General features: G+C 72.0%; 36 protein-coding genes and 1 riboswitch. Of the genes, 14 read left to right on the top strand and 22 right to left on the bottom strand.

Going from position 1 to position 45,874, the window contains the following annotated elements; all coding sequences use genetic code 11:
• The first annotated feature begins 465 nt into the window (after positions 1–465).
• Positions 466–1,686, top strand: a complete 1,221-nt coding sequence (locus ACFVYA_RS32730) for an SGNH/GDSL hydrolase family protein (protein ID WP_387050524.1) — start codon at positions 466–468, stop codon at positions 1,684–1,686.
• On the opposite strand, the gene ACFVYA_RS32735 is transcribed toward ACFVYA_RS32730, so the two are convergent.
• The 15 genes from ACFVYA_RS32735 to ACFVYA_RS32805 form a co-directional block, all read right to left on the bottom strand.
• A complete protein-coding gene (locus ACFVYA_RS32735) occupies positions 1,644–2,951 on the bottom strand; it encodes an MFS transporter (RefSeq protein ID WP_285992388.1) in 1,308 nt (435 codons plus the stop codon). The two genes, ACFVYA_RS32730 and ACFVYA_RS32735, sit on opposite strands and share 43 nt — an antisense overlap.
• Positions 2,948–3,505 (bottom strand): GNAT family N-acetyltransferase, encoded by a 558-nt coding sequence (locus tag ACFVYA_RS32740; protein ID WP_285992389.1) that lies wholly within the window; start codon positions 3,503–3,505, stop codon positions 2,948–2,950. Before ACFVYA_RS32740 ends, ACFVYA_RS32735 begins: the two co-directional genes overlap by 4 nt.
• Positions 3,506–3,548: 43 nt before the next feature.
• Positions 3,549–8,474, bottom strand: coding sequence for a DUF6531 domain-containing protein (locus ACFVYA_RS32745; RefSeq protein WP_387050527.1), 4,926 nt, complete (start codon positions 8,472–8,474; stop codon positions 3,549–3,551).
• Complete coding sequence (locus ACFVYA_RS32750) at positions 8,468–9,013, bottom strand: YbaB/EbfC family nucleoid-associated protein (protein ID WP_387050528.1); 546 nt, start codon at positions 9,011–9,013, stop codon at positions 8,468–8,470. Before ACFVYA_RS32750 ends, ACFVYA_RS32745 begins: the two co-directional genes overlap by 7 nt.
• Positions 9,010–9,351, bottom strand: a complete 342-nt coding sequence (locus ACFVYA_RS32755; RefSeq protein WP_387050530.1) for a type VII secretion target — start codon at positions 9,349–9,351, stop codon at positions 9,010–9,012. Before ACFVYA_RS32755 ends, ACFVYA_RS32750 begins: the two co-directional genes overlap by 4 nt.
• Positions 9,352–9,355: 4 nt before the next feature.
• The gene (locus tag ACFVYA_RS32760; RefSeq protein WP_387050532.1) at positions 9,356–11,416 is read right to left on the bottom strand and encodes a hypothetical protein; all 2,061 of its coding nucleotides are present in this window, start codon (positions 11,414–11,416) and stop codon (positions 9,356–9,358) included.
• A gap of 8 nt (positions 11,417–11,424) precedes the next feature.
• Positions 11,425–11,892, bottom strand: a complete 468-nt coding sequence (locus ACFVYA_RS32765) for a hypothetical protein (protein WP_285992394.1) — start codon at positions 11,890–11,892, stop codon at positions 11,425–11,427.
• 19 nt (positions 11,893–11,911) lie between these two features.
• A complete protein-coding gene (locus ACFVYA_RS32770; RefSeq protein ID WP_387050534.1) occupies positions 11,912–12,754 on the bottom strand; it encodes an ESX secretion-associated protein EspG in 843 nt (280 codons plus the stop codon).
• A 1,011-nt stretch (positions 12,755–13,765) separates the two neighbouring features.
• Positions 13,766–14,998, bottom strand: coding sequence for a DUF222 domain-containing protein (locus tag ACFVYA_RS32775; protein WP_387050536.1), 1,233 nt, complete (start codon positions 14,996–14,998; stop codon positions 13,766–13,768).
• Positions 14,999–15,151: 153 nt separating this feature from the next.
• Entirely contained in the window at positions 15,152–16,483 is a 1,332-nt protein-coding gene (gene tnpC, locus ACFVYA_RS32780) for an IS66 family transposase (RefSeq protein ID WP_387050537.1), read from the bottom strand.
• Positions 16,484–16,563: 80 nt separating this feature from the next.
• On the bottom strand, positions 16,564–17,235 hold the full coding sequence (locus ACFVYA_RS32785; RefSeq protein ID WP_387050538.1) for a flavin reductase family protein: 672 nt from the start codon (positions 17,233–17,235) through the stop codon (positions 16,564–16,566).
• Between the two features lie 96 nt (positions 17,236–17,331).
• Entirely contained in the window at positions 17,332–18,144 is an 813-nt protein-coding gene (locus ACFVYA_RS32790) for an FAD binding domain-containing protein (RefSeq protein WP_387050540.1), read from the bottom strand.
• Positions 18,141–18,611, bottom strand: a complete 471-nt coding sequence (locus ACFVYA_RS32795) for a (2Fe-2S)-binding protein (protein WP_285992400.1) — start codon at positions 18,609–18,611, stop codon at positions 18,141–18,143. Before ACFVYA_RS32795 ends, ACFVYA_RS32790 begins: the two co-directional genes overlap by 4 nt.
• On the bottom strand, positions 18,608–20,872 hold the full coding sequence (locus ACFVYA_RS32800; protein ID WP_387050542.1) for a xanthine dehydrogenase family protein molybdopterin-binding subunit: 2,265 nt from the start codon (positions 20,870–20,872) through the stop codon (positions 18,608–18,610). Before ACFVYA_RS32800 ends, ACFVYA_RS32795 begins: the two co-directional genes overlap by 4 nt.
• A gap of 29 nt (positions 20,873–20,901) precedes the next feature.
• Positions 20,902–21,657, bottom strand: coding sequence for a sulfite exporter TauE/SafE family protein (locus ACFVYA_RS32805; protein WP_387050544.1), 756 nt, complete (start codon positions 21,655–21,657; stop codon positions 20,902–20,904).
• A 95-nt stretch (positions 21,658–21,752) separates the two neighbouring features.
• On the opposite strand from ACFVYA_RS32805, the gene ACFVYA_RS32810 reads away from it, so the two are divergent.
• The 3 genes from ACFVYA_RS32810 (at position 21,753) to ACFVYA_RS32820 (ending at position 26,610) form a co-directional block, all read left to right on the top strand.
• The gene (locus tag ACFVYA_RS32810; protein WP_387050546.1) at positions 21,753–22,337 is read left to right on the top strand and encodes a dihydrofolate reductase family protein; all 585 of its coding nucleotides are present in this window, start codon (positions 21,753–21,755) and stop codon (positions 22,335–22,337) included.
• Positions 22,338–22,462: 125 nt separating this feature from the next.
• Complete coding sequence (locus ACFVYA_RS32815; RefSeq protein ID WP_387050548.1) at positions 22,463–25,480, top strand: discoidin domain-containing protein; 3,018 nt, start codon at positions 22,463–22,465, stop codon at positions 25,478–25,480.
• Positions 25,481–25,563: 83 nt separating this feature from the next.
• A complete protein-coding gene (locus ACFVYA_RS32820) occupies positions 25,564–26,610 on the top strand; it encodes a LacI family DNA-binding transcriptional regulator (protein ID WP_387050549.1) in 1,047 nt (348 codons plus the stop codon).
• Here the strand turns inward: ACFVYA_RS32820 and ACFVYA_RS32825 are convergent.
• Both ACFVYA_RS32825 and ACFVYA_RS32830 read right to left on the bottom strand, forming a co-directional pair.
• Positions 26,553–29,459 carry a glycoside hydrolase family 3 C-terminal domain-containing protein gene (locus ACFVYA_RS32825; RefSeq protein ID WP_387050550.1) on the bottom strand — a complete coding sequence of 969 codons (2,907 nt, stop codon included), beginning with the start codon at positions 29,457–29,459 and terminating at the stop codon, positions 26,553–26,555. The two genes, ACFVYA_RS32820 and ACFVYA_RS32825, sit on opposite strands and share 58 nt — an antisense overlap.
• The gene (locus tag ACFVYA_RS32830; RefSeq protein WP_387050552.1) at positions 29,456–31,159 is read right to left on the bottom strand and encodes a discoidin domain-containing protein; all 1,704 of its coding nucleotides are present in this window, start codon (positions 31,157–31,159) and stop codon (positions 29,456–29,458) included. The genes ACFVYA_RS32825 and ACFVYA_RS32830 overlap by 4 nt, the downstream gene beginning before the upstream one ends.
• A 477-nt stretch (positions 31,160–31,636) precedes the next feature.
• Between ACFVYA_RS32830 and ACFVYA_RS32835 the strand changes: the two genes are divergently transcribed.
• A complete protein-coding gene (locus tag ACFVYA_RS32835) occupies positions 31,637–33,850 on the top strand; it encodes a discoidin domain-containing protein (protein ID WP_387050554.1) in 2,214 nt (737 codons plus the stop codon).
• On the opposite strand, the gene ACFVYA_RS32840 is transcribed toward ACFVYA_RS32835, so the two are convergent.
• A complete protein-coding gene (locus ACFVYA_RS32840; RefSeq protein ID WP_387050555.1) occupies positions 33,752–35,287 on the bottom strand; it encodes an FAD-dependent monooxygenase in 1,536 nt (511 codons plus the stop codon). The two genes, ACFVYA_RS32835 and ACFVYA_RS32840, sit on opposite strands and share 99 nt — an antisense overlap.
• The gene (locus tag ACFVYA_RS32845; protein ID WP_387050557.1) at positions 35,284–36,246 is read right to left on the bottom strand and encodes an MBL fold metallo-hydrolase; all 963 of its coding nucleotides are present in this window, start codon (positions 36,244–36,246) and stop codon (positions 35,284–35,286) included. Before ACFVYA_RS32845 ends, ACFVYA_RS32840 begins: the two co-directional genes overlap by 4 nt.
• Positions 36,247–36,339: 93 nt before the next feature.
• Here ACFVYA_RS32845 and ACFVYA_RS32850 point away from each other — a divergent pair, with 93 nt between their 5' ends.
• Positions 36,340–36,870 (top strand): MarR family winged helix-turn-helix transcriptional regulator, encoded by a 531-nt coding sequence (locus ACFVYA_RS32850; protein ID WP_387050558.1) that lies wholly within the window; start codon positions 36,340–36,342, stop codon positions 36,868–36,870.
• Between the two features lie 20 nt (positions 36,871–36,890).
• On the opposite strand, the gene ribA is transcribed toward ACFVYA_RS32850, so the two are convergent.
• Positions 36,891–37,502, bottom strand: a complete 612-nt coding sequence (gene ribA, locus ACFVYA_RS32855) for a GTP cyclohydrolase II (RefSeq protein WP_285992412.1) — start codon at positions 37,500–37,502, stop codon at positions 36,891–36,893.
• Positions 37,503–37,600: 98 nt separating this feature from the next.
• Between ribA and ACFVYA_RS32860 the strand changes: the two genes are divergently transcribed.
• Positions 37,601–38,233, top strand: coding sequence for a LysE family translocator (locus ACFVYA_RS32860; RefSeq protein WP_387050560.1), 633 nt, complete (start codon positions 37,601–37,603; stop codon positions 38,231–38,233).
• Positions 38,234–38,260: 27 nt separating this feature from the next.
• On the opposite strand, the gene ACFVYA_RS32865 is transcribed toward ACFVYA_RS32860, so the two are convergent.
• Positions 38,261–39,322, bottom strand: coding sequence for a cobalamin-independent methionine synthase II family protein (locus tag ACFVYA_RS32865; RefSeq protein WP_387050561.1), 1,062 nt, complete (start codon positions 39,320–39,322; stop codon positions 38,261–38,263).
• 264 nt (positions 39,323–39,586) lie between these two features.
• Between ACFVYA_RS32865 and ACFVYA_RS32870 the strand changes: the two genes are divergently transcribed.
• Positions 39,587–39,850 (top strand): DUF3040 domain-containing protein, encoded by a 264-nt coding sequence (locus tag ACFVYA_RS32870; RefSeq protein ID WP_285992415.1) that lies wholly within the window; start codon positions 39,587–39,589, stop codon positions 39,848–39,850.
• Between the two features lie 15 nt (positions 39,851–39,865).
• A complete protein-coding gene (locus ACFVYA_RS32875) occupies positions 39,866–40,906 on the top strand; it encodes a DNA polymerase IV (protein WP_387050563.1) in 1,041 nt (346 codons plus the stop codon).
• Here the strand turns inward: ACFVYA_RS32875 and ACFVYA_RS32880 are convergent.
• The gene (locus ACFVYA_RS32880) at positions 40,903–41,589 is read right to left on the bottom strand and encodes a TetR/AcrR family transcriptional regulator (protein ID WP_387050565.1); all 687 of its coding nucleotides are present in this window, start codon (positions 41,587–41,589) and stop codon (positions 40,903–40,905) included. The two genes, ACFVYA_RS32875 and ACFVYA_RS32880, sit on opposite strands and share 4 nt — an antisense overlap.
• Positions 41,590–41,676: 87 nt before the next feature.
• Here ACFVYA_RS32880 and ACFVYA_RS32885 point away from each other — a divergent pair, with 87 nt between their 5' ends.
• The 5 genes from ACFVYA_RS32885 (at position 41,677) to ACFVYA_RS32905 (ending at position 45,706) form a co-directional block, all read left to right on the top strand.
• The gene (locus tag ACFVYA_RS32885) at positions 41,677–42,567 is read left to right on the top strand and encodes a diiron oxygenase (RefSeq protein ID WP_387050567.1); all 891 of its coding nucleotides are present in this window, start codon (positions 41,677–41,679) and stop codon (positions 42,565–42,567) included.
• Positions 42,568–42,622: 55 nt separating this feature from the next.
• Entirely contained in the window at positions 42,623–43,294 is a 672-nt protein-coding gene (locus tag ACFVYA_RS32890) for a hypothetical protein (RefSeq protein WP_387050569.1), read from the top strand.
• Complete coding sequence (locus ACFVYA_RS32895; RefSeq protein ID WP_387050571.1) at positions 43,291–43,776, top strand: GNAT family N-acetyltransferase; 486 nt, start codon at positions 43,291–43,293, stop codon at positions 43,774–43,776. Before ACFVYA_RS32890 ends, ACFVYA_RS32895 begins: the two co-directional genes overlap by 4 nt.
• Positions 43,777–43,807: 31 nt before the next feature.
• Positions 43,808–43,884: riboswitch (S-adenosyl-L-homocysteine riboswitch) on the top strand.
• Positions 43,885–43,968: 84 nt separating this feature from the next.
• Positions 43,969–45,429, top strand: a complete 1,461-nt coding sequence (gene ahcY, locus ACFVYA_RS32900) for an adenosylhomocysteinase (protein WP_387050573.1) — start codon at positions 43,969–43,971, stop codon at positions 45,427–45,429.
• A 136-nt stretch (positions 45,430–45,565) separates the two neighbouring features.
• Entirely contained in the window at positions 45,566–45,706 is a 141-nt protein-coding gene (locus tag ACFVYA_RS32905; protein ID WP_162472556.1) for a hypothetical protein, read from the top strand.
• The last annotated feature ends 168 nt before the right edge of the window (positions 45,707–45,874 follow it).

The following is a 45,874-nucleotide window of genomic DNA, read 5'->3' on the forward strand; positions in this document are numbered from 1 at the left end:
GCGGGGGCCCCCCGCCCCCTCACGGTTTGCCCCGGCGCGCCGGTTCGAGCCGCCGGGGGGAATCGCTGCCACCGCCGCCACCGCCAACCACCCGGGGAGCGGCCTTCACGGCTTTCCGGCCCGGCACCCCGGGCCGAGAATCCTCGAAACTGCGCTGAACCACCCCGCACCGGCGGCCGTGCTTTGGGTGAGGGCGTCTCGCACACGCCCTCCGGGGTCACCACGACGCAACGATCCGGGCCAGCCTCCGCCCGATCGGGACCGGGTACCCCGGCGAGCGGCCGTCGCGGCAACGGCCACCTCGCGCGGGCCCGTCCGGCATCCCCAGAATCCCGGACGGGCCCGCCCCGCCCTCAGTGTCACGGCCTGGGTGTCACGTTCTGAGTGTTGCTGTCCCGGATCTTGTCCGGTGCCCTCACCTGATCAGCGGTCGCGGCTGCGCCGACCGCGGGCGACCGTGGGGAGATGCGACGTTTCGTGGCCGTGAGCGCGGCCGTCCTGGCCGGAATCGGCCTCCTCACGACGTCCGGCAGCGCGAACCCGGAAAGCGCTGTCCCGGTGCTCGCCCAGCACGCCGTCGGCGGCTGGGTGGGTACGTGGGCCGCGGCGCCCGCGGCGGCCGTGCCGAACACCCCGGACGGCTACCCGGGCTACTCGATCCGCAACGTCGTGCACACCAGCGCGGGCGGCAGCCGCACCCGCGTCCACCTGTCGAACGCGTTCGGCGCCGCTCCCCTGACCTTCGGGCACGTGACCGTCGCGGTCCAGGGCACCGGGCCGGACGCCCTGCCGGGCACCCTGCGGTCCCTGGCGTTCGGCGGCGCTCCGAGCGTCGTCGTGCCCGCCGGCGCCGAGGCCTTGAGCGATCCGGTCGACCTCCGGGTCCCGGCCGACGCCAACCTGCTCGTGACGACCTACGTGCCGGCGAAGTCCGGACCGGTGACCTACCACCCGCTCGCGACCCAGACGTCGTACTTCACGCGCAACGGCGACTTCGCGGCCAGCGAGTCCGGCGCGCCGTACACCGAGCAGACGTCGGTGTGGCACTACGTCTCCGGCGTCGACGTCCAGGGCGGAGCGGAAGCCTCCATCGTGGCACTGGGCGACTCGATCACCGACGGCTTCGGGTCGGGCACCGCGGCCAACCACCGCTGGCCGGACTACCTCGCCGACCGGCTGCACGGCCGCTACGGCGTGCTCAACGCCGGTATCAGCGCCAACCGGCTGCTGCTCGACGTGCCCGGCTCCGGCGCCGGCCAGAACGCGCTCTCCCGCTTCGACCGGGACGTCCTGAGCGTCGGCGGCGTGCGGACGCTGATCGTGCTGGAGGGCATCAACGACATCCAGCAGGACCCGCACCAGACCGACCCGGCCGCGATCACCGCGGCGTACCGCCAGCTGGTCGCGCAGGCGCACGCCCGCGGGATCCGGGTGCTCGGCGGCACGCTCACGCCGTTCAAGGGCTGGCGGGTCTACGACGACACCCTCGAAGCGACCCGCCAGGCGGTGAACGCGTTCATCCGCACCGGCGGGGTCTTCGACGCCGTCATCGACTTCGACGCGGCGGTCCGCGACCCGGCCGACCCGCTCCGGATGCTCCCGGCCTACGACTCCGGCGACCACCTCCACCCGGGCGACGCGGGCTACGAGCGGATGGCCGCCGCCGTCCGGCTCGACCGGCTCTGATCCCGGGGGATGAACAGCACCGCGACCAGGCTCAGCACCGCCACCGCCACCAGGTAGAGCGACACCGAAAGCGAAGTGCCGGTGGCTGCCTGCAGCGACACCGCGATCGACGGCGCGAAGGCGCCGCCCAGCACCGCCCCCACGGCGTAGGAGAACGAAGCGCCGCTGTAGCGGTAGCGCGGCTCGAACAGCTCCGCGAACAACGCCGACTGCGGCCCGTAGGTGGCACCGAGGCCGACGTTGAGCACGATCACGGCCACGAGCAGCCACGCCGTCACCCGCGTGTCCACGAGCAGGAAGAACGGGATCGGCCAGACCACCAGCAGCACCGATCCGGCCAGGTACACCGGCTTGCGGCCCACGCGGTCGGACCACGCGGCCGCGACGAGGATGCTGACCAGCCACGTCACGCTGCCCACGATCACCACGACGAGCAGCGTGGTGCGGTTGATCTTGAGCACCGAGGTGCCGTAGGACAGCAGGTAGGCCAGGAAGATGTAGCCGATGGCGGTGTTGGCGATGAAGCTGCCGGAGGCCACCAGCAGTGCCCGCGGCCGCTCGCGCAGCACGTCGACCATCGGCCGGCTGCTGCGCTCCTCCGCCTCCCGCAACCGCGAGAACACCGGGCTTTCCTCGATCCGCAGCCGGATCACCAGGCCGATGCCGACGAGCACGATGCTCGCCAGGAACGGCACCCGCCAGCCCCACGCGGCGAACTGCGCGTCGGTCAGCGCGCGGCCGAGGACGAAGAACATCAGCTGCGCCAGGATCAACCCGGCCGGGACACCGATCTGCGAGAACGCGCCGTACCGGCCACGGCGGTCCTCGGGCGCGTGCTCGACCGCCATCAGCGCCGCGCCGCCCCATTCGCCGCCCGCGCTCAGGCCCTGCAGCAGCCGCAGGACCAGCAGCAGGATGGGCGCCCAGACACCGATCGCGGAGTACGTCGGCAGCAGCCCGACGCCGACGGTGGCCACGCCCATCAGCAGCAGCGACAGCACCAGCATCGCCTTGCGGCCCACGCGGTCGCCGAAGTGGCCCCAGAGAATGCCGCCGACCGGGCGGGCCAGGAACCCGACCCCGAGCGTCGCGAACGCGGCGAGGGTCCCGGAGGCGGGCGACAGCGTCGTGAAGAACAGCTTGCCGAACACCAGCGCCGTCGCCGTGCTGTAGATGAAGTAGTCGTACCACTCGATGGTGGTCCCCACCGCGCTCGCCACGGCGACCCGCCGCAAGGGCCGGGCCGCGACCGCGCGGCCGCTCACGAGCCGGCTAGTGCGGGGTCGGTGGCCGGAACCAGGTCGTCCACGAGCAGGTCCATCAGCAGCCCGTCGTGCCAGTCGCCGTCCGGGCCGCGCTCGTAGGACCGCATCGTGCCGACCGGGCGGAAGCCCAGCGACCGGTAGAGCCGGATCGCCGCCTCGTTGCCGGCCGCGGGGTCGATCACCAGCCGGTGGTGCCCCCGCTCCGTGAACAGGTACTCGGCCAGCGCGCGGATGGCGTCCGAGCCGAGGCCGTGGCCCTGGAAGTCCGGGTGGATCGCGATGTCGATCCCGGCGTGGCGGTACTGCGGGTCGGCCTCTTCGAAGGCGAGTTCGATGCCGACGACAGTGTTCGTCACGTCATCGAGCTCGATGGCGTAGGTCGTGGTGCCTTCGTCGGGGTCCAGCAGATAGGACACCTGGGCGGCCACCGGCTCCTCGGCGTCGGCCCACCAGCGGGCGACTTCGGGGTGCGACAGGATCTCCTCGAACCGGGCGGCGTCCGGGGCGGCAGCTGGCCGCAGCCGGACACGGCTTCCGGTGATCAGGCCGGTCATCAGCCCAGTGTCGACCCCCGGAAGCCGTCTGTCGAGCCGGGTTTCAGCGGCCGTTCCAGACCAGACCCTGTCCGCTGAAGTCCTGTCCCTTCGTCCCCTTCGTCCACACCTTGCCGTCCGGCGTGGTGAACACGCCCGTGACCGTGTCCATCTTCGTGCCGACCGGCGGCAGCTCGGGCAGCTTCGACATGCCGTTGCGGGCCATCTTGTCCAGGGCCGCCTGGTCGATGCCGGTGTACTCGGCCTTGATCACCAGGTGGTCGCGGATCGACTGCTCGAACGGGTTCTTCGAGTTCGGGAACTTGACGTCGGGGCTGACCTCCACGTGGTACTTGATGCCGATCCCGTCGAGCCCCTCCCGCTTCCAGGCGTCGCTGTTCGCCCGGCCGATCAGTTCCTTGACGCTGTTTTCGATGCCGTTCTTGTGCGCGCTGTTGGCCTTGGTGGTCAGCGGCGTCATGTTGCTCGACGTGCCCGGCCCGCCGATGTTGTCGTTCTCCAGGTGTCCCTTGACCCACTTCGCCTTCGGGTTGATGCCGTTGTCGGCCAGGTACTTCTGCAGTTCGGGCGTGAGCTGCTTGTTCGAGGCCGCCTTGTTGAGGTCCTCGACGTCGGTGAGGTGGCCCTTCTGCGGCGGGTTCCGGGCGTTGTTGGAGTCGCCCTTGCCGTACGGGCGGTCGCCGTCCCAGCGGCCGCCCTGGGTCCCGCCGCCCTGCTTCGTGCTGCGGCCCGGCCCCGACCCGGACGTCTTCGGCTTCTTCGACGGCTGGCCGAGCTGCCCCGGGCCGTGCCCGCCGCCCGGTCGCTTCGGCGGCCGCGAGCCGCCCGCGCCGCCGCTGAGCGGCTTGCCGCACGGCGCCGTCAGCATCAGGCCCAGCGGGTCGGCGCCGACCAGCGGGTTCGGCACGTAGCCCGCCGGGTTCGGCGCCGGGCCGAGGCCCAGCGGGTCCTGGCTGAGGTACCGCCCGGTGACCGGGTCGTAGTAGCGGTAGACGTTGTAGTGCAGGCCGGTCTCGGGGTCGGCGTACTGCCCGGGGAACCGCAGCGGCGTGCCCCCGGCCGTGACGACCTTGCCCCACAGGCCCGACCGCGCCCGCCAGGTCAGCGTGCCGCCGGGCGCCACCAGCTCCGCGGGCGCGCCGATCTGGTCGGTGACCACGGCCTGCAGCCGCCGGGTGCCGTCCACCAGCTCGGCCTGGACGAGCGGCCGGTCGTCCCCGGGGTGCCGCTCCCAGGTCAGCACCCGCCGCCGGCCCTCGGCGTCGGTGTGCACCTGCTCGACGAGCTGCGTGTCGGCCCACACGAAGTCGACGCGCTCGGCGACGCGGGCGTCGGCGGTCAGCCGCAGCTTCGCGATCCGGCGGCCGAGCGGGTCGTAGCGGTAGCGCCACTGGGTGCCGTCCGGGGTGCGCACGCCGATCAGCCGGTCGACCGCGTCCCAGGTGAACGTCCAGGTCAGGACGCCACCGGGGATCTGCACGTGCCGGGCGACCAGCCGGCCCTGCGCGTCGTGGGCGTACGCCACCGCGCCCGCGCCGGTCAGGGTGTTGGCGGCGTAGCCGCGGGAGCCCACCTCCGCGTCGACCGGCCAGGGCCCGTCCACCGCGGTCTCGGTGAGGTTGCCCGCCGCGTCATAGCGGAAGTTCTCGCGGTGGTCGGCGGCCGCGACCTCGACGACCCGCCCGGCCGCGTCGTAGCGGTACTGCGTGACACCGGTCAGCGCGTCCGTGACCGCGGCGAGCGAGCCGTCCGCGCGGTAGTCGTACCGCCGCTGCTGCACGGCCCCGGCGCCGGGGGTGGCGACGACCTGGCCGGTCAGCCGGTCGCCCGCGTCGAACGTCTGGGCCAGCTCCAGCGCGCCGTCCACCGAGCGGCGCAGCTCGCGGCCGGCCGCGTCGTGCTGGAACCGGACCTCGTGCCCGGCGAAGGCGAGCGCCGCCGGGTGCCCCGCCGCGTCCTGCGTCCAGTGGCTGTCCACTCCGGACGGTGTGCGCCGCGCGAGCACGGTCCCGTCGTCGGCGTAGGAGAACAGGACGCTGCGTCCGTCGACGGTCTCCCGCAGCACCCGGCCGTCGGCGTCCCGCTCGAACTCGAGCACGACGTCGTCGCCGGTCGCCCGCACGAGCCGGCCCATGGGGTCGTAGGCGTACGTGGTGATCCCGGCCGGCGTCTGCCGCCGGACGACGTTGCCGAGCGCGTCGTGGGTGTAGTCGACCGCTTCGCCGAGCCCGTTGACCGACCGCACCAGCTGCCCGGCCGCGTCGTAGGCGAACCGCAGCACCCGGCCGTCGAAGTCGCGTTCCTCGACCAGCCTGCCCGCCGCGTCGTACCGGTAGTGCCAGGTCAGGCCGAGGGGGTTGGTGACGGAGGTCAGGCGCAGCTCGGTGTCGTAGCCGTACACCGTGCGGGCGCCGGTGGCGTCGACGCTCGCGGTCCGCAGCCCGAACGGGCCGTATTCGGCGCGCTCGACCGCCCCCACCGGGTCGACGTGCTCGATCTCGTTGCCTTCGGCGTCGTAGCGCCACTGCTCGCGTTCGCCGGTCCGGCCGGTGCGCGCGGCGCGCAGGCCTTCCACCGTCCAGTCGAAGCGCACCTGGCCGCCGAAGACGTCGGTGCGCACCCGCGGCCTGCCGAACAGGTCGCGGTGGTCCTCGCCGCCGTCCTCCGGCCGCTCGAGCAGCCGCTCGTAGTCGAACTCGCCCGCGACCCCGATCTGCTCGGTGGCCAGGTCGGGCACGCCTTCGCCGAGTTCGCCCGCGTACTCCCGGTTCCACGTCCGCTCGCCGTCGGTGAAGCTGGCGAACAGCGGCTGGGCGGGGTCCACGTTGAGGTCCACAGTGGACCCGTCGGGCCGGGTGACCGTGGTGGGCCTGCCGAAGGCGTCGTAGGTGTAGGTCGTCGTGCGGCCCAGCGGGTCGGTGCGCGAATGCAGCCGGTCGTACCGGTCGTGGACGTATTCGGTCACCGCGCCCAGCGGGTCGGTCTCGCGCACCACCTGGTTCAGCGCGTTCAGCTCGAACGTCGAGGTGTGGCCCAGGGAGTCGGTGTGCCGGGTGACGCCGGGCTCGTACGCGAAGCTCCCGTCCAGGTAGCCCTGGTCGCCGACGGTGCGGACGCAGCGGCCCACCTGGTCGTAGACGTAGCGGTACCAGGCGCCGTTGCGGTCCTGCCAGCCGGTGATCCGGCCGTCGGTGTCGTAGTCGAACCGCATCGGGCGGCCCGACGAGTTCACGACGGCGGCGAGCCGGCCGCGGTCGTCGTAGTCGAACGAGGTGACCGGCACGGTCAACGTCCCGGCGGCGTCGACGACCGTCAGCTCGCGCAGGCGGCCGCCTTGGATGCGCAGGTCGACGCGGTACCCGTCGGAATGGCGCCAGGAAACCGGCCGGCCGTCCCCGTCGTGGGTGACGGCGATCGTGCGCCCGTCCCCGCCTTCGACCCCGGTCAGCGGCAGGACGCGCACGCCCCGCGCCGGGGCGGGCCCGGACGGCGCGGCGAAGGTCAGGGTCCGCCGCTGCGCCGGGTCGTCCAGGACGTAGGCGCCGGTCTCCTCGTCGATCGCCAGCGTCCAGCGCGGCCCCTCCAGCGGGAACACCGGATCGGCCCCGCGCACCGGCAGGGGGTAGACGAGGATCATCCCGTCCGGGGAGAAGTAGCAGGCGTGCTCGTCGTCCAGCTCCAGTCGCTGGTCCACTGTGGACGCCCAAGAAGCGCCGAACAGCCTGCCCGCGCGGTAGGAGGACACGTGGGTGCGTTCCAGCACGAGCGCCAGCGGCCCCGGGAAGTCGACGTCCGCCTGGGCGAGCACCATCTCGCCGGTCGCGACGTCGATCGGGTCGGACTTGCAGACCCGGTCGTCGGCGCCGACCCCGCGATCGCGCGGGGTGTCCGGCTTGTTCGACGAGGGGCTTGTGGTGTCGGGGCTCTTGCCGCCGCCGCCGCCCTTGCCCGCGCCCGAGGGCGTGGTCGAGCCGTTCGGGGTCGGGTCGGGGCTCTTCGGGGGGTCGTCGGGCCCCTTCGGGGCCGGGGCGGGGTCGGTCTTGGGCGGTGCGTCGGGGCCGCCTTTGGCTCCGGACGTGGTGGTGCTGTCGTCACCCTTGGGCGGCGGGTCGGTCTTCGGGGGTGGTGCGTCCGGGCCGCCCTTGCCCTTGGGACCACCGATGTCCTTCGGACCGCTCTTGATGTCGGCGTGCTTCGGCGGCGGCGCGGCCTTGCCGGGCTTGATGTTGCGCAGCGCCTTCGCCGCGTCCGCGAACAGATCACCCGCCCGCTTCAGCAGCGGAACCAGCGCCTTCAACGCGGTCACCAGCCGCTTGACCAGGTCGGCGATCTTCGACGCGGTCTTCGCGACCGCGTTGATCACCTGCGGCACGACCCAGGTCAGGCCGATGCCGAGGGTGAACAGCACCTGCAGCGCCCAGCTGATCAGGTGTCCGACCAGCTCCGCGATGATGTCCCGGACCAGGGCGCGGACCGCGGCGACGACCTCACCGGCGGTTTTCACCCCGCTGGAAGCGCCTTCACAGCCCTTCTGCGCGGTTTCCAGGAGCGTCACGGTGTCCTGCGCGCGCTGGCGGTAGGTGTCCGCGGCGTTCCCGGTCCAGGACACGGTGTCGGCCTTCACCATGCCGGTGAGGTCTTCGCCGATGCTGCCGAGCTCGGTGGCGACGTTCTTCCACGTCTCGGATTGCGCCGCGATCTCGTCGGCGTTGCCGGTGAGGCCGTTCAGGGCTTCCTTGAGCGGGCCGACGTGTTCCATGAGCCAGCCGACCCCGGCGGCGAGGATCGCGCCGAACGGGTCCATCGCCATCGACAACGCGTCCAGCGCCGTCCCGACCGAACCCAGCGCGACCGACGCCCAGTCCCCGCTCTCGATGGCCGACTTCAGGTCGTTCGCCGATTCCAGCAGCGAAATGCCCGAATACGCCTTCGTGGAATCCTTCGTCTCCGCGACCAGCGGATTCACCACGGATTGTTGTCCTCATCATCAGCAGCGGCGGGCCGGCGCGGCGGCGTCGGCGGGGTTCCGGGGGCGGGCGGCACGGCCGCGCCCCCCGGCGGGGCCGGCGGCACCGGAGCGGGCGGGACGGGCGGCTGCTCGTCCGGTTCGTCCGGATCGGGGAACCGGCCGCGCAGGGAGTCGAGCAGCGCGCCGCGGGTTTCGCGGTCCTCGTCGCCGAGCTGCTCGGCCATCACGCCGGCGACGCGGTCGGCGATGCCGGACTGCGCCCGGCGCATCGTCGTCAGGATCTGCCGCGACAGCTCTTCGAGGGGGAACGACTTGACCTTGTTCGAGAACGTCAGGTCGGTGACGGTGCCGTCCGCGCCGACGGTCACGCTGACCGCGCCGTCGGAGCTGGTCGCGGTCAGCCGCAGCCGTTCGGTCTGCTCCTGGGCCGCCTGGTAGCGCTGCGCCTTCGCCGCGAACCCGGCCGCCCAGTCGTCCATCCGGCGGATCGTCTCGTCGGGGTCCCGCATCAGGTCACCCAATCCGTTGGGCCCCGTCATGACCGGACCTTCTCTTCCGTGCGCGAAGACGACGCGAGCTGACGCTCGAACGGCTGCGCGTTGCCCTCTTCGCCTTCCCGGTAGGACTTCGCGGCGGCCGTGACATTGTCGGCCAGCCCGCGCACGCCTTCCACCGACGCCGTCAGCGCGTCCTTGGCCTGCTCACCCGTCGGCCGGATGATCGGCGGGAGAAACGCGCACAGCAGTCCGTAGGCGTGGTCGGACATCGCCGTGTCGGCCGCCGAGCTCGCCGTGTTGAGCCGGTCCACCAGGCTCTCGACGTGACTCGCGTGCGCGACCAGGTCATCCGGTTCGACCTCGAAGCCGGGGGCCGTCATGCCGTCACTTCCAATCCTGGTTCTTCCAGTCCCCGATCACCGGCGGCGCGACCGCCTCCTCGCCGGCGAAGAAGTTGGGGTCGTCGCTTTCGAGGTAGTCGGCCGACTTGTGTTCCTTGTCGTCTTCCTTCTTGCCGCCGCGGCCGGCGCCCATACCGCCCATGCCCGGCGATCCCGCGGCGCCGGCCGTACCGCGGCCCGACATCGCGTTGCGCGCCGCCGCCGCTTCGGCTTCCGCGGCCGCGCCGGAGGCGGCACCACCGCTGAGGTTGCCCGCACCCGTGCCGCGCACACCGCCACCGGCGCCACCGGTTCCGGAGCCACCGGCCCCGGAGCCGCCGATCCCGCCGAGAGAGCCGCCGCCGGCGCCCCCGCCGCCACCCAGGCCGCCGAGCCGGCTGGCGATGCTTTCGCCGTTGATCCCGCCGCCGCGCCCGATGGTCGGCATCTTGGCGCCGCCGGGGGTGTTGAGCCCGCCGGTGCCGGTGGGCAGGCCGGTGAGCGGGTCGATGCCGGGCGGGGTGAACCCGGGGATCGGGCCGCCGCCGCGGACGGTGCCCCCACCCCCGCCGGAGATGTCCGGGATGTTCGGGATCGACGGCGGGGTGAACCCGCTGCCACCGGTGCCTCCACCGCCGCCGATCCCCGAGGGCGTGAAGCCCGACGATGTCGTCGAGTCGTCGAAGTGCGGCAGCGAAGAGCCGGGGATGCCGGCGCCGCTGAAGTTGCCGCCGGCGGGCGTGTCGGGGACGTCGAAGTTCGGCGGGGTGAAGCCCGCGCCACCCGCACCGCCGCCGGGGATGCCACTTCCCGGGATACCACTGCCCGGGATACCACTGCCGGAGAAGCCGGAGCTGCCACTGCCCGGGCCACCGGAGCCCGGGATGCCACTGCCCGAGAAGCCATTGCCCGAGCCGCCACTCCCCGAACCGCCACTGCCGGAGCCGCTGCCGTCGCCCGGAATACCACTGCCTGGGATACCACTGCCGGAGAGGCCGGAGCCGCCGCTGCCCGAGCCGTCGCCGGGGATGCCCGCGCCCGCGCCGCCCGCGCCGCCGGCGCCGCCGCCCAGAGCCGCGGCGTTGGCGTCGACCGGGGTCTGCGGGGTCACGCCGTCCATCGCCGTCCGCGCCATCAGCGGCTGCACGTCACCGCCACCCGCACCGGAGCCGCCCCGCGCGACGACGTTCTGCCTCGTCGCCGTCGCCGTCGGCAGCTTCGGCGGGGCCGGGAACCGCGGGGTGGCGACCGCGGCACCGATGGTCTCGTCGTACTGCGTCATGATCTGCGCGGCGTGCTCCCGCGCGGCCTGCTGCGCCCGGTAGGTCTGCATGGCCTCACCCGCGGCCGCCGCGTACTGCACCGGGTCGGTCATCGACATCAGGCGCTGGTTGGTCGACTGCAGGTCGAACTGCACCGGCGGGTTCGCGGCCATCTGCCGCTGGGTCTCGTTGAGCGCCTGGGAGTGGATCTCCTGCTGCCGGCCGGCGAGCGTCGCCCCCTGCGCGGTCGCGCCCAGCCACTTGCCGACGCCGGCGAGGTGCTCGCGGACGGCGTCCCCGGCGCCGCCCTGCCAGTTGTTGGTGCTGGCGTTGATCGCGTCGGCGAGGGTCTTCTGGTGGGTGCCGAGGTCGTTGCCGACGCGCACCCATTCTTCCGAAGTTTCCGCGACGGTCGCCGGGTTGGCGTCCAGCGTGATGGCTTCGTTCATCTGTTCGTGGCTGGCGTTGTTCCACAGCGTGCGCGGCGCCCCGCCGGTTTCCCGCATGGCGAGGCCCTCGTCGAGGCCGTGTTTGGCGTCGTCGAGGTGCCGCTGGTAAAGCTCCTGGATCTTCCGGTCGCGCAGCACGGGGTCGACGACCGGGCCGAGCCAGCCACGCCGGATTTCGTCGTCGACCTGCCTGGTGGCCATTTCGCGGATCTGGTCGCCCGACGGCGACTTGTCCGTGGTCAGCGGCCCGACGTAGTACTTCGACGACGAATCGGCGGTCACGTCGTAGAGCGGACTGCGCGGGTTGTAGTCCGGCGACGACGGGTCCGAGACGGACTCGGCGGTGGGTGCCACGGTCTCCCTCAGCTCTGGTCGGCGGTCGGGAGCGAGGTCAGCGTCGTGCGCGTGGTCTCTTCCCGGGACTTGTAGTTCTTCTTGGCCAGCTTGATGGCTTCGATGTAGGTCGGGAACTCCTGCCGCGCGGCCTGCAGCTGGGTGACCAGGCCGTGCTCGTCGGCGGCGGTGCTGACCATGTGCGCGGACACCCACTGCCCGGTAGCGGTCCGGCTCATCGCCGGCGCGTCGTGCAACCGTTGCAGGTTCGCCCAGCGCTGCTCGAGCGACTCGAGCACGCCCTCGAGCGCCTCGATCAGCTGGTTGCCCGTGGTGTCGTCGATGGCGAAGCCACCGCTCTGGGCAAGCCGCTTCAGCTGCGCCCCGGCGAGCCCGACCCGCACGGCGGCCATCGTCTTGGCTTCGGGGGTCGCGGCGGCCTGCATCTGCACGGCGGCCTGGAGAGCCTGGGCCGTGGCCGCGGTCTCTTCGGTCATCAGGACGGTTCCTCCCCGATCAGTAGACAGCGGCGATCGCGTCACGGATGGCGCGCGCGAGGTCGGCCCGCCCGGCGGGCACGTATTCCGCGGTGAGTTCCCCGGCCTCACCCGTCCGGGTGTGCACGAGGTACCGGCCGTCGGCGGTGTCGAGCCAGCTCAGCGGCTCACCGGCGAGCCGTTCGCCCCGCCGCCCCTGAGCACTGACGGCAATGTGCCCGCCACCCAGCCGAGGTTCGGCGAGCACCCGTTCGAGCACGGCGACATCCGACGGTTTCGGAGCCGGCGGCCGCCGCCCGGGCCGCACGACGGCCTTGACCTCGATCATCCCGAAGGCATCGGTCTCTTCTTCGTCGAACTCGGCGTCCGCGATCCGCTTCGCGGTCATGGCGGAAACCTCCCGCCCGGCGGCCCGGTGGACGACGTGCGTCCCGGTACTGGCGGCGGGAGCCGGCGGCAGCACCCCGGTGACGACCTCGACGAGGTCTTCGTCGGCGAACAGCGAGAACAGCAGTTCATCGGTGTCCGGAGCCTGCGTGATCCCGAGCGCCTGGGCACCGTCACTGACGACGAGAACGGCCACATCGGCCCCCAGCCCATCGATCCCGCTGACGGCGACCGAGATCCGAGGTTCGGCGAGCAGTTCGAAGGCGGTCCGGACCCCGGGGTGCAGCTCACCGGAGACGGAGAGCCGCCGCTCCTCGAGCGCGTCGTAGACCTGCCGGGCCACGCGCACGAACCGCACGGGATCGGTGGGCAGGTTCCCGGCCCGGAGCGGGTACCGCCGGACATCGCCCCCGGTAGCCCGCCCGACGACGAGTGCTTCGAAGACCTCGAGGACGAACTCGAACCGCTCCGCCATTTCCCCTCGCCGGATCCTTTTCGTCAAACCTTCAAGCAAGTTCCTTGATGAACATTAGCAGTGCGGCGGTGGTGGGCGTCGGCACCGCCACCCGGATGCCCGAAAGACCACGATCCCCTGGACCAGGCGGGCAAACCAGCAGATCGCCCGACGGAGCGACCATGGTCTCGGCGGGGTGAGGAAGGGGCGGTTTTGGCTGGCGAGGTGACGGGACTCGGCCTGCTGGGCGGGGCGCGAGGTGCGGGTGTGTGAGGTGGAAGCGCTGGTGGGGCTGGGTCGGGCCGGGTCGGGTGGGCCCGGTTGGGTCGGGTCGGGCCGGCTCGGCTGGGCCGGATCGGCTGGGCCGGATCGGGTTGGGCCGGGCCCGGTTTGGCTGGACCGGGGTTGGGTTGAGCCGGTTGGGTTGGGCTGGATTGGGTTGGCGGGCCCAGTTGGGCCCGTGTGGGGTTTGGGCAGGCCCGGTTGGCATGAATTGGGTTGGGCGGGCCCGGTTGGGCTGAGTTGGGTTGGCACGCCACTTCGCTACTCGCCCAACTCGGAAGCCGGACGGCGAATGTCACCGCGGATTCCGCAGCTGCGGCGGCGCCCGGCGGCAACCACGACGGCGGCGGCGATCGCGGCGACAGTGACTGTGGCGCGCTCCCCGGAAGCAGCAGTGGCGATCGTGGCGGCGAGTGCGGCGACGGCGGCGGCACTGATTTGCGCTGGTAGCAACCGCAGCAACAACGATACGGTCGCCGCGGCGAGTGCGTTGGTGGCAGTCGCGATGATGGCCTCGACCGCCGCCGCGGGATGGCATCTCGGGGCGCTTCTTCGAAGTGAGATCCAGCGAGTTCAGTGGGACTTCCGGCGACGGGTCACTTCCAGCGGGGCTGTTGTCGGCCGTCGGGCGGTGAATTCTGGTCCGTGCCGGAGCCATCGACCTCCGGTGACCGCTGCCAGCAGCCGGGCGACCGTTGTGCGGGCGCGGGTTTGGGCCCGCTGCCGTGTGGCTGCGGGCCTTTCCCGTGTTCAGGCTGCGAAGGGCAGTGGTCGGTGGAGGTTGTTGCGCCTGGGTTTTCGGCGTTTGTCGATGAACCGTGGTGGGAGGAATTCCGGTAGGCCGTCGGGGGCGATGCGGACTTCCCAGCCGGAGCGGTGCAGGAGCCGGTGATGGTGGGCGCACATCAGGACCAGGTTGGCCAGATTGGTGGGACCCCCGTCGGCCCAGTGACGGATGTGGTGACCTTGGCAGTGGCGTGGTGGTCGGTGGCAGCCGGGGAAGGCGCAGCCGCGGTCGCGTAGGTAGAGGGCTCGGCGGAGTCCGGCGGAGATGAGGCGGCGGAGGCGGCCGAGGTTGAGGGGTTCGCTTTTCTCGCCGAGGACGGCGGGGATGATCATGCTGTCGCAGGCGTGGATGCGGGCTTCGGCAGCGGTCATCTCGCCGGTGTCCCCGAGGGTGGCGGTTCCGGCGCCGGTCTTCAGGTCGGCGAGCGACACTGCGACCATGACGTGGGCTCGTTCCCCGGCCTGCATGGGCAGTTCGGGGGAGTTGAGGGCGAGGTCGATTGCGTCGGAGAAGGCGTCGCCGTGGCGTTGGGGCAGTGTGCGGTGGTCGGGGCTGTCGTCGCTGGTGCGGCGTTCGGCCAGGGCGTCGAGCAGGGCGCTGGTGCGGGTGCCGGTCTCGTCGTCGAATGTGCCGTTCAGCTCCCAGACCCCGGTTCGCTTGCGACGCAAGAACAGTTCGCGGGTGAGGGTGGCGGGTTCGGTATCGTCGGGTTCGATGCCGTCGGGGTTCAGGTGGGCGAGGATGCGGGCACCGAGAGCGGCGACCTGCTTGTGCCCGGCATCGGCAGCAAACGTCAGCAAGTCAGCCTCAACGCGCGCATGATGTTCAGGTGGAACCTGGGTGAGCACACCGGTGATCACGTCGATCATCGAGTTGCTCAACCGCCCAGCGCGGGCGGCAACACTGGTCGCGGCCGCGAGAGCGGGAATCGGGCTGCCGTCGAGGTTACGGCCGGGGTTGAGAGCGCGGGCGCGTTTCACCATCCGTTCGCCAGCCTGCCTGGGAACATCGACAAGATGCTCCAACAACCGCGCGACAGAGCGGTAACCGAACAGCTCCATCACCCCGCGCTGCTCGATTTCCACTAGCAGCGCACCAAGTTCTGCCTCCGCCGACCGTATACACGCGACCAGCTCACCGATGCGGTCGGCCAGAGCCACCGCATCGGAGGAGACAGCCACGTTGTTGTCGGACATACCCCCAGATTACCGAGGTTCGAACACAGGTTCATCACACGAAAGGGGTAACTGTTCAGGTAATTTCGATAGTTGTTGGCAGCCAGGGGTTTCCGGTGATGGCGTCGCGGAGCGCGGTGATGAGGTGGAGGCCGTTCTTGCGGGCGGTGGAGATTAGCCGCGGACGCGCAACCACGTCTGGGCGCCGTGCTGGGTGCGCCAGCCGCCGGAGATTTTCAGCTGGGCTTTGATCATGCGGAGGTCGCGTTCGGCTTGGTTGTTGGTGAACGGGACGGTGAGGTCGCGGGCGAAGAGCAGCACTTGGTGCTGGTAGTCGCGTAGGCGCACCAGCAGGTTGCGGGTCTTGCTTTGCTTGCGGCCTCGATCCGGTGGGTGCAGCAGCAGGCCGACGTTGATCGTGCGGACGAACCTGGAGATCAACGGATCAACGACATGGGCGGGTATCGCGGCCAGGCCGGCGTCGCGCGCGGCATGGGCAGCAGTGTTGAGCTGTTCGAGGGTCTTCATGGCGATTCTGGGCCAGCTGTGCTCCGGAAAAGCTTCGCCGGCTGCGACGAGTTTGCGCAGGTGGTGGGCGTTGCAGCGGGCGTGTTTGCGCCCGAAGTCTTGGTAGGACATCAGGCCGTCGTGGACCGCGACACCGCGGAACCGGGTGAGGATCCCGAACTCGTCCATCGCCTCACCGCCGCGCTGGGGATGCGGCAGGTAGGCGGTCAGATGTGGGGTGCAGGCGACGTGCAGCCACCAGCTCTTCCCTGCGACCCGGATCCCGGTCTCGTCGAAGTGCGCCACCGGCGCAGCCCGCAACGCCTGCTCGACCCGCTCGGCGAACCCGTCGAGCTGGGTGGCAACCGGGGTGAGGACACCGCCGACCCAGCCGGTCGACACCGGCAACCCGAGCAGGTCCTCCAGCAGCTGCGCTGTCCTGGCGACAGGGATGTGCTGGTAGGTCAGCAGATAGACCGCCAACGCGGTGACGTTCGGTCCGTAACACGCGGGCGCGGTCGTCTCGGCCGGGGCGGGCGCGGTCGTGACCCGGTGGCATCCACGGCACCGCCGCCGATGCAGGCGATGCTCGGTCACCGACGGACGCACCGGCGGCAGATCCACCACCTGCCGCCGGACCACCCCGGCGCGGTGAGCGCGGCGCAAGGCTTCGCCGCAGCCAGAGCACGCCGACGGCGCATGGTCCAGGATCGTCTCCGGGTTTTCGACCAGCGACAGGTTCGCTCCGGCTGCACCGGGCTGCTTACCCTGCTTGCGTCCAGACTTGCCCCGCAACGACTTCGGAGCGGGTTTGCCGAACCGGTCCGAAGACGGCGGCATCGAGGAATTCCCCGAATTCGTGCCCAAGCGGCGCTTGAGCGCGGCGACCTCAGCCCGCAACGCGGTGATCTCCTCCCGCGCCCGCGCGAGCTCCACAGCCTGCGCAGCGACCAACGCGGCCAGCTCGTCATACGACGGACGAACACCTTCCCCCACCACAAGATCATCCCACAACCCCCGCTCACAGCCCGGAAACGGCCTGAACAGTTACCGAAAGGGCGAAAGGACGTAAGGGCAAGCTACTTGAAAGCCACCCGCCGAGCCCGCTCGATATCCGGCCCCCGATACAGCCGCTCCGGGATCCGGGCCAACGTCGAAGGATGCACCTGCGGCCCCAGCCCGTAGAACTTCTGGAAGCTCATGATCAACGGCCGCCAGGCGTCGGGATCGATGCGGTCCTCGGTGCCGGCCATGCGGATCGACTCGTGCACGAACACCCGCTGCACGCGCACCTCGAAGGCGACCACTCCCCCGTCGTCCCCCACGGGATTCACCGCCTCGACGACGACCTCCATGGCCACCGGGCACTCGGCGGCCCGGGGCGGCTCCACGGTCGAAGACGCCACCGGTGTCAGCCCGGCCCGCCCGAACTTGTCCGCCACGTGGAAGTACCCGCGCTTCCGCTTGCCCTCGGGCACCGGGTCCGATCCGGTCGTCAGCGCCAGCCGGTCCACCGCCGGGGCCATCGACTCCGATGGCAGGTTCAGGACGCCTTCCCGGGTGCGCAGCAGGTTCTGCGCGGTCTTCGACCGGGCTCCCAGCCCGAGCACCGCGCGCCAGCCGAGCCAGAACGCCGAGGACATCGGGGCCAGATTGGCCGAACCGTCCTCATTGGTGCTGGAAATCAACACCACCGGAGTACCGAAATACAGGATGCCGGGCTCGATGGCCGTGTGCGCAACAGTTTTCACGCCACCGATCCTGCCGTCTACACGGGACTCGCCGCTGGCGGGAATCGGCCATCGCGATCACGGGGGCGGCACCGGGGGAAGTGCCGCCCCCGCGGCTCACCGCGCGGCTTGCGTCAACGCCCGCCGCGTCAGTACCCGGGCCAGGTGGCGGCGGTAGTCCGCCGTCGCGTGGGGCTCGTCCGGTGGGTTCGTTCCTTCGGCCGCCAACGCCGCCGCGTCTTCGATCGATGCCCCGGCCGCCAGGGCCTCCTCCGTGGCCTTGGCGCGCAGGGGGACTCCGCCCATGTTCACCAGGCCGACGCGGCCTCCTACGACCGTCACCCCCACCATCGCCCAGTCGATCGCGCGGCGGGTGAACTTCTCGAAGCCCCAGCCCTGGCCCGTCTGGGCCGGGAGGCGGATCTCCGTCAGCAGTTCCGCCGGCTCCAGCGGTGTCGTGAACGGGCCGAGGAAGAACTCGGCCGCCGGGATGCGGCGCTCACCCGCCGGGCCGCGGGCCACCAGGACCGCGTCCGAGGCCAGGACCGCCGCCGGGAGGTCGGCTGCCGAATCCGCGTGGACCAGGGAGCCGCCGATCGTGCCGCGGTGGCGGACCTGGCGGTCGCCGACCTCGCCGGACACGTGGGCCAGCAGGGACGCGTGCTCCAGCAGCACCGGGTCCCGCACCAGCGCGCTGTACCGGGACAACGCGCCGATGACGACCTCGTCGCCCTCCAGCCGGACGTACCGCAGCTCGTCGAGCGGGCCGATGTCCACCAGGTACTCCGGTGCCGCCAGCCGCAGCTTCATCAGCGGCAGCAGGGAGTGGCCGCCCGCCAGCACCTTCACGTCGTCGCCGTGCGACGCGAGCAACGTCAGTGCCTCGTCCACTGTGGACGCGCGCAGGTACTGGAACGAAGCGGGGATCACCGGTCCACCTCCTGCCCCGACGCGTCGACCACGGCACTGACGATGTTGTGGTACCCCGTGCAGCGGCAGAGGTTGCCCTCGAGCCCGGCGCGGACCTCGTCGCGCGTCGGCTTCGGGTTGTCGGCCAGCAGGGACACCGACGCCATGATCATCCCCGGGGTGCAGAACCCGCACTGCAGGCCGTGCTGCTCCCGGAACGCGCGCTGCACGGGGTGCAGCGAACCGTCCGAAGAAGACAGTCCCTCGACGGTGGTGACGGCGTGGCCGTCGGCCTGCGCGGCCAGCACCGTGCAGGACTTCACCGACTCGCCGTCGAGCAGCACCGTGCAGGCGCCGCAGGACGTCGTGTCGCAGCCGATGTTCGTGGCGGTCAGGCCGGCGGTGTCGCGCAGGAAGTGCACCAGGAGCGTCCGGTCCGGCACCTCCTCGGTCAGCGACCGCCCGTTGACCTCGATCGAGACCTTCACTGCGCGTTTCCCTTCCGCGTTTCCTCGAGTGCGGCCCAGACCCGGATCGGCGTCGTGGGCATGTCCAAGTGCTTGACGCCGCGGGCCGAAAGCGCGTCCACCACGGCGTTGTGCACCGCCGGCGTCGAACCGATCGTCGCCGCTTCGCCGATCCCCTTCACGCCCAGCAGGTTCCGGTCGGTCGGGGTGGCCATGTCGACGAGCTCGAAGTCCGGCAGCTCGACGGCGGTGATGAACGAGTAGTCCGCCAGCGTCGCGGTCGTCGGGTTCCCGTCCTCGTCGTAGGTGACGACCTCCATGAGCGCCTGCGCCGCACCCTGCCCGAGCCCGCCGTGGCGCTGGCCGCGGAAGGTGAGCGGGTTGACGATCGGGCCGGCGTCGTCGACGGCGATGATCCGGCGCAGCTCGACCTTGCCGGTCTCGGTGTCGACTTCGACGACGGCGAGGTGCGCGCCGAACGGGAACGTCGGCGCACCGCCGCCGAACCAGACGTCGGCCGAGAGCTTGCCCTCGTCGGCCGTCTCGGCGACCTGCGCCCAGCTGAGCACGGTGCTCGACGGCGCGCCGCGGACCTGCCAGACCCCGCGTTCGGCGTCCAGCTCGAGGTCGTCCGGCGCCGCTTCCAGCAGGTCGGCCGCCAGGTCGCGGGCCTGCGCGATCACCTCCTCGGCCGCCTGCCGGATCGCCGAGCCGCCCAGCTGCAGCGACCGCGAACCGAACGTGCCGACCGCCTTCGGCACCTCGTCGGTGTCGCCGTGGCGGACGGTGATCTTCTCCAGCGGGACGCCGAGCTGGTCGGACAGCAGCATCGCCAGCGACGTGCCGAGTCCCTGCCCGTGCGGCGAACTGCCGGTCCACGCGACGACCGAGCCGTCCGGGTGGATGTCGACGCGGCCGCTCTCGCCGCCGCCGTCGCCGCCGGTGATCTCGACGTAGGCCGCGATGCCCAGGCCCAGCTCGACCGGGTCGCCCGCGTCCCGCCGCCGCTTCTGCTCGGCCCGCAGCTCCGCGTACCCGGCGGCGTCCAGGGCCTTGTCCAGTGCCGCCGCGTACTCGCCCGTGTCGTAGGACGCCCCGGTCGGCGACTGGTACGGGAACTCCTCCGGCCGGATGAAGTTGACCCGGCGGACTTCCACCGGGTCCAGCCCGATTTCGGCGGCGAAGCGGTCCATCGCCCGTTCGACGGCCGCGGTCGCCTCCGGGCGGCCGGCCCCGCGGTAGGCCCCGATCGGCGTGGTGGTGGTGACGACCGCACGGCTGCGCGTCTCGACCTTGGGGAACCGGTAGACGCCGATGGCCATGAGCTCGGTCAGCGTCGGCAGCAGCAGCATCCGCGGGTACGCGCCGGCGTCCTGGACGACGTCGAGGCGGTACGCCAGCACCGTGCCGTCGCGCTTCCCGCCGATGGTCACGGTGTTGCGCTGCGCGCGGCCGTGCGTCATGGCCGTGAGGTTCTCGCTGCGCGACTCGACCCAGCGCACGCCCCGCCCGAGCTGCTTGGCGGCCCAGCCGAGCACGGTCGCCTCCGGGTCCGCGCCGATCTTCGCGCCGAACCCGCCGCCGACGTCCGGCGCGATCACCCGCACCGACTCTTCGCCGACACCGAGGCTCGCGGCCAGCTGGCCGCGAGCCATCTGGGCGTTCTGCGTGGACAGCCAGGCCGTCAGCCGGCCGTCCTCACCCCACACGCAGGCCGCGCCGCGCACCTCGAGCGGCGCGGGCGCGACGCGCTGGTTGAGGATGGTCTGGGTGACGACGACCTCGCAGTCTCCGAAGATCCCGTCGTCGAACTCCTCCGCGCCGTTGACCTGCACGATGTTGCTGCCGTGGTCCGGGAACAGCAGCGTCTCGGCCGCCAGGGACGCCTCGATCGTCGCGACGGCCTGCAGCGGTTCGTAGTCGACGTCGACCAGCTCGGCCGCGTCGGCCAGCTGGTAGCGCTCTTCGGTGACGACGAGCGCTACCGGTTCGCCGACGTAGCGCACCACGTCCCCGGCCAGCCACGGTTCCGGAACCGGCCCCGACGGGTGCGGGGCGAGCCCGAGGTCCGCGGCGGTGAAGACGCCGAGCACACCCGGTGCCTCCTTCGCCGCGCTCACGTCGATGCCGCCGATCCGCGCGTGCGCGATCGGACTTCGCACGAAGACCGCGTGCGCGGCTCCGGAAAGCGCTTCCGCCCGCAGATCGTCCACGTACGTGCCGCCCGCGGTGATCAGATCCCGGTCCTCCCGGCGGACCACCCTGGTCCCGACAATGCTCATCTGGTCTCCTGCTCGCCGATATCCGCCGATCATGCCCTCAGGGCGAGGACGACCGCCAGGCCCAGTCCGCCGATCCCGATCCCGATCCGCAACGGCGTCGCCGGCAGCCGGCGCACGAGCGCGGACCCCAGCCACGCCCCGCCGAGCGAGCCGAGGCTCACGGCGAGCGCGGCCGGCCAGACGACCTTGCCGGTGACCGAGAAGACGATCGCGGCGAGGAGATTGGCCGAGCCGGTGATCAGGTTCTTCGCCGCGTTGGTGCGGGCGAGCGGCTGGCTCCAGACGCTGACCAGCAGCGCGAGCATGAGCACGCCGGCGGCGGCGCCGAAGTAGCCGCCGTAGATGCCGATCAGGAACGCGACCACGCCGGTCGCCGGGCTGAGGCCGTGGTGCTCGGCGCCTTCGGCCAGCCGGCGCAGCCGCGGCCCCGCCATGAGCACCAGCGACGCGCCGCCGATCAGCCACGGCACGATGCGGGTGAACGCGTCGGACGGCGTCAGCAGCAGGACCAGGCCGCCGCACGCGCCGCCGACGGTGGTGATGGCGCAGAGCGGGACGAGCCGGCGCCGCTGCCCGGCCAGTTCGGGGCGCGCGCCGGCCGCGGCGCCCACGGTGGTGCCCAGCATGGCGACGGTGTTGGTGACGTTGGCGGTCACCGGCGGCAGGCCGGCGGCGAGCAATGCCGGATAGGAGACGAGCGACGCGAGCCCGGCGGTCGCCCCGGTCAGGCCGGCCCCGACGCCGGCCAGCACGAGCAGGGACAGCGCCCACGGGTCGGTGATCACGTTGTCATCTCACCACGCCGTCGCGGCTGTCGATCCCGGGTGCTGCCGTTCGTGTAGGCGGTGACCACCCACCCGGACCGGAAGGACACCCCGCGATGCGTTCGATCACCGTCACCATGAGCGTCACCCTCGACGGCGTCGTGCAGGGCCCCGGCCGCCCCGACGAGGACACCCGCGGCGGCTTCGCCCACGGCGGCTGGGGCACGCATTACCAGGACGACGTCATGGCCCGGGAGATGGCCACGGGCATGAGCCGGCCCGGCGACATGCTGTTCGGCCGCCGCACCTGGCAGGACTTCACCACCGCCTGGGGCGGGCGCACCGACGGCAACCCGTTCACCACGCACCTGAACGCCGCCACCAAGTACGTCGCCTCGACCACGCTCGACGACGCCGCGGCCTGGGAGAACTCGATCCTGCTGCGGGGCGGGGCGGTCGAAACGGTGGCCGGGCTGAAGGCCCGCCCCGGCCGGGACCTTTCCGTCATCGGCAGCGCGTCGCTGGTCCGGGACCTGCACGCCGCCGGGCTGGTCGACCACTACACCCTCCTGATCCACCCGCTGACCCTCGGTGCGGGCGCCCGGCTCTTCGGCGACGCGCCGCTCACCGAGTTCGCCCTCACGAGCTGTGTCCCGACGACCAAAGGCGTCGTGATCGCGCGGTACACCCGCCGGGTATAGAGCGTTATACGAAGAACTGCGGGGTTGTCCGAAACCGGACGGGATCCCGCGACGGGCTTGCCCGGCAAGACGACGGCGTCCCAGAATCCGCCCTGACAAGGTTGTCAGCGAGCGGAGGGCCGGGTATGGGCGAGCTGGACCGGCGGCGAGCGCTCCGCCTGCTGGGCGCGGGCGGGGCGGCGGCCGCGCTGGCCTCGGGTCTGCTCCCGGGCCTGGCCCGGGCGGCGGCAGGCGGCCCGCCCGATCCGGTCGCCGCGACCTACCTGCGCGTCCTGCTGCGGCACACGCGCTGGGCCGAGCAGCAGTTCGACGCGGCCGCCGGTACCTACCCGGCCCGGGACTTCACCTTCGCCGTCGTGCTCGGCAACGCCGTCCTGCTCACCCGCGACGGCTACGACGCCACGATCGCCGGCGTCGACCGGGAGACCCTGCGCACGCACACCCTGGCCACGATCCGGCGCTTCGCCGCGTCGAACCGGCTGGCCGGCGGTTCCGAGTGGGGCCGGAAGCTGTTCTTCGACACCACCTTCCAGTCGTACTTCGTGCTCGCCGCCCGTCTCCTGTGGACGGACCTCGACGACCCCACCCGGCAGGCCGTCGAGCGGATCACCACCGGACAGGCCGCGTACACCACCGCGCTCGGCACCGGCGACGACCCGGACTCCGGGAGCTGGACGCCCAACGGCCTGCGCGGCGGGCACGTCGGCGACACCAAGCTCGAAGAGATGGGCGTCTACGCCCAGTCGCTGGCCCCCGCGCTCGCGTGGGCACCCGCCGACCCGCGGGCGGCCGAGTGGCGGGCGGCCTTCGGCGCGTGGAGCCGCAACGAGGCCGGCCTGCCCGCCGCCGACCTGGCCAACCCGCGGCTCGTCGACGGCCGTCCGATCAGCGCGAACACCGCGGCGAACCTCTACGACACCTTCCTCGTCGAGAACCACGGTTCGTTCGGCCCGCACTACCAGGAAGAGCTCTGGCGCACCTCCGGCCGCAACGCGATGCACTTCCTCGCCGCCGGCACGCCGCTGCCGGAGGTGCTCACCGCGCAGCCGAACGGCGAACTGCTCTGGCGCACCATGCTGCTGATGACCAGCGACGCCGGCGAGCCGCTGATGCCGATGGTCGCCGACCGCGAGCACCTCTACGGCCGCGACGTCATCCCGCTGGCCTTCCGCGCCCAGGTGCTCGGTGACCGCCACGCCGCCCGCGCCGAGGCCGACCTCGCCGCCCGCCTCGAGCCCTACCAGGCCTACGCGCCGGCCGACCGGATCACCAAGTTTTCCGGCGAGCCGAAGTACGAACCGGAGGCCCGCGCCGAACTCGCCATCAGCTACCTGCTGCACGAGTGGCGCGCCGCGCACGGCGGCCCGGTCGTCCCGGTGAACGAGCGCGAGTTCGCCGCCCACGCCGCCGGGGTCGCCGACTTCGGTCCCGGCCCGGGCCTGCTCGCCCACCGCTCCCCCGCCGCCTGGGCCGGCACGGTCAGCAAGCCCGGCTTCGTCAAGTTCGCCTGGCAGCCCCACCACGACGACTGGCTCTTCGTGCTCGGCGGCGCCAATCCGATGCTGCTGCCGTCGACGAACTTCGCGGTGCTGGAACGGCACGCCAGGACCTGCACGAAGGTCCGCGACGGCTTCGACGGCACAGTCGGCGTCCTGCGCTTCGACACCGGCTATGCCGCGCTCGCCACCCTGCCCACCGGTGCCGCCGTCTACGCGAGCAGCGGTGTCGCCGCGGGCGAGGGCGTGCTGGACGTCCACAACCTCGCGATGCCCGGCGTGCCCGGCCTCGACGGCGACCGCACCTACACGGCCGCCGAAGGGACCGTGACGGTGAAAGCCGGCACCGCACCGACCGGCGCCCGGACCGACGAGCTGACCTTCGCCGCGGTCACCGCGCGGCACGTCCGCATGCTCGGCGTGGAGCCGGACCCCCAGTACGGCTATTCGCTCTGGGCGTTCGAGGTCGGCGACGGCCCGGACCTCGCACGAGCCGGCACCGCGTCGGCTTCGTCGTCGTCGCCGGGGAAGGAGGCGAAGTACGCCGTCGACGGCAACGCCGCGACCAGGTGGGCAGTGTCCACATCGGACCGGACGCGGGCGGACAGCTGGCTGGCCGTCGACCTCGGGGCACCCAGGACGTTCGACCGCGTGCGGCTGAGCTGGGAGGCGGCCGCCGGACGGAAGTACCGGATCGAAACCTCGCCCGACGGCGTGACCTGGACGCCGGCGGGGAGCTACCCGGTGCCCGCACTGCGCAGCACCGGTGGCCGGCTGGACATCGACGGCCGGGCCGGGATCACCGTCGCGGGCCCGAACCCGCTCACCGTCACCGGAGACCGGGTCACGCTCTCCGACGGCCCGCCCGCCCGGTTCGTCGCCGAGCTGCGGCCCGGTCCGCCGCAGCCTTCCGGCCGGGTCGCCACCGGCGCGGCCGCGGTCGAAGCCACCGTCACCGACGGCTTCCTCGTACTGCTGAACCTCGGCGACGCCGCGGTGCGCGGCACCGTGACCATCCCGGGCGCCGCCCACCGGCTCTACCGCGGCGAGCAGGTCGTCACCCGGACCGGCACGGAATTCTCCTACGCGCTGGCCGCGGCGGAGGGCCGCATCGAGCCCCCGCGGTTCACGCTGACCGGCCCCGCCGGGGTAAAAGCGGTCGTCCGCGACGCGAGCCGGGTCGACCTCACCGCGCCGGCCGGGCTGCTGCCCGTGCTGGTCACAGTGACTCCGGACGGCGGGCGCGCCCGGCCGGTGCTGCTGCCGCCGCGCCGGACCGTGCCGGTCGTCTTCGGCGAACTCCGCCCGTACCCGCTGGCCGACCGCGCGCTCGGGCGGACCACCTTCCCCGCCGAGCCCCTCCCGCCGGGCATGTCCGCCCCGGCCGCGGCCGTCGACGACGACCCGGCGACCGCCTGGCGGCCGGGCCCGGACGGCCGGATGGTCGTCGATCTCGGGGCGGTGACGGAGGTTTCCGCGGTCGAACTGACCTGGACCCGGGGACGCGTCCCCGCCGCCACCGTCGAAACCAGCGTCGACGGCGTCACCTACGCGACGGCGGACACCGGGCCGGCCCGGTACGTGGCGGTCCGGACGCGCTGGAAGGCCGGCGATGCGAGCCTCACGCGGTTGTCCGTCCGCACTTGATCGATCTCGGACACCTCGCGACGGGCCCGCGGGCGAGTACCTTGGCACCACGGAGCTTTCCACCCGCCCGATCGGGAGGACGGATGCGCGTCACGATCGCCGAAGTCGCCCGCCGCGCACGGGTGAGCAAGACGACCGTTTCGCGGGTGCTCAACAACAAGGCCGACGTGGACGCGGCGACCGCGATCCGGGTGCGCGAAGTGATCGCCGCGACCGGGTACATCCCCAGCGCCGGCGCGGTCGGGCTGGCCCGCGGGGTGACGCGCACGGTCGGGATGCTGGTGCCGGGACTGACCTGGCCGTGGATGGGCGAAGTGCTGCAGGGCGTCGCCGACGTCGTGGAGTCGAAGGGCTACGGGCTGCTGCTGTCCACCGCCAACCGCGGCGCCGACTCCCTCGGCGAGTTCTCGCGGCAGGTGTCGGCGAAGGCGTTCGACGGACTCCTGCTGGTGGAACCGCCGGACGCGGTGCGGCACCTGCGCGTGCTGCACGACTCCGGGCTGCCGGTGGTGGTGATCGACGACCGCGGCCGCCGTCCGTCCTTCCCGTCGGTGGGCACGGACAACCGGCAGGGCGGCGCGTCCGCGGCGCGCCACCTCCTCGACATCGGCCGCACCCGGCTGGCCACGGTGACCGGCCCGCGCGACTTCGGCTGCACCGCCGACCGCCTCAACGGCTTCAACGAGGTCGTCCTCGACGCCGGCCTGACCCTCGACCCGCGGTTGATCATCGAAGGCGACTTCACGAGCGAAAGCGGCGAGGCGGCGATCCTCCAGCTCCTCGAAACGGGCCCGGCGTTCGACGCGGTCTTCGCGCACAACGACCTGACGGCGGCGGGCGTGCTGGCCGGCCTGCGCAAGTCGGGCCGCGCGGTGCCGGGGGACGTCGCCGTGGTCGGCTTCGACGACATCCCCCTCGCCGCGCACACCCAGCCGCCGCTCACCACGATCCGCCAGCCGCTGCGGCAGATGGGCGAGACGGCGGCCGGGCTGCTGCTGGACCGCCTGGCCGGCGTGCCGTCCCCGGACACCCCGCTGATCGTCCCGACCGCGCTGGTGGTCCGCGAGTCGACTCAGGAGACGGTCAGCGTCGCCGACAGCGGCACGTTGCGCGAGGAATCACCGAGGTAGACGCGGTACTGGCCGGCGTTCGCCGTCCACGAGCCCGTCCAGTGCGCGAGGTCCCGCGGGGTGAGCGGGAACGACACCTGAGCGCTCTGCCCGGGGTTCAGCTGCACCTTCTTGAACCCCTTGAGCTGCTTGGGCGGCTCGCCGTTCCCGGCCGGCTGGCCGACGTAAAGCTGGACGACGTCGGCGCCCGCGCGGGTGCCGGTGTTGGTCACCGTGGCCGTCACGGTCGCGGTGCCGCCCGTGCCCTGTGGCGTGACGACCAGGTTCGAGAACCCGAACGTCGTGTACGACAGGCCGAAGCCGAACGGGAACAGCGGGTCGAGGTTCCGGCTGTCGTACCAGCGGTAGCCGACGTCGAGTCCTTCGGAGTACTCGATCCGGTCGTTCGCGCCCGGGAACTGCTGGACGTTCGCCGTCGGCAGGTCGGCGAGCTGCTTCGGGAAGCTGATCGGCAGCTTGCCCGACGGGTTGACGTCGCCGTAGAGCAGCGACGCGAGCGCGTTGCCATTCTCCTGCCCCGGGTACCAGCCTTCGATCACCGCCGCGACCTTGCCCAGCCACGGCATGGTCACCGCCGACCCCGTGTTGAGCACGACGACCGTGCGCGGGTTGGCCGAGGCCACGGCGTCGATCAGCTCGTTCTGCTGGTTCTGCAGGTCGATCGTGTCGAGGTCCTGGGTCTCGGATTCGCCGTAGCTGCCGAACACGATGGCGACGTCCGCGGTGCGAGCGGCCGCCACCGCACCCGGGATGTCCGGCGTCCGCACGTGCTCGCCCGCACCATCCACATAGGACACCGCGACACCGGACCCGGCGCGCGCCTTGATGCCGTCGATCGGGTTCACCGACGCCGGCGACGGGTTCACCTTGGCACTGCCGCCGCCGATGTTCTGCGGGTCGATGGCGTCGCCGCCGGAGAGCGCGATCGACTTGACCGACGAACCCAGCGGCAGCACGCCGGTGTTCTTCAGCAGCACCGACCCGGCCGCGGCGACGTCCCGCGCGGTGGCGACGTTGGCCGCGTTGGTCACCACGGAAGCGGGCGTGCCGCGGCGAGCCCGGTCGAAGAGGCCGAACCGGAACATCTGGGTCAGCACCCGCCGGACCATGTCGTCGACGCGGGCCTGCGTCACTTCGCCGCGGGAGACGGCGTCGAGCAGGCCCTGGCCGAAGAACGCGCCGCCGGGCACCTCCATGTCGAGCCCGCCGTTGGCCAGCTGCCGCGCGCCGCCGGTCGCCGAGCCCCAGTCCGAGCCGACGAAGCCGCCCCAGTTCGCGTCCTGCTTGATCGCCGTGGTCAGCACGCCGCTGTTCTGGCACGCCGGGACGCCGTTGATCTGGTTGTAGGCGCACATCATCGACGCGACCTGGCCCTGGCTCGCCACCTGCTGGAACGCCGGCAGGTACAGCTCGTGCAGTGTCCGGTCGTCGATGATGACGTTGTCCGACGGTGTCCCGCGCGACGCCCCGGCCTCGACGTTGTACGCCGCCGCGTGCTTGGCCTGCGCCAGCACGCCCTGGCTCTGGATGCCCTGGACCGTCGCGGTCCCGGCCGCGCCGGCGAGGTACGGGTCCTCGCTGTAGGTCTCGAAGTTGCGGCCCCAGCGCGGGTCGCGGACCAGGTTGATCGTCGGGCCGAGGGCGATGTCGACGCCCTTGCCGGCGAACTCGGCGCCCATGGCGCTGCCGTACCGGTTCACCAGCGCGGTGTCCCAGGTCGCGGCGGCCGACACCGGCGCCGGGAACTGGGTGACGCCGTCGAGGCCGTCACCGACCCCGGCCGGGCCGTCCTGCAGGCCGAGGGCCGGGATGCACAGCTCCGGCACCGCGTCGGTGTTGCCGATGTACGGCCCGGTCGCGCCGTTGCCGTGCAGCACCTTCACCTTCTGCTGGGCGGTCATCACCGCCATCAGCTGGTTCACCCGGTCGGCGACCGGCGCTGTCGTGCCCACCCACGGGCAACCGGTCGTCGGCGGTGCGCTGTCGCTGGTGTGCACCGCGAACTCCCACAGCGAGACGCCCCAGGAGGTGGCTCGTGCGGTGGCGTTCACCCGGACGTACCGCGCCCTGCCGGAGACCGCGGGGTGTTCGGTGCCGCCCGCCCCGGTCACGGTCGCCGCCGTCGTCCAGGACGTCCCGTCGGTGGACAGCTGGACCGTGTACGCGCTCGCGTAGGCCGTTTCCCAGGTCAGGTCGACGCCGCAGACCGCCCGCGCGCCGCCGAGGTCGACCTGGATCCACTGCGGGTCGGCGGCCAGGCTCGACCAGCGGGTCCCGCCGTCACCGTCGACCGCCGCGCTCGCGGGGAACGCCTCCGATTGGACGCTCGACGCGGTCGTGGGTTGCCGCAGTGCCGCGTTCGCGCTGCCGCACGCCTGGGCCGAGCCGTCACCGAAGACCTGGAACTCCCACAGTGACACCCCCCACTGGGTCGCCCGCCGCGTGGTGGTCAGCCGGACGTACCGGCCGCTGCCCGACACAGGCAGCGTCCGGGTGCCGCCCGTGCCGGTCGTGGTCGAGTACACGGTGGACCACTGACCGGCGTCGGCCGAGGCCTGGATCGTGAACGCCGTGGCGTACGCCGTCTCCCACTGGAGCACGACCTGGTTCAGGGTGTGCACCGAGCCGAGGTCGACCTGCAGCGTCTGCGGATCGGCGGCGAGGCTGGACCAGCGCGTGCCCGGATCACCGTCGACCGCCGCGCTCGCGGGGACGGCGGCGTTTTCGGTGGAGGACGCGGTCACGGCGTGCCCCTGGGAGAGCAGCGCCGGAGCCGCCTCGGCGGTGACCGGCGGGACGGCGAGCAGCCCCGCGACGGCCACCGCACCGAGGGCGAGCCGGCGCCTCACTGGTACACCCGCACGTAGTCGATCACCATGTCCTGCGGGAGCACGGTCCCCGCTCCCGGCGGGCCGGGGAAGTCGCCGCCGATGGCGTTGTCGAGGATCAGGAAGAACGGGTGGTCGTAGACCCACGGCCCGCGCGTGCTCTCCACCGTGTCGCGGTTGATCGTCTCGAACGCGGTGCCGTCGACGGAGAAGGTCATGTGGTTGGCGTCCCAGTCGAGACCGAACTTGTGGAACCCGGCGGAGACGTCCTGGCCGAGGTCCAGGGGCGCGCCGATGCCGCCCGCGCCGTTGTAGGCCGGGGCGTGGATGGTCGAGTAGGCCAGGTTCGGCGACTTGCCGACGTGCTCCATGATGTCGATCTCGCCGCAGTTGGGCCACGGCGTGCCGCTGAAGAAGTTGGCGCCCAGCAACCAGAACGCGGGCCACAGTCCCTGCGTGCCGGACACCTTGATGTTCGCCTCGACGTGGCCGTAGGTGAAGCTGAACTTGCCCGCGGTGTTGATCCGGCCGGAGGTGTACTGGCAGGTGCCGCTGCCGCTGATCGGGTCGACCGGGCACGCGCTGCCCGGCGTGGCTTCGCGGCGGACCTGGATGACGAGGTTGCCGCGGCCGTCCTGCTTGGCGTTGTTGTTCGTGTAGTACTCGAGCTCGTTGTTGACGCCGGGGCCGGTCTCGGCGGTCCACTTGCTCGCGTCCGGGCCCGCGCCCGCGGCGCCGTTGAACTCGTCGCTCCAGACCAGCGTGCCCGGGAAGTGCGGGGCCGGCGGCGCGGGCGGCGGCTGCGTCGGGTTGCCGCCGGTGCCGTAGACGTCGAAGCCCCACAGCGAGTAGCCGTACCCGTTCGAGCGGGCGGTGCCGTACATCCGGACGTACCGGCCGGAGCCGTTGACGGTCAGCGTCTCCTTGAAGCCCTTGCCCGTCGTGGTCGAGTAGAGCGTCGTCCAGTTCGCGTTGTCGTTCGAGACCTGGATCTGGTACGCGACGGCGTAGGCCGGGTCCCACTGCAGGACGACCTGGTGGATCGCCGCGGGCGCGCCGAGGTCGACGGTGATCCAGCCCGGGTCGACCCAGCCGGTGGTCGCGCTGGTCGCCCAGCGCGTGGCCGGGTCGTGGTCGAACGCCTTCGCCGGCAGGCAGCCGGGGCACGCGCCGTCGTCCTGGGAGGAGGACGCGGCGCCGGGTTTGCCGTAGGACAGCAGGACGTCGCCGGGCTGGGTCGTGCCGCCCCCGCCGTAGACCTGGAACTCCCACAGCGAATAGCCGTACTGCGTGGCGCGCTGGGTGCCGGTGAGCCGGACGTACCGGCCGCTGCCGGTGACGTTCAGGGTCTGGCTGCCGCCGGTGGCGGTGGTGGTCGAATACAGGGACGTCCAGGTGGCGCCGTCGGCGGACGCCTGGAGCGTGAACGCCTTGGCGTAGGCGGCTTCCCAGTTCAGCACGACCTGGGACAGCTGCTGGGTGGAGCCGAGGTCGACCTGGAGGTACTGCGGGTCGCTGAACCCGCTGGACCACCGGGTACCGGGGTCGCCGTCGACGGCGGCGGGCGCCGGGAACGCGGCGGACTCGGTCGAGGACGCCGTCACCGGACGGCCTTGGGAAAGCAGGACGGGCGCGGCCTGCGCCACCGGTGCGGTGAGCAGGGCGGCCAGGGTCAGGGCGAGGACGGCGAGAACCCGGATCCTCGGCATGCGGCGTTGCATGGGCACCTCCACGGCGAACCGGCGCCGGGGCGGCCTTGCCCCGGCGCGGATCGGCTCACGTGGTCTTCGGTGCGGGTGTGGGTCCCGCCCGTCGGCACGCTCTTAGTTCAAGATATAAATAAAGGATCGTAAAATGTCAACGGCGCTGCGCCGGACGGTCGCGGACCGGCCCGCGGACTGGTCCGGGCGAGCAGAATCCGCGCCGGGTTCTTGACTCCGCCGAACCCCACGCTGTTAACTGCGAGCTCACCGACGGAACCGGTTCCGTGACCGCCACCCGGGACAGTTCCGCCGCGACACACACCCTTCGGGCTGACTGGTTCGCGCTCCTCGCACCACCCGGTACCGCTCCTCCGGCTCACGGCGCCGGGCGGGTGTCCCGGGGCGTGAACCCGCCGCACCACCCGACGCCGGCGCGAGCTGTGGGGCTCGCCCGGCCCGTTTCGCCCGTCCTCCCCCCGAGCAGCAGGCAGGCCGATGAGATCAACGACGTTCTCCCCCGTACACCGCCTCCTCGTCATCGCCACCACCTTCGTCACCGCGGTCACCACCGCGGCGGTGGTCGGCTCCGCACCGGCCCAGGCCGCCGCGTGCGGCACCACGAACCTCGCGCAGGGCCGCCCCGCGACCGCGTCGTCCACCGAGAACGGCGGGACACCCGCGTCCGCCGCGGTCGACGGCAACACCGGCACGCGCTGGTCCAGCGCGTTCGGCGACCCGCAGTGGCTGCAGGTCGACCTGGGCTCCGCGCAGCAGCTCTGCGACGTGGTGCTCAGCTGGGAAGCCGCCTACGCCAAAGCGTTCAGCGTCCAGCTCTCCGCCGACGCGAACAGCTGGACCACGGCGTACTCGACCACCACCGGCACGGGCGGCACGCAGACCGTGCCCCTCACCGGCACCGCGCGGTACCTCCGGATCACCGGCACCCAGCGCGCCACCCAGTACGGCTATTCGCTGTGGGAGGTCGCCGCCCACGGCACCGGCGGCGGGACGACCATCCCGCCGACCGACCCGCGCAACCCGGACTTCGGGCCGAACGTGTCGGTGTTCGACCCCTCGACCCCGGCCTCGACGATCCAGAACCGGCTGACGCAGATCGCGGACCAGCAGCACACCAACCAGTTCGGCACCGAGCGCTACGCGGTGCTGTTCAAGCCCGGCAGCTACAACGCCGACGTCAACCTCGGCTTCTACGAGCAGGTGGCGGGCCTCGGGCTCTCCCCCGACGACGTCAACCTCGACGGCCACGTCCGCGTCGAAGCGGATTGGCTGCAGCAAGGCGACAACCCGGCCAACAAGGGCAACGCGACGCAGAACTTCTGGCGGTCGGCCGAAAACCTCTCGGTGACGCTGCCGGCCGGCCAGGTCGAACGCTGGGCCGTCGCGCAGGCCGCGCCCTACCGCCGGATGCACCTGCGGGGCAGCCAGATCCAGCTGTGGAACGGCGGTGACGGCTGGGCCAGCGGCGGCCTGATCGCCGACAGCAAGATCGACGGCGTCGCCGTTTCCGGTTCGCAGCAGCAGTTCCTCACCCGCAACAGCGAGCTCGGCGGCTGGCAGGGCGGCGTGTGGAACATGGTGTTCGTCGGCTCGACCGGCACGCCGCCGGCGTCGTTCCCGAACCCGCCGGAGACGGTCGTCGGCCAGACCCCGGTGATCCGCGAGAAGCCGTTCCTCTACGTCGACGGCTCGGGCAGCTACAACGTCTTCGTCCCGGCGCTGCGGCAGAACTCGTCCGGCACCAGCTGGGGCCACGGCGCGCCCGCCGGACAGGCGATCTCGCTCAGCGAGTTCTACGTCGCGCATCCGTCGGACTCGGCGGCAACGCTCAACGCGGCACTGGCCGCGGGCAAGAACCTCCTGGTCACCCCGGGCGTCTACCACCTCGACCAGGCGCTGAACGTCACGCGTCCGGACACCGTGGTGCTCGGCCTCGGTCTCGCGACGCTGACGCCGACGAACGGCAACGCCGCGATCACGACGTCCGACGTGGACGGCGTGAAGATCGCCGGGCTGCTGATCGACGCGGGCGCGGTGAACTCGCCGGTGCTCGTGCAGGTCGGCCAGCCCGGCTCGAACGCGAACCACGCGGCCGACCCGACGTCGCTGCACGACGTGTTCTTCCGGATCGGCGGCGCGGCCGTCGGGAAGGCCACGCAGACCCTGGTGGTCAATTCGAGCAACGTCATCGGCGACCACATGTGGCTCTGGCGCGGCGACCACTCGTACGGCGTCGGGTGGAACGTCAACACCGCGGCCAACGGTCTCGTCGTCAACGGCGCGAACGTGACGATGTACGGCCTGTTCGTCGAGCACTACCAGCAGTACGAGGTGCTCTGGAACGGCAACGGCGGGCGGACGTACTTCTTCCAGAACGAAATGCCGTACGACCCGCCGGACCAGGCATCCTGGTCCAGCGGCGGCGGCCGGCAGGGCTGGGCGGCGTACAAGGTGGCCGACTCGGTGACCAGCCACGAAGGCTGGGGCCTGGGCAGCTACTGCTTCTTCAACACGAATCCGTCCATGGTGGCCAGTCACTCGTTCGAAGTGCCGAACAACAGCGGAGTCCGGTTCCACAACCTGGTGTCGGTGTCACTCGGCGGTGTGGGCACGATCGTCCACGTCGTCAACGACACGGGTGACGCCGCGAACACCGGGCACCAGGTGAGCCCGCTCGTCTCCTACCCGTAACACCGCGGCGACGTACGCGTCCGGGCGGACCAGCCAGGCTTCGCCCGGACGCGCACCCAGCACCCCGCCCACCGGGATCGCCACCGACCGCAGCCCCGGCACCCGCACCCCGGGCGTCGTCAGGGCGAGGAACCCCGGCCGGGCCAGGTCGCGCAACCGTCCACTCGCGACGGTCACGTCCGGGAGCAGCACGCCCGGTCCCGGCGGCGGCAACGCACCCCGGGGCGGCCGTCCCGCGCACGGCCGTTCCGGATCCGGTGTGGTCAGCGGCGAGTCCGCGTACCAGAACGGTTCGGCCAGCCGGCCCGAGTCGACCTGCTCGCAGGCGGCCGCGTCGTGCGCCGCCCGCGTGAGGACGTCGAGCCGGCGACGGCGCCGCTCGTCGTCCTGGGGCACCAGGAAGTCCATCGTCGCGGTGGTGACGGCCGCGTTCTCCACCGCCGCCGCGTGCCGCTCGGTGTGGTAGCTCTCCAGCAGCTCCTCCCCCGCGTCGCCGCGCAGGACGGCCGCCAGCTTCCAGGCCGCGTTCTCCGCGTCGGCCACGCCGGAGTTGAGCCCGCGCGCCCCGAACGGCGCGACGAGGTGCGCGCAGTCCCCGGCCAGCAGCACGCGGCCGACGCGCATCCGGTCGACGAGCCGCGTGTGGAAGCGGTACACCGAGCGCCAGATCACCTCGTAGCGCCGGTCGCCGATGATCGCGCGGATCCGGTGGTCGAGAGCCCCGCCCGACTCTTCGGCGGCGAGGTCGTAGTCCTCGGCGACCTGCCAGTCGATGCGGAATTCCGAGCCCGGGCACGGGTGGATGAGCACCTGACGGCCCGGGTTCCACGGCGGGTCGAAGAAGAACCGCCGCTCGGCCGCCCAGCCCGGCAGGTCCGCGCGGATGTCGCAGATCAGGAACAGGTCCCGGAACGACACCCCGCCGAGGTGCTGCCCGAGCGCCCGGCGCACCGCGTCGCCGTGGGCCCCGGTGCAGGCGATCGCGTAGTCGGCCTCGATCCGGCGCGGCCCGGCTTTCGTTTCGCAGTGGATTTCGACGCAGCCCGGCTGGGTCAGGCCGGTGACGCGGTGACCGCGGCGGACGTCGATCAGCGGCTGCCGCGCGATCAGCTCGTCCAGGACCGCCTCGACGCGGGCCTGCGACAGGTTGACGAACGGCGGGAGCGCGGAGCCGGCGTCCGGCAGCCGGTGGGAGAACAGCTCCCGGTCGCGGTGGAAGGTCCGCGCGGTCGTCCAGGTGAGCCCCTCCTCGGCGAGGCACCCGGCGCCGAGCCACGCCCAGACGTCCAAGGTGTCCCGCTGGTGGCAGATGGCCTTGGAACTCACGGGATCGCGCCCCTCGTGCTCGTCGACGAGCACGACCGGCACGCCCCGGCGCGCGAGCAGCAGCGCGGCCGTCTGGCCGACCGGGCCGCTGCCGAGGACGGCGACCGTCATCCTTGGAGCTGGTCCCAGACTTCGCGGTCGCGTTCGGCCGTCCACACCACCGGCCGCTCGATGCCGGACAGCTCGTCCCACAGCCGCGAGACGTCGAAAGGCAGGCAGTGTTCGAAAATCGGCCAGTGCCCGTACTGGTCGTTCAAGGCCGCGTGCGTACGCTCGAAGGCCTCCTTGAGCGTGCCACCGGCGTCGCGGACGGCGCCGACCTCGCGGAGCATCGTGTCCAGGAAGTGCCGCGTCTGCGCGATGGCGGCGTCGACCGCATCGGCCCCGCGGCTCACGCCGCCGCGGCCGCCGATCAGGGTCTCGGCCCCGAAAGCGGCCACCCGGTCCAAAGTGGACGACGCCCACTCGCGGTGGAAGGCGTCGCCGGTGTAGAGCGCGGCTTCCGCTTCCACGAGGTCGCCGGCGTAGAGGATCTTCTGCCGCGGCAGCCAGGCGACGATGTCGCCTTCGGTGTGGCCGCGCCCGCAGTACTGCAGGACGAGGTCGCCGCGGTCGCCGCCGAGGTCGATCGTGAGCCGGTCGGAGAAGGTCAGCGTCGGCCAAGTCAGCCCGGGCACCGACTCCGCGCCCTTCGCCAGCCGGGGCATCCGGCCGAACTCGCTCGCCCAGTCCTCCTTGCCGCGCTCGGCGACCAGGGCACGGGTGTTCTCGTGCGCGACGATCACGTCGGCGTCGAAGGCGGACGCGCCCAGCACGCGCACGGCGTGGTAGTGGCTCAGCACCAGGTACCGCACGGGTTTGTCGGTGTGCTCCCGCAGTTTCGCGAGCCAGTCGGCGGCCGCGACGGGCGTGGCCAGTGCTTCGAAGCAGACGAGGAAGTCCTCGCCTTCGATCGCGCCGATGTTCGGGTCGCCCTCGGCGGTCAGCGCCCAGACCCCGTCCGCCAGGTTCTCGAGGGTCTGCGCCTTCTCCGCCAGGTCGGCCGAAGACGCGAAGGCTTTCTTCGTCACGGCGAGCGCTCCTTGATCGTCAAAGGATTGACTATCGAAGCAGGCTAGCCCGCCGTACCCCGTGCGGAACCCTCCTTCCCTTAACCTGGCCGCATGACCGACCGACCGGCCGACCTCGACTACCTCTCGTTCGTCGACTACGCGATCGGGAAGACGCAGGCCGAGCTGCCCGCGACCGACCCGGTGGCGATGCGCCTCGGCCTCACGCTGCACCGGCTGGCCGGCGCCCTCGTCTACGACTGGGAGTCGACGGTCCACCGCCCGCGCGGCTGGAGCTGGGCCGGCTTCCGGGTGCTGTTCGTCCTCTGGCTGGCCGGCCCGCTGGAGTCCCGCCACGTGGCCCGGCTCGCCGGAATGAGCCGCGCGGCGGTGTCGGCGCTGGTCAAGACCCTGGAGCGGGACGGCCTGGCGACCCGCACCGCGGTCCCCCACGACCGCCGGGCGGTGCAGCTGGCGCTCACCGAAGCGGGCCACACCGCGGTGACCGACGCCTACCAGGAGCACAACGAGCGCGAGCAGGCCTGGATGGCGTCACTGACCCCGTCGGAACGGGCCACCCTGATCGGCCTCCTGGAGAAGCTCACCACGAGCCCCGCGGCCGCGGCGGCCCAGCGCCTGACCTGAGGCGACCCTCCGGGTCCGCGTCAGCTGGCCAGGCCGGGGAGGCTGAGCGTGTGCCCGGTCTGCTCGGCCTTCGCGCGCAGGTACCGGACGTTGTTCTCGGTCGCGAACACCCCCGTCGGGACCCGGTCGCGCACCGCGATCCCGGCCGCCCGCAGCTGCTCCGCCTTGTCCGGGTTGTTCGACAGCAGGTCGACCCGGTCCACCCCGAGCGCACCGAGCATCTGCGCGGCGACCGTGTAGTCGCGGGCGTCCTCGGGCAGGCCGAGCGCGGCGTTCGCGGCGTAGGTGTCGAGGCCGCCGTCCTGCAGGGCGTACGCGTCGAGCTTGTTGTACAGCCCGATCCCCCGGCCCTCCTGGCGCAGGTACAGCAGGAACCCGCCCGTCTCGGCGATCCGCGCGACCGCCTCGGCCAGCTGCGGGCCGCAGTCGCAGCGCGCCGACCCGAAGACGTCGCCGGTCAGGCATTCCGAGTGCGGCCGCACCAGCGGCACCTCACCGGGCGTGCCCAGGACGAACGCCAGGTGCTCACCGCCATCGGCCAGGCCGCGGAAGGTGACGGCTTCGGCGTCCACCGCCACGCCGCCGTCGAGCCGCAGCGGGATCCGCACCCGCGTCCGCACCTCGGCCGTCATGCCCTCACCCCTGGAATCACCCACAAGATCGACCCTACACGAGGTTCAAATTCGAACTTCCTGGGAAACGAGTGGCGGCCCGGTCGTATTCTCTGCCCATGATCCCCGGTGCCACCGCCGCCTCGTTCCTGCTGGTCGTCGTGCTCGGGGCGATGTCGCCCGGGCCCGACTTCGTCGTCGTGACGCGCTCGGCGCTCGCCGGCGGGCGACGGGCCGGGATCGCCGCGGGCACCGGGATCGCGCTCGGTGTCTTCGCCTGGGTGGTCGCGATCGCCCTGGGGGTCGCCGCCGTGCTCACCGCGTCGGCGGTCGCCTTCACCGTGGTCAAGCTGGCCGGTGCGGCCTACCTGGTGGTCCTCGGTGTCAAGGCGTGGCTGGCCGTGCGCCGCGGCGAGTACCGGGACCTTCCCCGGACCACCGGGGCCCCGCGGCTCGAGGCCGGGGCCGCCTTCCGCCAGGGCCTGGTGACGAACCTGCTGAACCCCAAGGTCGCCGTGTACTTCCTGGCCCTGCTCCCCCAGTTCCTGCCCGCCGACGGCTCCACCCTCCAGACGCTCGAACTGGCCGCGATCGCCACCGCCGGCACGGTCCTGTGGTTCGTCACCCTCGCCGTGGTCGTCGGGGCGCTGAAGCGGTTCTTCAGCGCCGGCCGCGTCCGCCGGGGTCTCGACGCGGTCCTGGGCACCGTGCTCGTCGCCCTCGGGCTGAAGGTCGCCGCCGAGACAGCGTGAGCCCGGGTCGGGGCTCACGCCGTCCGCTCAGCCGAGCTTCTCCGACGCCAGCCGCGTGCCCTCGACCCGCGCCGCGATCTTCGCGAACGCGATGTCGCGCGAGGTCGACGTGTCGTCGGCGAACGGCGAGAACCCGCAGTCGTCGCAGGTGCCGAGCCGCTCGGCCGGCACGTACTTCGCCGCGGTGAGCACCCGGTCCCGGACCTCCTCCGCGGTCTCCACCCGCGGGTCGATCGGGTCGATGACCCCGACGAAGACCCGCTGGTCGGCCTTGAGGTGCTCGGCGATCACCCGCAGCGCGCGCTCCGGGTCGGCTTCGCTGGCCAGCTGGACGAAGAAGCGGCCGGCCTTGAGGTCGAACAACGCCGGCAGCAGGCCCGCGTAGTCGACGTCGAGGCTGTGCACGGAGTCCTGGTCGCCGCCCGGGCACGTGTGGACGCCGATCTTCGCGCGCTCCTCGGCGGTGAACCGGTCGAGCACGGCGTTGTTCAGCTCGACGAACTGGCGCAGCAGGCCGCCGGACGGGTCGAGCTTCAGCGACAGCCGCCCTTCGGTGAAGTCGATCTGCACGCTGTCCGCGCCCGCGTCGAGGCTGCCCCGGATGTCCGCCTCGGCCTCGTTCACCAGGTCGGCGACGAACTGCTCCTGCGAGTACCCCTCGATGCCGTCGCCCGGGTAGATCAGCGAGAGCGCGGACGCGGCGATCACCGCCTGCTTGACGGGCCGATCGGTAAGCGTTTTCGCGCGCGTCAGGTACGAGCCGGCGTGCGTCGCGTAGCGGAACGGGCCGGCGGTGAGCCGCGGCAGCTGCCGGGTGTGCCCGTCGGCGAACGGGATGACGACGCCGTCGGGCGCCAGGGCTTCGAGCCCGGCCAGCGGGTACGTCGCGAAGCTCGGCTTGCCCTGCTCCCCGTCGGTCAGCACCGGTGAGCCGGTCTCCTCGAACCGGCGGATCGTGTCGGCCAGCGCCCGGCTCTCGAGCTCGGCGAGCGCGGCGGCGTCGATCCGGCCCGCGGCGAACTCGCCGAGGCCTTCGAGGAGGGAGGCGGGACGCGGGATGCTGCCGATCGGTTCGGTGGGCAGGGACATGAAATCCTCCGGCTGGTTGAAGGGCCCGACCGGCCACCGGCACGAAGGCAGGACGTGGCCTTCCGGCCGCCCCCACCGCCGTCCGGTGCGTGACCGGCCACGTTCTTCAGGGCAACGTAACGTGGCCGAAGCCGGTCACGGAGCGCAGATCACCCGGTCGGACCAGAAAAAAGCAGGAAATCAGAAGGCGTTCGGCGGTTCGCGAGGAGGACGATTGGGTATTCGCTACGGCGATACGGCGGGTTCGGCGCCGAAGGAGGCCCGATGCTCAGTCACCACGATCGCACCGAGCTCGAGAAGATCGAGCGCAACCTGGAGCTCAGTGACCCGGAGCTGGCTGCCGCGTTGCGCGACGGCCGGCGCCCGAAGTCGCGCGGGGTCCGGAACGCCGTCTTGATCTTCTTCGACGTCGCCGCCGTGACGCTGCTGGTCCTGGGCCTGGTGCTGCCCGACCCGGGCGTGACGCTGTGCGGCATCATCGCGCTCACCGGCACCGTCTGGACCCACGTGGCGCGGCACCGGATCTGAGGCAGACTGAGCGGGGTGAAGTGGGTCCTGCACGTCGACCTCGACCAGTTCATCGCCGCGGTCGAGATCGCCCGCCACCCGGAGCTGCGCGGGAAGCCCGTCGTGGTCGGCGGCAACGGCGACCCCACCGAACGCGCGGTCGTCGCGACGGCTTCGTACGAGGCGCGCGAGTTCGGCGTCCAGTCCGGCATGCCGCTGCGGATCGCCGCCAAGCGCTGCCCGGATGCCGTCTTCCTGCCCAGTGACCCGGACGCCTACCTCGAGGTGTCGGCGCGCGTGATGGCCGCGGTCCGGGAGCTGCCGGTCGTGGTCGAGGTGCTGGGCTGGGACGAGGCGTTCGTCGGGGCCGAGACCGCCGAGCCCGAGGCGCTGGCCGCCGCGATCAAGGAGGCGGTGGCGCGCGAGACGGGCCTGTCGTGCGCGGTCGGGATCGGGGACAACAAGCTGCGGGCCAAGCTCGCCACCGGGTTCGGCAAGCCGGGCGGGATCTACCGGCTGACGCAGGAGAACTGGTGGGAGGTGATGGCGGCCCGCCCGACCGACGCACTGTGGGGCATCGGCGGCAAGACGGCGAAGAAGCTCGCCGAGCTGGGCATCACCACGGTCCTGGACCTGGCGGGGGCCGACCCGGCGGAGCTCGCCGCGCGGTTCGGCCCGAAGACCGGCCCGTGGCTGCGGCTGCTCGGCGGCGGCATCAGCGACGCCGAGGTGAGCGCGACACCCTGGGTGGCCCGCTCCCGCAGCCGCGAGACGACGTTCCAGCGCGACCTGACGGACCCGGCGGAGATGGCGGCCGAGGTCACGGCGCTGGCCGAGCGCGTCGCCCAGGACGTCCTCGACGAGGGCCGCCCGGCGGCGCGGGTCGCGGTCAAGGTGCGGTTCGTGCCGTTCCTGACCCACACGCACAGCATCACGCTGCCGGAGCCGACGTCGGACGCGGGCGAGCTCGACCGCGCGGCACAGGAGGTGCTCGGGATGTTCGAGCTGACCCGCGCGGTGCGGCTGCTGGGCGTCCGGGCGGAATTCGCGCGCGAGGACCAGGACGCGTCCGGCTAGGGCGAGCCGGATTCCCGCGCGGACCACAGCCCCTCGGGCAGCGGCAGCGGCCGGTCCGGGTCCAGCTCGACGCCGCCCGCGCGCAGCGTGTGGTCCAGCATCGCCCAGATCGTGCCCGTGAGCTGGGCGGTCAGCTGGGGCAGGCTGAGCGTTCCCGGGTGGTCCAGCCAGCGGGTCGTCGCCGATTCGACGTAGCCGACCAGGCCGAACGCGATCGTGTCCGCCGGGGCCGGGTCGAGCCCGAGCTCCGTCAGGTAGCCGGTGAACAGCCGGCTGAGGTGGCGGGCGATCGCGCCGCGGACGTCCGGGCGGTCGTCCGCGGCGGCCGGCTGCGCGCGGGCGAGGTAGCGGTGCAGGGGGGCGTGCTCGGTCAGCCAGCGCAGGTGCGTCGAAATCACCGTGGAGATCATCTCGTTCGGCGAGCCCTCGGGGTGCCACAGCGGCGCCAGGTCGGCCGTCACCAGCTCGGCCGCCCGCTGCGCGATCGCGCGCCGGAGGTCTTCCGCGCCGTCGAAGTGCCGGTACAGGCGCGTGCGCGCAACGCCGGCGCGTTCGGCGATCTGCTCCGTGGACACGTCCGGGCCGTGCTCGGCGATGGCGGCCAGTGCGGCGTCGACGAACTCCGCGCGCCGCCGTTCCTGCTGGCCCGCCCAGCGTGTCGCCCGTCCGTCGACCTTGCTCACGGCCAAAGCCTACTCACCACCCGCCGGGCGGTGTACGCTCCCAAAGTAGCTAGTACACCGCGTACCCCCTACTTTTCGGAGGCCGTCATGGGCGTCGAGGCCCAGGACCGGGACGTCACCGCGGCTCGCCTGCTCAAGAGCTCCGCGAAGAACTCCTACGACCCCTACGTCGACATCGACTGGGACGCCCCGCTCGCCGAGGGCACGGCGTACATGCCGCTCGAGCGCGTCTCCCTCTACGGCACGGACCTGTGGGCGAAGCTGACGCCGGAGCAGCGGATCGAGCTGTCCAAGCACGAGATCGCCAGCATCATGAGCGTCGGCCTGTGGTTCGAGATCGTCCTCATGCACCTGCTCGCCCGGTACGTCTTCGACCTCGACGCGCGCAGCGAGCACGCGCAGTACGCGCTCACCGAGATCGGCGACGAAACGCGGCACTCGGTGATGTTCGCCCGCACCGCGCAGCGGCTCGGCGTCCCGCGCTACGGCGTCCCCAAGGTGGTCCACCGCGCCGCGAAGGTGTTCGGCGCGACCGCCGCCGGGCCGTCGATGTTCGCCAGCGTGCTGGTCGCGGAGGAGACCACCGACCGGCTCCAGCGGTCGATGATGGACGACGACGGCATCCAGCCGCTGATCCGCTCGGTCAACCGCATCCACGTGGTCGAGGAGGCCCGGCACGTCCGGTTCGCGAAGGAGGAGGTGCTGCGCGAGACGCCGAAGCTGTCGAAGGCGGCGCTGCAGCGGCACCGCGTGCGGACCGCGCTGGTCGCGTTCGGGGTGATCGACAGCATGGTCGACCCGCGGATCTACCGCAGCGTCGGCATCGAGCCGCGGGAGGGCCGCGCCGCGGCGCTGGCGAACCCGCACTTCCACGAGACCCGCCGCTGGATGGCGGAGAAGATCGTGCCGTTCCTGCGCGAAGCGGGCCTGATCGGCGGCCGCTCGGAAGGCATCTGGCGGCACGCGCACCTGATCTGAGGCCGGCCGGAAAATTCCCTTCGCGCCGGATGCCGGATTCCGGCAGGATTCCCTGGTGACCGAGGATTTCCCGCCCGTGCCGGGGCAGCAGGCCCACACTCCGGCTCCACGCCGCCGCTCGCTCCTCGCCCGGCCGGCCGTCACCGGCCTGCTCGGCTTCGTCGCCGGCGCGGTGCTGGTCGGCGTGCCGTCGCTGGTCCTGACCCTGGGCGGCCCGAGCGGGCGGTCGCTCTCCGCGCCGCCCCGGCTCGGCGAGCTGAGCCGCTCCCCGGAGGCCATCGCGAAGTTCGATGCGCGGCAGGGACAGGCCATGATCACCGGCATCGAGAAGGCCGACCGGGAGACCGCAGCCCGCGTGTCGGCCGCCTACGACGGTGCGGGCGCGCTCGCCCAGCACTACCAGGACGACCGGCTGCGACGCGGGGTCCAGCTCATCGCCGTCCGGGCACCTTCCCCCGGGCTCGTGGCGATCTACGACGACTTCGCAGCCCTCGGCCAGGGCGCACCGGGCACCGAGCTCGTGCGCATCGGCGACGTGCAGTGCCTGCGGCACAACGGCCCCGCGGCGCCCGGCTCGGCACCGGCCCCCCAGGAGAGCTTCGTGACGAACTGCCAGCGCACCGGCCCCGACCTGACCGTCACGCTGCGGAGCCTCAGCTCCGAGGGCAACCGCGACCCGCGCGAACTGGCCGCGCTCGTGGACCAGGCCTGGCGGGAGCTTTCGTGACGATCACCGTCCGGCCCGCCCGCGCCGAAGACGAAGCCGTGCTCGCGAAGATCGACGAGCGCACCTGGACCCCGGCCGTCTCCCCCGCGCCCGCGCCGCCGCCCGGCACGCCGTTCTTCGACGACGGCACCCGGCCCGAAGACGTCCTCGTCGCCGAGCACGACGGCGCCGTCGCCGGGTACGTCCGGCTCGGCGAAGGGTTCGGCATCCCCGCCCACCGGCACGTGGCGGTGATCGACGGGCTCGCCGTCGACCCGGACCGGCAGCGGCTGGGCATCGCGCGGCAGCTCGTCGAGGCCGCCGTGGCCGAGGCGCGCCACCGAAGCGCCCGCAAGGTGACGCTGCGCGTACTGGGTCACAACACCGGCGCCCGCCGGGTCTACGAACGGTGCGGATTCGTCGTGGAAGGCGTGCTGCGGGGCGAATTCCACATCGACGGGGTGGACGTCGACGACGTCCTCATGGCCCGCTCGCTCGCTTGACAGCCTCGCCGCGGCTTTGCCATCCTGGTTCCGGGCCGAGAGGCGCTGCGACGGAATCCTTTCCGCCACGCTCGGCCCGCGACACGACTCCAAGGGCGCCTCCCGTGAGGGAGGTGCCTTTCTCTTTGTCCGCAGGGACTTCCGTGCTGCCTCCCGAGCGTTTCGCCGACGATCTCCGGAGTGCATCGAAGAATGAGTGACAAACTGCAGACCCGCAACGGCCTCGACTTCGCCGTGGCCGACCTCGCGCTGGCCGGCGCCGGCCGCACCCAGCTGCGGCTGGCCGAGCACGAGATGCCCGGCCTGATGGCGATCCGCCGCGAGTACGCCGCCGCGCAGCCGCTGAAGGGCGCCCGCATCGCCGGGTCGCTGCACATGACCGTGCAGACCGCCGTGCTCATCGAAACCCTCGTGGCGCTCGGCGCCCAGGTGCGCTGGGTGTCCTGCAACATCTTCTCCACGCAGGACGAGGCCGCCGCCGCGGTCGTCGTCGGCCCGCAGGGCACCGTGGACGCCCCGGCGGGCACCTCGGTGTTCGCGTGGAAGGGCGAAACCCTCGAAGAGTACTGGTGGTGCACCGACCAGCTCTTCGCCTTCCCCGGCGGCCAGTCCCCGAACATGATCCTCGACGACGGCGGCGACGCCACCCTGCTCGTCCACAAGGGAGTCGAGTTCGAGGCGGCGGGTGCGGTCCCGCAACCGTCCGAAGAGGACCCGGACGAGTACCGGATCGTCCTCGAAACCCTCCGCGCGAGCCTGGCGGCCGACGGTGACCGCTTCACCCGCATGGCCAAGGAGATCCGCGGCGTCACCGAGGAGACGACCAACGGCGTCAAGCGGCTCTACAAGCTCGCCAACGACGGCGAGCTGCTCTTCCCCGCGATGAACGTCAACGACTCGGTGACGAAGTCCAAGTTCGACAACAAGTACGGCATCCGGCACTCCCTTGTGGACGGCCTGAACCGGGCCACCGACGTGATGATCGGCGGCAAGCGCGTGGTCGTCTGCGGCTACGGCGACGTCGGCAAGGGCGCGGTGGAGGCCCTGCGTGGCCAGGGCGCCCGGGTCGCGGTCACCGAGATCGACCCGATCTGCGCCCTGCAGGCGGCGATGGACGGGCTGGACGTCGTCGAACTCGACGACGTCGTCGCCACCGCGGACATCTTCATCACCACCACCGGCAACTTCGGCATCATCTCGGCGGACCAGATGAGCCGGATGAAGCACAACGCGATCGTCGCCAACGTCGGGCACTTCGACAACGAGATCGACATGGCCGGGCTGGCGAAGCTGCCCGGGGTCGTGAAGAACGAGATCAAGCCGCAGGTGCACGAGTGGACGTTCCCGGACGGCCACGCGATCATCGTGCTGTCCGAGGGACGGCTCATGAACCTGGGCAACGCGACCGGGCACCCGTCCTTCGTGATGTCGAACTCGTTCACCAACCAGGCGATCGCGCAGATCGAGCTGTTCACCAAGCCCGGCGAGTACGCCACGGACGTCCACCGGCTGCCGAAGCACCTCGACGAGAAGGTGGCCCGCCTGCACCTCGACGCGCTCGGGGTGAGGCTCACCAAGCTCACGAAGGCGCAGGCCGAGTACATCGGCGTCGACGTCGAAGGCCCGTACAAGCTCGATCACTATCGGTACTGATCCGAGATTGCTCCATTCGCCGTAGTTTGGTTTATCCGGAAACTGGCCATCCTCCCGTCGAGAGCGCATCCGCCCGGACGGCACGGAGCCGGGCCGGGTCTCATGCGAAGGAGTGTGTCAAGTGATCATTCTCGGTGTGATTCTCCTTGTCATCGGGTTCATCGTGGGCATCCCGGTGCTGTACACCATCGGTATCATTCTCGCGGTGGCCGGCGTGGCACTGGCCATCCTGGGCGGCACCGGCCGCCGGATCGGTGGCCGGGCGCACTGGTACTGATCCCGAGACTCGCCGCGGCCTGGCGCGGTCAGCAGCAATGCTGGCCGTGTCCGGATCTTCGTGGCCCGGCGCGGACACGGCGGCGGAGCCGTCGCCTCGGCGAGCAGCGAGGCCATCCGGACGAGGGCCGTCTCGCGGTTGCGCCACTGGGAACGGTGTTCGGACGAC

Source organism: Amycolatopsis sp. NPDC058278, assembly GCF_042881395.1.
In the GTDB taxonomy this organism is placed as follows: domain Bacteria; phylum Actinomycetota; class Actinomycetes; order Mycobacteriales; family Pseudonocardiaceae; genus Amycolatopsis.

Coding starts and splice junctions, on each gene's coding strand:
- ACFVYA_RS32770 (WP_387050534.1), bottom strand. CDS start 12,754: ATGGCGGAGCGGTTCGAGTTCGTCCTCGAGGTCTTCGAAGCACTCGTC.
- ACFVYA_RS32755 (WP_387050530.1), bottom strand. CDS start 9,351: ATGACGGCCCCCGGCTTCGAGGTCGAACCGGATGACCTGGTCGCGCAC.
- ACFVYA_RS32765 (WP_285992394.1), bottom strand. CDS start 11,892: ATGACCGAAGAGACCGCGGCCACGGCCCAGGCTCTCCAGGCCGCCGTG.
- ACFVYA_RS32740 (WP_285992389.1), bottom strand. CDS start 3,505: ATGACCGGCCTGATCACCGGAAGCCGTGTCCGGCTGCGGCCAGCTGCC.
- ACFVYA_RS32815 (WP_387050548.1), top strand. CDS start 22,463: ATGGGCGAGCTGGACCGGCGGCGAGCGCTCCGCCTGCTGGGCGCGGGC.
- ACFVYA_RS32885 (WP_387050567.1), top strand. CDS start 41,677: ATGGGCGTCGAGGCCCAGGACCGGGACGTCACCGCGGCTCGCCTGCTC.
- ACFVYA_RS32865 (WP_387050561.1), bottom strand. CDS start 39,322: ATGTCCCTGCCCACCGAACCGATCGGCAGCATCCCGCGTCCCGCCTCC.
- ribA (WP_285992412.1), bottom strand. CDS start 37,502: ATGACGGCCGAGGTGCGGACGCGGGTGCGGATCCCGCTGCGGCTCGAC.
- ACFVYA_RS32800 (WP_387050542.1), bottom strand. CDS start 20,872: ATGAGCATTGTCGGGACCAGGGTGGTCCGCCGGGAGGACCGGGATCTG.
- ACFVYA_RS32810 (WP_387050546.1), top strand. CDS start 21,753: ATGCGTTCGATCACCGTCACCATGAGCGTCACCCTCGACGGCGTCGTG.
- ACFVYA_RS32835 (WP_387050554.1), top strand. CDS start 31,637: ATGAGATCAACGACGTTCTCCCCCGTACACCGCCTCCTCGTCATCGCC.
- ACFVYA_RS32775 (WP_387050536.1), bottom strand. CDS start 14,998: ATGTCCGACAACAACGTGGCTGTCTCCTCCGATGCGGTGGCTCTGGCC.
- ahcY (WP_387050573.1), top strand. CDS start 43,969: ATGAGTGACAAACTGCAGACCCGCAACGGCCTCGACTTCGCCGTGGCC.
- ACFVYA_RS32860 (WP_387050560.1), top strand. CDS start 37,601: ATGATCCCCGGTGCCACCGCCGCCTCGTTCCTGCTGGTCGTCGTGCTC.
- ACFVYA_RS32750 (WP_387050528.1), bottom strand. CDS start 9,013: ATGACGGGGCCCAACGGATTGGGTGACCTGATGCGGGACCCCGACGAG.
- ACFVYA_RS32830 (WP_387050552.1), bottom strand. CDS start 31,159: ATGCAACGCCGCATGCCGAGGATCCGGGTTCTCGCCGTCCTCGCCCTG.
- ACFVYA_RS32730 (WP_387050524.1), top strand. CDS start 466: ATGCGACGTTTCGTGGCCGTGAGCGCGGCCGTCCTGGCCGGAATCGGC.
- ACFVYA_RS32850 (WP_387050558.1), top strand. CDS start 36,340: ATGACCGACCGACCGGCCGACCTCGACTACCTCTCGTTCGTCGACTAC.
- ACFVYA_RS32870 (WP_285992415.1), top strand. CDS start 39,587: ATGCTCAGTCACCACGATCGCACCGAGCTCGAGAAGATCGAGCGCAAC.
- ACFVYA_RS32820 (WP_387050549.1), top strand. CDS start 25,564: ATGCGCGTCACGATCGCCGAAGTCGCCCGCCGCGCACGGGTGAGCAAG.
- ACFVYA_RS32840 (WP_387050555.1), bottom strand. CDS start 35,287: ATGACGGTCGCCGTCCTCGGCAGCGGCCCGGTCGGCCAGACGGCCGCG.